Origin of the sequence: Dietzia papillomatosis NBRC 105045 (assembly GCF_001570845.1) — a bacterium.
GTDB classification, from domain to species: Bacteria; Actinomycetota; Actinomycetes; order Mycobacteriales; family Mycobacteriaceae; genus Dietzia; species Dietzia cinnamea.
This window is the reverse complement of sequence record NZ_BCSL01000007.1, coordinates 1-54,984: the sequence shown is the minus strand read 5'-3', so window position 1 is coordinate 54,984 and position 54,984 is coordinate 1. Positions and strand designations below refer to the sequence as shown.

General features: G+C 71.2%; 56 protein-coding genes, 1 tRNA gene and 1 pseudogene. 39 read left to right on the top strand and 19 right to left on the bottom strand.

Going from position 1 to position 54,984, the window contains the following annotated elements:
* Positions 1-42: 42 nt before the first annotated feature.
* Positions 43-1,098, top strand: a complete 1,056-nt coding sequence (gene bagA, locus DPA01S_RS03790; protein ID WP_106385558.1) for an ATPase BagA — start codon at positions 43-45, stop codon at positions 1,096-1,098.
* 1 nt (position 1,099) lies between these two features.
* Positions 1,100-2,209 (top strand): ArsA family ATPase, encoded by a 1,110-nt coding sequence (bagB, locus tag DPA01S_RS03785; protein WP_061914140.1) that lies wholly within the window; start codon positions 1,100-1,102, stop codon positions 2,207-2,209.
* A 102-nt stretch (positions 2,210-2,311) separates the two neighbouring features.
* Here the strand turns inward: bagB and DPA01S_RS03780 are convergent, their stop codons facing one another.
* Positions 2,312-2,689, bottom strand: coding sequence for a WhiB family transcriptional regulator (locus DPA01S_RS03780; protein WP_061914138.1), 378 nt, complete (start codon positions 2,687-2,689; stop codon positions 2,312-2,314).
* Between the two features lie 268 nt (positions 2,690-2,957).
* Here DPA01S_RS03780 and DPA01S_RS03775 point away from each other — a divergent pair, with 268 nt between their 5' ends.
* The 4 genes from DPA01S_RS03775 to DPA01S_RS03760 all read left to right on the top strand — a co-directional run bounded on the left by DPA01S_RS03775 (position 2,958) and on the right by DPA01S_RS03760 (position 8,709).
* A complete protein-coding gene (locus DPA01S_RS03775) occupies positions 2,958-5,336 on the top strand; it encodes a transglycosylase domain-containing protein (RefSeq protein WP_061914136.1) in 2,379 nt (792 codons plus the stop codon).
* Between the two features lie 62 nt (positions 5,337-5,398).
* The gene (locus DPA01S_RS03770) at positions 5,399-6,382 is read left to right on the top strand and encodes a metallophosphoesterase (protein ID WP_061227539.1); all 984 of its coding nucleotides are present in this window, start codon (positions 5,399-5,401) and stop codon (positions 6,380-6,382) included.
* A 52-nt stretch (positions 6,383-6,434) separates the two neighbouring features.
* A tRNA-Pro gene (locus tag DPA01S_RS03765) sits at positions 6,435-6,508 on the top strand.
* Positions 6,509-6,618: 110 nt separating this feature from the next.
* On the top strand, positions 6,619-8,709 hold the full coding sequence (locus tag DPA01S_RS03760) for an acyl-CoA dehydrogenase family protein (protein ID WP_061914134.1): 2,091 nt from the start codon (positions 6,619-6,621) through the stop codon (positions 8,707-8,709).
* A gap of 56 nt (positions 8,710-8,765) precedes the next feature.
* Here the strand turns inward: DPA01S_RS03760 and DPA01S_RS03755 are convergent, their stop codons facing one another.
* A complete protein-coding gene (locus DPA01S_RS03755; protein ID WP_061914132.1) occupies positions 8,766-10,238 on the bottom strand; it encodes a hypothetical protein in 1,473 nt (490 codons plus the stop codon).
* 181 nt (positions 10,239-10,419) lie between these two features.
* Between DPA01S_RS03755 and mbhE the strand changes: the two genes are divergently transcribed.
* The 15 genes from mbhE to DPA01S_RS03680 are packed head-to-tail and all read left to right on the top strand — an operon-like array spanning position 10,420 to position 24,928.
* Positions 10,420-13,491 carry a hydrogen gas-evolving membrane-bound hydrogenase subunit E gene (gene mbhE, locus DPA01S_RS03750; RefSeq protein WP_061914129.1) on the top strand — a complete coding sequence of 1,024 codons (3,072 nt, stop codon included), beginning with the start codon at positions 10,420-10,422 and terminating at the stop codon, positions 13,489-13,491.
* On the top strand, positions 13,488-13,820 hold the full coding sequence (locus DPA01S_RS03745; RefSeq protein ID WP_061227543.1) for a sodium:proton antiporter: 333 nt from the start codon (positions 13,488-13,490) through the stop codon (positions 13,818-13,820). The genes mbhE and DPA01S_RS03745 overlap by 4 nt, the downstream gene beginning before the upstream one ends.
* Entirely contained in the window at positions 13,817-15,385 is a 1,569-nt protein-coding gene (locus DPA01S_RS03740) for a proton-conducting transporter transmembrane domain-containing protein (RefSeq protein ID WP_061227544.1), read from the top strand. The genes DPA01S_RS03745 and DPA01S_RS03740 overlap by 4 nt, the downstream gene beginning before the upstream one ends.
* Positions 15,382-15,714: a Na+/H+ antiporter subunit E gene (locus DPA01S_RS03735; RefSeq protein WP_061227545.1), complete on the top strand. Its 333-nt coding sequence runs from the start codon at positions 15,382-15,384 to the stop codon at positions 15,712-15,714. The genes DPA01S_RS03740 and DPA01S_RS03735 overlap by 4 nt, the downstream gene beginning before the upstream one ends.
* Positions 15,711-15,983, top strand: coding sequence for a monovalent cation/H+ antiporter complex subunit F (locus tag DPA01S_RS03730; protein WP_061227546.1), 273 nt, complete (start codon positions 15,711-15,713; stop codon positions 15,981-15,983). The genes DPA01S_RS03735 and DPA01S_RS03730 overlap by 4 nt, the downstream gene beginning before the upstream one ends.
* A gap of 5 nt (positions 15,984-15,988) precedes the next feature.
* Positions 15,989-16,339, top strand: coding sequence for a cation:proton antiporter (locus DPA01S_RS03725; protein WP_063935410.1), 351 nt, complete (start codon positions 15,989-15,991; stop codon positions 16,337-16,339).
* Between the two features lies 1 nt (position 16,340).
* Complete coding sequence (mgtE, locus tag DPA01S_RS03720) at positions 16,341-17,726, top strand: magnesium transporter (RefSeq protein WP_061914127.1); 1,386 nt, start codon at positions 16,341-16,343, stop codon at positions 17,724-17,726.
* A 15-nt stretch (positions 17,727-17,741) separates the two neighbouring features.
* Positions 17,742-18,020: an MrpF/PhaF family protein gene (locus DPA01S_RS03715; RefSeq protein WP_232302992.1), complete on the top strand. Its 279-nt coding sequence runs from the start codon at positions 17,742-17,744 to the stop codon at positions 18,018-18,020.
* On the top strand, positions 18,017-18,313 hold the full coding sequence (locus DPA01S_RS03710; protein WP_061914123.1) for a cation:proton antiporter: 297 nt from the start codon (positions 18,017-18,019) through the stop codon (positions 18,311-18,313). The genes DPA01S_RS03715 and DPA01S_RS03710 overlap by 4 nt, the downstream gene beginning before the upstream one ends.
* Positions 18,310-19,287, top strand: a complete 978-nt coding sequence (locus DPA01S_RS03705) for a hydrogenase subunit MbhD domain-containing protein (protein WP_061914121.1) — start codon at positions 18,310-18,312, stop codon at positions 19,285-19,287. Before DPA01S_RS03710 ends, DPA01S_RS03705 begins: the two co-directional genes overlap by 4 nt.
* Complete coding sequence (locus DPA01S_RS03700; protein WP_061914119.1) at positions 19,284-19,607, top strand: NADH-quinone oxidoreductase subunit K; 324 nt, start codon at positions 19,284-19,286, stop codon at positions 19,605-19,607. Before DPA01S_RS03705 ends, DPA01S_RS03700 begins: the two co-directional genes overlap by 4 nt.
* Positions 19,604-21,112: a complex I subunit 5 family protein gene (locus tag DPA01S_RS03695; protein WP_061914117.1), complete on the top strand. Its 1,509-nt coding sequence runs from the start codon at positions 19,604-19,606 to the stop codon at positions 21,110-21,112. Before DPA01S_RS03700 ends, DPA01S_RS03695 begins: the two co-directional genes overlap by 4 nt.
* Positions 21,109-22,659 carry a complex I subunit 5 family protein gene (locus DPA01S_RS03690; protein WP_083961723.1) on the top strand — a complete coding sequence of 517 codons (1,551 nt, stop codon included), beginning with the start codon at positions 21,109-21,111 and terminating at the stop codon, positions 22,657-22,659. Before DPA01S_RS03695 ends, DPA01S_RS03690 begins: the two co-directional genes overlap by 4 nt.
* On the top strand, positions 22,656-24,449 hold the full coding sequence (locus tag DPA01S_RS03685) for a proton-conducting transporter transmembrane domain-containing protein (RefSeq protein WP_061914115.1): 1,794 nt from the start codon (positions 22,656-22,658) through the stop codon (positions 24,447-24,449). The genes DPA01S_RS03690 and DPA01S_RS03685 overlap by 4 nt, the downstream gene beginning before the upstream one ends.
* On the top strand, positions 24,446-24,928 hold the full coding sequence (locus DPA01S_RS03680) for a Na+/H+ antiporter subunit E (protein WP_061914113.1): 483 nt from the start codon (positions 24,446-24,448) through the stop codon (positions 24,926-24,928). Before DPA01S_RS03685 ends, DPA01S_RS03680 begins: the two co-directional genes overlap by 4 nt.
* A 349-nt stretch (positions 24,929-25,277) precedes the next feature.
* Here DPA01S_RS03680 and DPA01S_RS03675 read toward each other — a convergent pair whose 3' ends face one another.
* The 3 genes from DPA01S_RS03675 to DPA01S_RS03665 all read right to left on the bottom strand — a co-directional run bounded on the left by DPA01S_RS03675 (position 25,278) and on the right by DPA01S_RS03665 (position 27,871).
* A complete protein-coding gene (locus tag DPA01S_RS03675) occupies positions 25,278-25,760 on the bottom strand; it encodes a Dps family protein (protein WP_061914111.1) in 483 nt (160 codons plus the stop codon).
* 91 nt (positions 25,761-25,851) lie between these two features.
* Positions 25,852-27,378 (bottom strand): catalase, encoded by a 1,527-nt coding sequence (locus DPA01S_RS03670; RefSeq protein WP_061914109.1) that lies wholly within the window; start codon positions 27,376-27,378, stop codon positions 25,852-25,854.
* A 55-nt stretch (positions 27,379-27,433) separates the two neighbouring features.
* A complete protein-coding gene (locus DPA01S_RS03665; protein ID WP_061914107.1) occupies positions 27,434-27,871 on the bottom strand; it encodes a Fur family transcriptional regulator in 438 nt (145 codons plus the stop codon).
* Positions 27,872-28,004: 133 nt separating this feature from the next.
* On the opposite strand from DPA01S_RS03665, the gene DPA01S_RS03660 reads away from it, so the two are divergent.
* The gene (locus DPA01S_RS03660) at positions 28,005-28,859 is read left to right on the top strand and encodes a universal stress protein (protein ID WP_061227551.1); all 855 of its coding nucleotides are present in this window, start codon (positions 28,005-28,007) and stop codon (positions 28,857-28,859) included.
* A gap of 68 nt (positions 28,860-28,927) precedes the next feature.
* Here DPA01S_RS03660 and DPA01S_RS17215 read toward each other — a convergent pair whose 3' ends face one another.
* Together DPA01S_RS17215 and DPA01S_RS17210 are read right to left on the bottom strand one after the other, a co-directional pair.
* On the bottom strand, positions 28,928-29,272 hold the full coding sequence (locus DPA01S_RS17215) for a hypothetical protein (RefSeq protein WP_061914105.1): 345 nt from the start codon (positions 29,270-29,272) through the stop codon (positions 28,928-28,930).
* The gene (locus DPA01S_RS17210) at positions 29,205-29,936 is read right to left on the bottom strand and encodes a hypothetical protein (RefSeq protein WP_061914103.1); all 732 of its coding nucleotides are present in this window, start codon (positions 29,934-29,936) and stop codon (positions 29,205-29,207) included. The genes DPA01S_RS17215 and DPA01S_RS17210 overlap by 68 nt, the downstream gene beginning before the upstream one ends.
* 462 nt (positions 29,937-30,398) lie before the next feature.
* On the opposite strand from DPA01S_RS17210, the gene DPA01S_RS03645 reads away from it, so the two are divergent.
* Positions 30,399-31,292, top strand: coding sequence for a class E sortase (locus DPA01S_RS03645; RefSeq protein ID WP_061914102.1), 894 nt, complete (start codon positions 30,399-30,401; stop codon positions 31,290-31,292).
* 3 nt (positions 31,293-31,295) lie between these two features.
* On the top strand, positions 31,296-31,448 hold the full coding sequence (locus DPA01S_RS16950) for a hypothetical protein (RefSeq protein ID WP_165001088.1): 153 nt from the start codon (positions 31,296-31,298) through the stop codon (positions 31,446-31,448).
* Positions 31,449-31,484: 36 nt separating this feature from the next.
* On the opposite strand, the gene DPA01S_RS03640 is transcribed toward DPA01S_RS16950, so the two are convergent.
* Positions 31,485-32,279, bottom strand: coding sequence for a SurA N-terminal domain-containing protein (locus tag DPA01S_RS03640; protein WP_232302991.1), 795 nt, complete (start codon positions 32,277-32,279; stop codon positions 31,485-31,487).
* A gap of 157 nt (positions 32,280-32,436) precedes the next feature.
* Complete coding sequence (locus DPA01S_RS03635) at positions 32,437-33,576, bottom strand: baeRF3 domain-containing protein (RefSeq protein ID WP_061914100.1); 1,140 nt, start codon at positions 33,574-33,576, stop codon at positions 32,437-32,439.
* A gap of 138 nt (positions 33,577-33,714) precedes the next feature.
* Here DPA01S_RS03635 and DPA01S_RS03630 point away from each other — a divergent pair, with 138 nt between their 5' ends.
* The 4 genes from DPA01S_RS03630 (at position 33,715) to DPA01S_RS03615 (ending at position 37,802) form a co-directional block, all read left to right on the top strand.
* Positions 33,715-35,328, top strand: a complete 1,614-nt coding sequence (locus DPA01S_RS03630; RefSeq protein ID WP_061914185.1) for an MFS transporter — start codon at positions 33,715-33,717, stop codon at positions 35,326-35,328.
* A gap of 405 nt (positions 35,329-35,733) precedes the next feature.
* Complete coding sequence (locus tag DPA01S_RS03625; protein ID WP_061914098.1) at positions 35,734-36,267, top strand: CAP domain-containing protein; 534 nt, start codon at positions 35,734-35,736, stop codon at positions 36,265-36,267.
* Positions 36,268-36,450: 183 nt separating this feature from the next.
* Positions 36,451-37,074 (top strand): CAP domain-containing protein, encoded by a 624-nt coding sequence (locus DPA01S_RS03620; protein WP_061914096.1) that lies wholly within the window; start codon positions 36,451-36,453, stop codon positions 37,072-37,074.
* A 158-nt stretch (positions 37,075-37,232) separates the two neighbouring features.
* Positions 37,233-37,802 (top strand): CAP domain-containing protein, encoded by a 570-nt coding sequence (locus DPA01S_RS03615; RefSeq protein WP_061914094.1) that lies wholly within the window; start codon positions 37,233-37,235, stop codon positions 37,800-37,802.
* A 53-nt stretch (positions 37,803-37,855) separates the two neighbouring features.
* Here DPA01S_RS03615 and DPA01S_RS03610 read toward each other — a convergent pair whose 3' ends face one another.
* Positions 37,856-38,392, bottom strand: coding sequence for a TetR family transcriptional regulator (locus tag DPA01S_RS03610; RefSeq protein ID WP_061914092.1), 537 nt, complete (start codon positions 38,390-38,392; stop codon positions 37,856-37,858).
* Between the two features lie 106 nt (positions 38,393-38,498).
* Here DPA01S_RS03610 and bioB point away from each other — a divergent pair, with 106 nt between their 5' ends.
* From bioB to bioD, 4 genes are read left to right on the top strand one after another with little or no spacing between them, the layout of a single operon-like run.
* The gene (gene bioB, locus DPA01S_RS03605) at positions 38,499-39,575 is read left to right on the top strand and encodes a biotin synthase BioB (protein ID WP_061229772.1); all 1,077 of its coding nucleotides are present in this window, start codon (positions 38,499-38,501) and stop codon (positions 39,573-39,575) included.
* A gap of 1 nt (position 39,576) precedes the next feature.
* The gene (locus tag DPA01S_RS03600; protein ID WP_082767831.1) at positions 39,577-40,944 is read left to right on the top strand and encodes an adenosylmethionine--8-amino-7-oxononanoate transaminase; all 1,368 of its coding nucleotides are present in this window, start codon (positions 39,577-39,579) and stop codon (positions 40,942-40,944) included.
* Positions 40,941-42,152 (top strand): 8-amino-7-oxononanoate synthase, encoded by a 1,212-nt coding sequence (locus tag DPA01S_RS03595; RefSeq protein WP_061229773.1) that lies wholly within the window; start codon positions 40,941-40,943, stop codon positions 42,150-42,152. Before DPA01S_RS03600 ends, DPA01S_RS03595 begins: the two co-directional genes overlap by 4 nt.
* Positions 42,149-42,988 carry an ATP-dependent dethiobiotin synthetase BioD gene (gene bioD, locus DPA01S_RS03590; RefSeq protein WP_082767832.1) on the top strand — a complete coding sequence of 280 codons (840 nt, stop codon included), beginning with the start codon at positions 42,149-42,151 and terminating at the stop codon, positions 42,986-42,988. Before DPA01S_RS03595 ends, bioD begins: the two co-directional genes overlap by 4 nt.
* On the opposite strand, the gene DPA01S_RS03585 is transcribed toward bioD, so the two are convergent.
* Both DPA01S_RS03585 and DPA01S_RS03580 read right to left on the bottom strand, forming a co-directional pair.
* Positions 42,973-43,260, bottom strand: a complete 288-nt coding sequence (locus tag DPA01S_RS03585; protein WP_061229774.1) for a ribbon-helix-helix domain-containing protein — start codon at positions 43,258-43,260, stop codon at positions 42,973-42,975. The genes bioD and DPA01S_RS03585 overlap by 16 nt on opposite strands.
* The gene (locus DPA01S_RS03580; protein WP_131886374.1) at positions 43,257-43,580 is read right to left on the bottom strand and encodes a hypothetical protein; all 324 of its coding nucleotides are present in this window, start codon (positions 43,578-43,580) and stop codon (positions 43,257-43,259) included. Before DPA01S_RS03580 ends, DPA01S_RS03585 begins: the two co-directional genes overlap by 4 nt.
* Positions 43,581-43,709: 129 nt before the next feature.
* On the opposite strand from DPA01S_RS03580, the gene DPA01S_RS03575 reads away from it, so the two are divergent.
* Both DPA01S_RS03575 and DPA01S_RS03570 read left to right on the top strand, forming a co-directional pair.
* On the top strand, positions 43,710-43,898 hold the full coding sequence (locus DPA01S_RS03575; protein WP_061229775.1) for an antitoxin VbhA family protein: 189 nt from the start codon (positions 43,710-43,712) through the stop codon (positions 43,896-43,898).
* Between the two features lie 16 nt (positions 43,899-43,914).
* Positions 43,915-44,619: a Fic/DOC family protein gene (locus tag DPA01S_RS03570; RefSeq protein ID WP_061914089.1), complete on the top strand. Its 705-nt coding sequence runs from the start codon at positions 43,915-43,917 to the stop codon at positions 44,617-44,619.
* 49 nt (positions 44,620-44,668) lie between these two features.
* On the opposite strand, the gene DPA01S_RS03565 is transcribed toward DPA01S_RS03570, so the two are convergent.
* Positions 44,669-45,019 (bottom strand): ArsR/SmtB family transcription factor, encoded by a 351-nt coding sequence (locus tag DPA01S_RS03565; protein WP_061229777.1) that lies wholly within the window; start codon positions 45,017-45,019, stop codon positions 44,669-44,671.
* Positions 45,020-45,117: 98 nt separating this feature from the next.
* Here DPA01S_RS03565 and arsB point away from each other — a divergent pair, with 98 nt between their 5' ends.
* From arsB to DPA01S_RS03550, 4 genes and pseudogenes are all read left to right on the top strand, one after another.
* Positions 45,118-46,230 (top strand): ACR3 family arsenite efflux transporter, encoded by a 1,113-nt coding sequence (arsB, locus tag DPA01S_RS03560; protein ID WP_061914087.1) that lies wholly within the window; start codon positions 45,118-45,120, stop codon positions 46,228-46,230.
* Positions 46,227-46,646, top strand: a pseudogene (locus tag DPA01S_RS17205) (arsenate-mycothiol transferase ArsC); the annotation flags it as partial. The gene arsB and the pseudogene DPA01S_RS17205, both read left to right, overlap by 4 nt.
* A 24-nt stretch (positions 46,647-46,670) precedes the next feature.
* The gene (locus DPA01S_RS17200; RefSeq protein ID WP_425598918.1) at positions 46,671-47,063 is read left to right on the top strand and encodes an arsenate reductase ArsC; all 393 of its coding nucleotides are present in this window, start codon (positions 46,671-46,673) and stop codon (positions 47,061-47,063) included.
* Between the two features lie 66 nt (positions 47,064-47,129).
* Positions 47,130-47,759, top strand: coding sequence for an arsenate-mycothiol transferase ArsC (locus DPA01S_RS03550; RefSeq protein ID WP_061914085.1), 630 nt, complete (start codon positions 47,130-47,132; stop codon positions 47,757-47,759).
* A gap of 54 nt (positions 47,760-47,813) precedes the next feature.
* Here DPA01S_RS03550 and DPA01S_RS03545 read toward each other — a convergent pair whose 3' ends face one another.
* The 4 genes from DPA01S_RS03545 to DPA01S_RS03530 all read right to left on the bottom strand — a co-directional run bounded on the left by DPA01S_RS03545 (position 47,814) and on the right by DPA01S_RS03530 (position 52,474).
* The gene (locus DPA01S_RS03545) at positions 47,814-49,316 is read right to left on the bottom strand and encodes a glutamine synthetase beta-grasp domain-containing protein (RefSeq protein WP_061914083.1); all 1,503 of its coding nucleotides are present in this window, start codon (positions 49,314-49,316) and stop codon (positions 47,814-47,816) included.
* Between the two features lie 104 nt (positions 49,317-49,420).
* A complete protein-coding gene (locus DPA01S_RS03540; RefSeq protein ID WP_232302990.1) occupies positions 49,421-50,650 on the bottom strand; it encodes a Fic family protein in 1,230 nt (409 codons plus the stop codon).
* A gap of 138 nt (positions 50,651-50,788) precedes the next feature.
* Positions 50,789-51,481: a trimeric intracellular cation channel family protein gene (locus tag DPA01S_RS03535; RefSeq protein ID WP_063935396.1), complete on the bottom strand. Its 693-nt coding sequence runs from the start codon at positions 51,479-51,481 to the stop codon at positions 50,789-50,791.
* Positions 51,482-51,493: 12 nt separating this feature from the next.
* Positions 51,494-52,474, bottom strand: a complete 981-nt coding sequence (locus DPA01S_RS03530; RefSeq protein ID WP_061914081.1) for an LLM class flavin-dependent oxidoreductase — start codon at positions 52,472-52,474, stop codon at positions 51,494-51,496.
* A gap of 341 nt (positions 52,475-52,815) precedes the next feature.
* Here DPA01S_RS03530 and DPA01S_RS03525 point away from each other — a divergent pair, with 341 nt between their 5' ends.
* Positions 52,816-53,970 carry a phosphotransferase family protein gene (locus DPA01S_RS03525; RefSeq protein WP_083961731.1) on the top strand — a complete coding sequence of 385 codons (1,155 nt, stop codon included), beginning with the start codon at positions 52,816-52,818 and terminating at the stop codon, positions 53,968-53,970.
* A 317-nt stretch (positions 53,971-54,287) separates the two neighbouring features.
* On the opposite strand, the gene DPA01S_RS16700 is transcribed toward DPA01S_RS03525, so the two are convergent.
* Both DPA01S_RS16700 and DPA01S_RS03520 read right to left on the bottom strand, forming a co-directional pair.
* Positions 54,288-54,695: a hypothetical protein gene (locus DPA01S_RS16700; RefSeq protein WP_153038691.1), complete on the bottom strand. Its 408-nt coding sequence runs from the start codon at positions 54,693-54,695 to the stop codon at positions 54,288-54,290.
* Positions 54,688-54,873: a hypothetical protein gene (locus DPA01S_RS03520; RefSeq protein WP_061914077.1), complete on the bottom strand. Its 186-nt coding sequence runs from the start codon at positions 54,871-54,873 to the stop codon at positions 54,688-54,690. The genes DPA01S_RS16700 and DPA01S_RS03520 overlap by 8 nt, the downstream gene beginning before the upstream one ends.
* Positions 54,874-54,984: the final 111 nt, after the last annotated feature.

The following is a 54,984-nucleotide window of genomic DNA, read 5'->3' as shown; positions in this document are numbered from 1 at the left end:
GAGCGTCCCGCGCGCGGTGGTGTGAGCGCTTAGTGTGGGGCCATGCCGTCCACTGAGAACCCAGGTACGCGGTCGACACGGGCGACCATCGCCGATGCGCTGTCCACCGGATGGTCGGACAGCTCCGAGCGGGCCGAGTTGCACTACGTGTCCGGGAAGGGCGGGACGGGCAAGACGACGGTCGCCACCTCGCTCGCGCTGGCCCTCGCCTCGACCGGCAAGCGCGTACTGCTGGTGGAGGTCGAGGAGCGCCAGGGGATCGCCCGGACCTTCGACCGCGAACCGCTGCCGTACAGCGAGGAGCTCGTCGCGCGGGTCGACGGAGGCGGCAAAGTGTTCGCGCTGGCCATCGACATCGAGGCGGCGATGCTCGACTACCTCGACACCTTCTACCGCCTCGGCGTGGTGGGCAAGGTGATGAAGTCGGTGGGCGCCATCGAGTTCGCCACCACCATCGCGCCCGGACTCAAGGACGTGTTGCTCACCGGCAAGATCTACGAGGTCGTCACGCGCGAGCACGCCAAGCGCGAGGTCGTCTATGACGCGGTGGTCGTGGACGCACCGCCCACCGGCCGGATCGGCAAATTCCTCGACGTCACCACCGCGATGGCCGACCTCGCCGGCGGGGGCGGACCCATCCGGCGCCAGGCCGAGGCCGTGTCGGAACTGGTCCACTCGCCGAGGACGGTCGTGCACCTGGTGACGCTGCTGGAGTCCCTGCCCGTGCAGGAGACCCTCGAGGCGATCGACGAGCTCAAGAGCCACGGCCTGCGTGTCGGCCAGGTGATCATCAACCGCGCCGAGACGCGACACCTGGACGACGAGGCGCTCGAGAGGATCGCCGAGGAAGCCATCGACGCCGAGTCGGTGCGTGCCGGCCTGGAGGAGACCGGGGTGGAGGTCGACGACGAGGGCTTCGAGGGGCTGCTGGTCCAGGCCATCGAGCACGCCCGTGTCGCCCGCGGACAGCTCCGGGCCGGCGAGACGCTCACGTCAGCGGCCTGCCCCACCCTCGTCCTGCCGGCCCTGCCCCACGGGGTGGAGGTCGCCGACCTGTACGACCTCGCCTCCGCCCTCGTCGACCAGGGAGTGCACTGACATGACACGTCGTCTCGACATCACGGCCATGCTCACCGACCCCGCGACCCGCGTGGTGGTGTGCACCGGCGCCGGCGGCGTCGGCAAGACCACCACAGCCGCCGCGGTCGCGCTGCGGGCCGCCGAACTCGGCCGCGACACGGTCGTGCTGACGATCGACCCGGCCCGCCGCCTCGCGCAGGCCCTCGGGATCGACGAGCTCTCCAACGAGCCCGCGCCCGTCCGGCTGGGACCGGACACACCCGCCGACGCCGGGTCGCTGCACGCGATGATGCTCGACATGCGGCGCACGTTCGACGAGCTCGTCGTGGCCAACACCTCCGAAGAGAACGCGCGCGCCATCCTCGACAACCGCTTCTACAAGACCATGGTCACCTCGTTCGCGGGGACCCAGGAGTACATGGCCATGGAGAAGCTCGGGCAACTGCTCGACGACTCGGCGTGGGACCTCGTCGTCGTCGACACCCCTCCCTCGCGCAACGCCCTCGACTTCCTCGACGCCCCGCGCCGGCTCGGCGCGTTCCTCGACAGCCGACTCATGCGCCTGCTCTCGACTCCCGGGCGCGGGGTGGGGCGCCTCGTCTCCGGCGCGATGAGCACCGCCATGCGCGGGGTGTCGGCCGTGGTGGGCTCATCGATGCTCAAGGACGCCTCCGAGGTCGTGGTGGCACTGGACTCCACGTTCGGCGGCTTCACCACGCGCGCGGCCCGCACCCAGGCGATCCTGCGTCGCAAGGGCACCGAGTTCCTCGTGGTCTCCTCTGCTGAGCGCCCCGCGCTGCGCGAGGCCGCCTACTTCGCCGAGCGACTGGCAGAGGAACGCATGCCGCTCGCGGGAGTCGTGGTGAACCGGACCCACCCGCGGCTGACCGACCTGAGCGCCGAGCAGGCCTGCGCGGCCGCCGACCGGCTGAGCGGCCGGAACGCGGAGGCCGAGGCGGTCCTGCGCATCCACGCCGACCGGGCCGGCACCGCCAAGCAGGAGCTGCGGCTGCTCGAGTCGTTCACCGACACACATCCGGACGTGCGGATCGTCGGCGTGCCGTCGCTGCCGTTCGAGATCTCCAACCTCGAGGCGCTTCGCTCGGTGGGCGACCAGCTCTGCGGCTGAGGCGTCGCCGGGCGGACCGATCGGCTCCGGCCGCGTCGGGAAGCCGGTCGGGGTCTTACGGGCGACGACGCGAGGGGGCGTCGAAGCCCGGGCCGAGCTGACTCAGTAGGCGGCGGAGTGCCGCTCGAGCTGCTGGGCGAAGAAATCGGCCCAGGACCGCACCTCGGGATGCTGCTTGAGCAGGGCACGCCGCTGACGCTCGGTCATCCCGCCCCACACGCCGAACTCGACGCGGTTGTCCAGCGCGTCCGCCCGGCACTGCAGGAGTACGGGGCAGTGGCGGCAGATGGAGGCGGCCTTGCGCTGAGCGGCCCCGCGGACGAACAGCTCGTCGGGATCGATGTCCCTGCAGCGGGCCTGGGCGACCCATTCCTGGCGCCCTTCCCCGATGATGACCTCCTCGGAACCGAGGGGATTGCTTGAGCCGGGGCGGACCCCGTTACCGGAGGAGCGGGTGGTCCCGGGGAGGGTAGCCGTCATCGAAAAACCCCTAGTCTGTGTGAAGGCGTGGGCGGGTTCACCGCACACGCCTCCGGCCTTCTGAGCCCGCCCGGCGCGGCGGGCCCACTGTGTACGCGATGCGCCCGCACCGGGGTCGGAGGAGTGCGACCCCATCTCGGTCCGGAACGTCCCGCGTTCCCCCATATTGTTACCGCAGTCACACAACAGAAGTAAAGAGTTGACACCGGAACCCCGCTCACGGGGTGGTCCGGCGATGTCTGTCACGTACTCTGGGCGCGTGTCGGCTATGAGTTCGCTGGGAAAGCTGGTCGCGACCTGTGTGGCGGCCGGGGTGGTGGCGGCGGGCTCGCTGTTCCCCATCGCGGGCGCGGCCGGTCTCGCGTCCAACAAGATGGCCGACTCCCTGGCCGAGACGTCCGCCGATCTCATCAAGGGCGACCTGCCCTCGATCTCGACGGTCACGGACGCCGGCGGACAGCCCATCGCGTGGCTCTACGACCAGCAGCGTGTGCTGGTGCCCAGCGAGGAGATCTCGCCGCAGATGAAGCTCGCGATCATCGCCATCGAGGACCGACGATTCGCGGACCACAACGGCGTCGACTGGCGGGGCACCATCCGGGCGGCCCTGACCAACGCCACCTCCGGAGAGGTCGAGCAGGGCGCGTCGACCATCGACCAGCAGTTGGTCAAGAACTACCAGTTCCTCGTCTCCGCCGAGAACGACGCGGAACGTCGTGCCGCCGTGGAGACCACCCCCGCCCGCAAGATCAAAGAGATCCGGATGGCGCTGACCCTCGACGGGGAGCTGAGCAAGGACGAGATCCTCACCAAGTACCTCAATCTGGTCTCGTTCGGCAACGGCGCGTTCGGCGTCCAGACGGCCGCCCAGACGTACTTCGGGGTCGACGCCGCGGACCTGACGGTCCCGCAGGCGGCGATGCTCGCGGGCATGGTGCAGTCCACCAGCCGGTTCAACCCGTTCACCAATCCCGAGGACACCAAGCAGCGCCGCGACACGGTGATCGACACGATGGTCCAGACCGGTGCGATCACCCCCGCCGAGGGCGAGCAGTACATGGCCGAGCCCCTCGGGGTGCTCGAGCGGCCCAACTCCCTGCCGCGAGGGTGCATCACCGCAGGCGACAGCGGGTTCTTCTGCGACTACGTGCTGCAGTACCTCGACGAGAACGGGCTCAGCCGCGAGATGGTCGAGCAGGGCGGCTACACGATCCGCACCACCCTGGACACGACCGTGCAGGACAACGTCCAGCGCGCCGTCGACACCTACGGCAACCCCACCGCACAGGGTGTGGCCGAGGTGATGAGCGTCGTCCGCCCCGGCAAGGACTCCCACAAGGTCGTCGCGATGGCCTCCAGCCGCCAGTACGGCCTCGAACTGGGCGACAGCCAGACCGTCCAACCGCAGCCGTTCTCGCTGGTCGGCGACGGCGCGGGCTCGGTGTTCAAGGTCTTCACCGTGGCCGCCGCGATGGAGAAGGGCATGGGCACCAACACCTCCCTGCCGGTGCCGCGCCGCGTCCAGGTGGCGGGCCTGGGCTCCGGCGGCGCCGCGGGCTGCCCGGCCGGCCAGTACTGCGTGGAGAACGCCGGCTCGTATCCGGCGTCCCTGCGGGTGCCCGATGCCCTGGCCCAGTCCCCCAACACCACGTTCGTCAACCTCATCAAGGACGTCGGCGTGGCCCCGACCGTCGACATGGCCGTCCGGCTGGGCTTGCGCTCGTACGACCGCAAGGGCACCGCGGCCGGAGGCGACTCGATCAGCGGGTTCATCAAGAAGAACAACCTCGGGTCGTTCACCCTCGGGCCCACCGCCGTCAACGCGCTGGAACTGTCCAACGTCGGTGCCACCCTCGCGTCCGGCGGCGTGTGGTGCCCTCCCAGCCCCATCGAGTCGATCACCGACCGGACCGGAAAGCCCGTCGAGCTGAACGAACCGCAGTGTGAGCAGGTGGTCGAGGAGGGGCTCGCCAACACCCTCGCCGTCGCCATGTCCAAGGACTCCGTCGGCGCCGGCACCGCCGCGGGTGCCGCGGCGGGCGCGGGCTGGAACCGCCCCATGTCCGGCAAGACCGGTACCACCGAGGCCAACCGCTCCTCGGCGTTCCTCGGCTTCACCAACCACTACGCCGCGGCCGTCTACGCCTTCAACGACGGCACCACCACCACCGAGCTGTGCACCAGCCCGCTGCGCCAGTGCTCCTACGGCAACCTCTTCGGCGGCCTCGAGCCGGCGCAGACCTGGTTCTCGGCCTTCTCCCCCATCGCTGACGTCTACGGCCCGGTCCAGTTGCCCGCGCCCGACCCCGCCTACGAGGCCGGGACCAGTGGCGAGAGCACCCCGGACGTGGAGGGCATGAGCCAGTCCGCCGCCACCTCCCTGCTCACCAACGCGGGCTTCACCGTCAACACCCAGTTCGTCTCCGGCACCGGCCGCCCGTACGGCACGGTCATCGGCCTCGACGGCGGCACCGGCATCCCCGGCTCCCAGGTGACCCTGCGCGTGTCCGACGGATCGGGCGGGGGCGGCGGGACCTCCGGCGCCTCGGGACAGGGTGCCACCGGACCCGGCGCCGCGGTCGGCGACCAGCCCCTGGTCCTCAACGTGCCCGGCCTGGCACCCATCACCATCTCGCCGCCGCGGTAGCCGCGCCACACGCGGGGCTCGCGTCCGGCGGCGACGCCGCGCGGCGTCGGTAGTCTGGGAAGATGCGTCGTCCCCCACGGAAGAACCCGGCTTCGCCGACCTACCCCGCCCGTGCGGCCGCCGTCCTCGCCGGCGCCGCCGTGGCCGGGACCGTCTACGCCAGCGGCTGGGAGCGCAACGCCTTCACGCTGCGCCGCCACACCCTGCCCCTGCTCGCCCCGGGCTCCGAGCCACTGTCCATCCTCCACATCTCGGACCTGCACATGATGCCGGGCCAGAGGCGTAAGCAGCAGTTCGTCTCCTCGCTGGCCGAGCTGCGGCCGGACATGGTGGTCAACACCGGCGACAACCTCTCGAGTGACCGCGCCGTGCCCTCGGTGGTCCAGGCCCTCGGCCCGTTGCTCGACCGACCCGGCGCCTTCGTGTTCGGCTCCAACGACTACTTCGCGCCCGTGCCCAAGAACCCCCTGTCCTACATCGGACTCGGCGCCAAGAAGCACTCCGCCGTGCCCCTGCCGTGGCGTGACCTCAAGGCCGCCTTCACCGAGCGCGGCTGGGTCGACGCCACCCACCGCCGCGCCGAGATCGCGGTGGACGGGCGGCGCGTGCTGGTGGCCGGCGTCGACGACCCCCACATCGGCCGCGACCGCTACGACGAGGTCGCCGGACCCGCCGGGCCGGCGTTCGATCTGCGGCTCGGGCTGCTCCACTCGCCCGAGCCGCGCGTACTCGACCGGTTCGACGCCGACGGGTACGACCTGGCCCTGGCGGGGCACACCCACGGCGGTCAGATCCGGCTGCCCACCGGCGCGATCATCACCAACTGCGGCATCGACCGCTCGCGGGCCCAGGGCCTCTCCGCGTGGGGCCGGGACCTGGTCCTGCATGTGTCCGCCGGCCTCGGCACCTCGCCGTATGTGCCGATCCGGACGTTCTGCCGGCCGGAGGCCACGCTGCTCGAACTGGTCGCCGTCCCCGGTGGTGGGGACGGCGGATCCGAGGTTCCGGTGACCCCGCAGCGGGAGAAGGTGCCCCAGCCCGCCTGACCCGGTTTCGCGATTCCGGCCACGGGGCGCTACAGTGATCCTCGTTGTCGACCGGGGTGTGGCGCAGCTTGGTAGCGCGCTTCGTTCGGGACGAAGAGGCCGTGGGTTCAAATCCCGCCACCCCGACAATGGGAGGGCCCGGATCACGTCAGTGGTCCGGGCCCTCCGCTCATTTCCGGCCGCGCGGCGGCGGTCTACCGGTGCACAGAGCGGACGACCCTCCGTATTCTCGTGGCATGACCTCCGAGACCGACGTCCAGAGCCCCACCACTTCCGGGGATTCCGCGTCCGAGAACGGCGCGCCCGTGCACCCCAATTTCGGCCGCATCACCACCACCGGCGCGGGGGACGCGGTCCTCTCGGCAGCCCTGCAGAAGGTCCTCGACGGGACCTGGGCGGACGCGCGCGAGTTCACCCGCGGCTCCATGACCCCGGACATGCTCAACCCGATCGGGCTGACCATGGAGGAGCATCGCGACCACGTCCTCGCCCAGCTCCAGCGGCTGGCGGACTCGGGAATGCCCAAGCTCGGCTTCCGCGAGGAGGACGGTGGCACGGGTGACACCGGCGGCGCGCTGACGTCGTTCGAGATGCTCGGCCACCTCGACCTGTCGCTGATGGTCAAGGCCGGCGTCCAGTGGGGCCTGTTCGGCGGCGCGATCGCCAACCTGGGCAACGCCGAGACGCGTAAGAAGTACCTACCCGACGTCATGTCCCTGGACCTGCTGGGCTGCTTCGCCATGACCGAGATCGGCGGCGGTTCGGACGTGCAGAACCTGGAGACCACGGCCACGTACGACCGGGAGACCGGCGAGTTCGTCATCAACACGCCCACCCCCAGTGCCGAGAAGGCCTACATCGGCAACGCGGCCCGCGACGGCCGGATGGCCGCCGTGTTCGCCCAGCTCATCACCCACGAGGACGGCGAGGAGCTGCGTCACGGCGTGCACTGCCTGCTCGTGCCGATCCGGGACGAGCAGGGCAACGACCTGCCGGGCGTGAGAACTACCGACCACGGCCACAAGGGTGGCCTGCTGGGTGTGGACAACGGCCGCATCTGGTTCTCAGGCGTGCGGGTGCCGCGCGAGGCGCTGCTCGACCGCTTCGGCGCCGTCGACGAGAACGGCACGTACTCCTCCCCGATCGAGTCGGTGGGCGCCAGGTTCTTCACCATGCTCGGCACGCTCATCCGCGGCCGGGTGTCCGTGGGCGCGGCCTCCGGCGCGGCGGCCCGCACGGCGCTGGCGATGGCCGTGCGGTACTCGCTGGTCCGCCGCCAGTTCAACCACCCGGAGACCGGCAAGGGCATCCCGCTGCTCGAGTACCGCGAGCATCAGCGTCGGCTGATGCCGCGGGTGGCGCGGGCGTTCGCCTACGCGTGCGCACAGAACGCGATCATCGCTGAACTCGACCGGTTCGAGCGGGACCCGGAGTCGTTCGACGAGTCGCAGCGCCGCGAGATGGAGACCCACGCGGCCGGGATCAAGGCTACGGTCACGGCGTTCGCCAACGACACGATCACCGAGGCCCGCCTGGCCTGCGGCGGCGCCGGCTACATGGCCGAGAACCGCATCACCGAGCTGCGCAAGGACTGCGACGTCTTCTCCACTTTCGAGGGCGACAACGTGGTGCTCACGCAGCTCGTGGGCAAGGAGCTGTTGTCGGCGTACGCGTCCGACTTCGGGGACATGGACCAGCGGGAGACCGTGGCGTTCGCGCTGAACACCGCGTTCGACGTGGTGCAGGAGAAGGCCCGGGCGTCGACCCTGTGGCAGAAGATGGTGGACGCGGTGACCGACCGCGAGCACACCGACCTTCTCGACCGCGGCAACCAGCTCGAGCTGCTCGTCGACCGCGAGGAGCACCTGCTGGAGACGGTCGCCCGCCGCCTGCGAAAGGCGCAGGGCCAGGACGGGTCGGCGGCGTTCAAGGTGTTCAACTCGGCGCAGGATCACCTGCTGCAGGCTGGCCGTGCGCACATGGACAGCTGGGTGTTCGCCCGGTTCGCCGAGGCCGTGGACGCCTGCGAGGACCCGGAGGCCAAGGAGGTCCTGGGGATGCTGTGCGACCTGTATGTGCTGGACATCGTCGACGCCGACAAGGGCTGGTTCCTCGAGCACAACCGCCTGACCACGGAGCGCACCAAGGCGGCCACGGCAGCCCGTAACCGCCTGTGCACGAAGCTCGCCGGTCGCGCTCGGACGCTGGTGGACGCGTTCGCGATCCCCGAGTTCGTGTTCGACGTGCCCATGCTCACCGACGGCGGCGTGGACACGCTGACCGATGAGCCGGCGGACGAGCACGAGGTCGCTGGTCTGGCCGACTGACCTCGCGCGACCCCTCTTCTCGTTGCGGCGGGCCCGGGGCCGCCTCGGCGCGGGACCTACCGGCGGGCCCGGGGCCGTCCGGCGAGGCGTACCGCGAGCAGCGAGCACACCGCGACCGCCGCCAACACCGCCGCGCCGGTCCACGCCACCGGCGCGGGCCCGGCCAGCATCAGCGCGTCGAGTGCGGCGGTGGCCTGCCCGGTGGTGGTGGCGGAGGTCGCCGTGACGAGCGCGGACGGTGCGCCCCCGGCGACCCATACCCACCAAGCCGCGCCGGCCGACGCGGCGGCGAGGAGGGCCCCCACGATGCGCCCCGGCCACGCGCCGAGCACCGCGACCAGTGCGCTCCACAGGGCGGAGGAGGCGACGACGACGAGGGCGACCACCGCCACGACCGCGGCCACCCCGGCCGCGGAGAGGCCGTCCGCGGTGGCCACCGCCCACGCGGACAGGCCCGCGGTGAGCAGGGTCAGGGCCAGGACGGACTCGGCGCGCGACGAGCCGGGCCGGCGGACGAGTTGGACGAGCAGGGCGCCGAGCACGGCGGCGGCGGCCACGCCGAGGATCCCGGCGGAGGTTCGCCGCTGGGCGTCGTCGGCGGCTGCGGCGGCGGCCGGCGCGGCCTCGCCCTGTTCGGCGGCCAGCGCGCGCCCGGTCCTGCCGATGGCGTCCTGGGTGCGGCCGGCGGAGTCGGCGACGCTCGCCGCACCGTCGCGCAGGGCGTCGGCGCCGGTGGAGAGTTCCCCCGCCCCGGTGGCGAGTTCGCGGGCACCGCGGGTGGCCTCGTAGACGCCGTCGCGCAGGTCCGCCCCGGGTTGGGAGAGCTGGCGGGCCAGTTCGGCGGCGCCGGAGTCGAGCCGGTCGAGGTTGCTCAGGGTGTTCTGGTCGAGCCCCTGGGCGGAGAGCTGGTCTCGCAGGCCGATGAGGGCGTTGCGGGCCTGGACCACCTCGGGAGCGTCCCCCCGGAGACGGGACAGGGCGTCCTCGATCGCAGTGGAGACCTGCCCCTGGATGACGGCGACCCCGCGGACCGCGCCGACGACCTGCCGGACCCCGCCGGCCACCTCGTCGGCGCCCGTGCCGGCCTGGCCCATCCCGGCCTGCAGCTGCTCCATGCCGGCGGCGAGCTCGGCCGAACCGTCGCGGAGTTGCCCGGCCCCGTCGGCGAGCTCGGCTGAGCCGGAGCGGAGCTGCTCGGTGCCGGCGACGGTGAAGGAGGAGTTGGCCGACGCCTCGGACAGCGCGGAGCGCAGGGGCCCTCCGGCCCCGGGGGCGGCCTCCTCCTGCTGGGGCGTCGGGCCGACCACCGCCCACAGCGCGGCGAGCACCAGGGGTGCGATGACGAGCACCAGGCCCGCGAGCCGGCGGAGCGGACCCGGCCCGCCCGCGGGCGCGGGGGCGGGGGCGGGTGCGGCCTCGGGATCGGCCGCGCCGCTCGGCCCGGGCTCGTGGGCGGACGGGGGGTCGCCGACCGGGGTGAGTACGTCGGTGTCCACTGAGGGGCCGGAGGGGCAATCCGAGGTGGTCATGGCCGGATCGTAATCCGGTGGGGTGCGGGTTCCCGCAGGTCACTCGGCATGCCCCCGTATCGGTGTCCGAGGGGGGTGTTAGACTCTGGCCTGTCCCGCACCCCCGATCCGGGCACTCGTTCGCCCGCATCGCCGCACGCCACCGCACAGCGACCTCTGCCGCGCCGGGCAGGAAGGAGCCATGAGCCCCGTCCTCGCGATCGCCTCGGCCGGCCTGGCTACGCTTCTCGCGTGGCCGCTCACGAGGTGGCTCGGGCGCGGTGCGGGATGGCCGCTCGCAGCGCTCTACCTCCTGGGCGCGTTCGCCCTCCTGTCGCCGCTCTCGCTGGCCCTGTCGGGGATGCCCACCGAGGTGGTGCGGATCCCCTGGGTGCCGGCCCGCCACTGGACCCTGGACCTGTTCGCCGATCCCACCGGACTGCTCTTCGCGATGCTCGCGCTGGTGATCGGCGCTGTGGTGTTGATCTACTCGTCGTCGTACCTGTCCGGCGGTGAGGCGCACGGCGACGGCCGGGCCCGGACGCGCGGCCCACAGCACTACGGCTTCTTCCAGCTCATGACCCTGTTCACGGTCTCGATGCTGGGACTCGTGCTCACCGACTCCATGGTGCTGCTGTACGTGTGCTGGGAGCTCACGTCGCTCGCGTCGTTCGCGCTGATCGCCAACTCGGGCCGCCCCGCGTACGCCTCCGCCTTCCGCACGCTCACCGTGACGGTCGTCGGCGGGCTGGTGCTGCTGGGCGCGCTCGTGGCCATGTGGATCCGCACCGGCACCACCTCGATCTCCGAGGCCCTGTCCCACGACGTCTGGTACACCGATCCCGGGTTCACCGCGGCGGTCGCCGTGGCGCTCGCGGTGGCCGCGTTCACCAAGTCCGCGCAGTTCCCGTTCCACTTCTGGCTGCCCGACGCCATGGCCGCGGCGACCCCCGTGAGCGCGTATCTCCACGCCGCGGCGGTCGTGAAGGCCGGCATCTTCCTGTTCATGCGCTTCTCCCCCGCCTTCCACGACGTCCCCGTCTGGAACGCCCTGCTCGTGTCCGTGGGCATGGGCACGGCCGTGATGGCGGCCGTGTTCGCGCTGCAGAAGACCGACCTCAAGCAGCTCATGGCCTACTCGACCGTGAGCCAGCTGGGGTGGATCACCGCGGCGATCGGCGTGGGAACGCAGGAGGCGCTCGCCGCCGCCGCGCTGCACACCGTCGCCCACGCCCTGTTCAAGTCCGGCCTGTTCATGCTCGTCGGCGTGATCGACCACGAGGCGGGCGCGCGCGACATCCGCGACCTGGGCCCGCTGTGGCGGCGCATGCCGTGGGCGTTCGGCGCCACCGTGCTGGGCGCGGCCGCCATGGCCGCCGTCCCGCCGACCCTCGGCTTCGTGTCCAAGGAGTCCATGCTCATCGCGTTCGGCGACGTCGCCGGCGGGCAGCCGGTCGCGGTCACCGCGCTGCTGGCCGCCGCGGTGATCGGGGCGATCCTCACCTTCCTCTACTGCGCGCGGATCGTGCTGGGCGGGTTCCTCGGCGCCTACCGCGATCCCTCGCGTCCCGCGAAGGACGTGGGGGAGGTCCACGAGGCGCCGGTCAGCCTGTGGCTGCCCGCGGCCCTGCCCGCCGCGATCGGACTACCGCTCGCACTCGTGGTGGGGATCTTCGACGCGCCCATGACCGCCGTCGCCAAGGCGGCCGCGGGGCCGTTCGGATGGCAGCCGGTGGAGCGAGGATTCGCCGAGTACCGCGGCCTGCCCGCCGGCGCCGACGAGGCGGATCTGCTCTTCGAGGCCCACTTCGTCCTGTGGCACGGGCTCACCCTCGAGGTCGGGCTCACCGCTCTGATCCTCGTGGTCGGCGCTTTGCTGGTGTGGCGCCGCCGCGCGGTCGACCGCCTGCTGGACCGAGAGCTGCTGCCGTTCACCGGCGCCTCCGTGCTGGAGTCCCTGACCTCCGCCGTCACCCGCGCCGGGCGCGCCCTCGTCCGGCCCACCGCGTCGGATTCGCCCGCCCGTCACGCCGGCGCGCTGCTGGCCGTCCTCACCGTCTACGCGGTCGGGATCGGCGGATGGGCACTGGCCACCGGCACGACGATCCCCCCGCGCGTCGGGGGACTCGACAGGTCGATCGACGTCGTCCTGCTCATCGTCGTGATCGTCGGCGTCCTCGGACTGTGCGCCGCCCACTCCCGGCTCGCCGCGGCCGTGCTGCTGTCCGCGGTCGGCATCGCCGTGACCATCCAGATCTTCGGACTCGGGGCACCCGATGTCGGCATGACCCAACTCCTGGTCGAGGCCCTCACCGTCATCATGTTCGTGCTGGTCCTTCGGCGCCTGCCCCGCGATTTCATCGCCGCCTCCCGCCCCCGGAACACCGCTGCCATCATCCTGGCCGTGCTGTCGGGGATCACGGCCACCATCGGCGTCCTCGTCTTCACCGGACGCCGCGAGCGGTCCCCGGTCGGCATGTACCTGCTGGAGAACGGGCCGGAGATCACCGGCGGCAGCAACGTCGTCAACACCATCCTGGTGGAGTTCCGTGCGCTCGACACCTTCGGCGAGGTCGCCGTTCTGGGTGTCGCCGGCATCGCGATCCTCGGGGTCCTCGGCTCGGTGCGGGCCACCGCCCTGGCCATCGACCCGCCGCCCGCCGCCGACCCGCTGCCGGGCACCGTGCAGAGCACCGGGACCGCGGCGGAGGCGCTGGAGGACGCCACCCGCAACACCGTGCCGCTGAAGCTGCTCGCGCGCGCCGTGACGCCGATCCTCGGTGTGGTCTCCGTGATGCTGCTGTGGCGCGGCCACAACGAGCCCGGCGGCGGGTTCATCGCGGCCCTCGTCGCCGCCTGCGCGTTCGCGTTGATCTATCTCGCCCGTGAGTCGGACCGCCCGGTGAGCCGGCCGTCCACCCCGGTCGCGCTCATCGGCGGCGGACTCGTCGTGGCGGGTCTCACCGGCATCGGTGGTTACTTTCTCGGGCAGTTCCTCCAGCCCGCCCACTGGTACGTGGCGGGACAGCACCTGTCGAGCGCCCTCATCTTCGATCTCGGCGTCTTCGCCGGCGTGCTCGGCCTGGTCATGACCGCCTTCAACACGCTCGGCGCGGGACGCGCACCCATCGAGGTGGTCCCCGGCCCGGATGAGCCCGACACCGGTCGGCGTGTGAGCGCGCGCGGTCGCCGGGCCCGGCAGGACGCGAGCCCCGGCCGGGATCGTGACGGGGATCGCGGCGAGGGCCGCGGCGTCGAGGAGGTCGCCCCGTGACGATCGCGATCATGATCGGCGTCCTCACCGCGGGCGGCGTCTACCTGATGATGCAGCGCGGCATGGTCCGCGTGGTCTTCGGGCTGTCGCTCATCAGCCATGCCGTCAACCTCGCGCTCCTCAGCGCCGGGGTCGCCGCGTGGCGCGCCGAGCCGCTGGAGGGCGTCAACGGGCTCGACGTCTCCGCCGACCCGCTCCCCCAGGCCTTCGTCCTCACCGCGATCGTCATCACTCTCGCGGTGACCGTGTTCATGCTCTCCCTCGCCGTGGTGAGTCGCGACGACGACACCCACAACGTCCCGCCGACCGGTGAGGAGCCCGCGCCGTGACCGCCCTGTTGCTGCCGCTGCTGGCCGCCATCCCGGTGATGGCCGCCGCCGTGACCGCGATCCTGCCGTCGCGCACGGTCGGCCGACTCGTGACCCTGACCGTCCCGGCGGCCACCGCGGTGGCGGGTGTCGCGCTCCTCGTGCGACACCGATCCGAGCCCGTCATCGCCGGCTCGGTCGGCGGGTTCGTCCCCGGCGTCGCGATCCCGTTCGTCTCGGACACCTTCACCGCCCTGATGCTGGTCGCCACGGGCGTGGTCGCGCTAGCGTCGTTGATCTTCTGTGACCGCACCGGGGAGTTCGGCCGCAGCCGCTACTTCGCACCGCTCGCGCTGCTACTCCTCGCGGGGGCCAACGGCGCCCTGCTCACCGGCGACCTGTTCAACCTCTTCGTCTTCGTCGAGGTCATGCTGCTGCCCTCGTACGCCCTCATCGCCATGACGGGCACGTGGCGGCGCCTCGGCGTCGGCCGGTTGTTCGTCGTCATCAACCTCCTCACCTCGACACTGCTTCTCGCCGGCGTCGGCTTCGTCTACGCGTCCGCGGGCACCGTCAACCTCGCCGTACTCGCAGGTGCCGCGCAGGAGGACGGACGCGTCGCCGCCGCGGTGAGTGTCGTGCTGATCGCGCTCTGCATCAAGGCCGGTGCCGTGCCGGTCCACGGCTGGCTGCCGCGCGCCTACCCCGGGACCTCCTCCGGCGTCATGGCGCTGTTCTCGGCACTGCACACCAAGGTCGCCCTCTACGCGGTCATCCGCATCTGGGCGACCGTGTTCGACCTCGACCCCGCGTGGGGGCGGGTCCTGCTGGTGGTCGCGCTCGTGACCACCTTGTGGGGCGCCGTCGCCTCGGCCTCCCCGGTCGGGGTCCGCGAGATCCTCGCGTGGCAGATGGTCTCGGGCGTCGGCGTCATCCTCGCCGCCCTGGCCGTCGCGCAAGCCCCCGGCGGGGCGATCGTCTACATGATCCACCACATGGTGACCATCGGCGCGTTGGTGATGCTGTTCGGCGCCGCCGAGCACGTCTACCGCAGCGGGCAGCTCGGCGGGCTGTCCGGGCTGTGGTACCGCGATCGCCCGCTGGCCGTCCTCATCGTGATCGCGATCGCGGCCCTCGTCGGACTGCCCCCCACCTCGGGACTGATCGGCAAGCTCGAGGTCGTCGACGCCGCCCTCGGGGCGGGCGGCGCGTGGGGGGTCGTCACCGTCGTCGTCGTCCTCGTCGCCTCCCTCATCGGCCTCGTCGCCATGCTCCGGCTGTGGCGCGGCACCATGTGGGGCGGTCCGTCGCTCGGACACACGGGTGACGCCGATCCCTGCGACGAGGACGAGGAGGGCGACGAGGACGGCGATGAAGCCCGCCCGGCTCCCCGCGTGCCCGCGGGACTGCTCGTGCCCGGCGGTGCACTCGCCGCCGTGTCCGTGGTGTTCTTCCTCGGCTACGGAGCGGTCGCGCCCGAGGTGGACCGGGCGGTCACCGGCCTCGTCGACACCGACGCCTACGTCACGGCCGTCCTCGACGGACCGGAGGCCGTGACGGAGTCGACGATCGGGGGCGCCTCGTGATCCGCCGCGTGCTCCGCGCCCCGCTCGTCCTGGGCTGGCTGCTGTGGAACGTCGTCCTGTCGTCGTGGGCGCTGGCCAAGGAGGCCGTCACCCCAGGCCCCATCGGCACCCCGGTGCTGGTGCGGTACCCCATGCGCTGCCGCACCGACGTGGAGATCACCGCGCTGGCCTGGGCCATCACCGTCACGCCGGGAACTCTCGTGACGGTCATCGGCGACGACGAGATGTGGGTCCACGTGGTGCTGGGCGGTCCACGGGAGGAGATGATTGAATTGCTCGGTCAGACGGAGAACCGGGTGCTGTCCGTCCTGCGAGGTGATGACGCGTGAGTCCGCTCCTGACGGTTCTTCTGGGGGCGTCGACCGTGATCGTCGTCGCGAGCATGGTGGTCGCGGCCGTCCGGGCCGTGCGCGGGCCCGGAGACGCCAACCGCGCCGTCATGGCCGATCTGAGCTACTTCTGCGCGGTGGCGCTGTTCGTGCTGTTCGTCATCCGCCAGGGGTCCGCGGTGGCGCTGGACGTCGTCATGCTCGGCTCCCTCATCGGGATCCTCTCGACCGTCGCGCTCGCGCGGTTGCTCTCCCGGGGACAACGGTGATCGCGATGGACACCTCGATGATCACGGACCTGCTGATCGGCGTCCTGGCCCTGCTCGGGTCACTGTGTTTCCTGGTGGCCGCGGTGACCATGTCACGCGCCGGCGACGCGCTGACCCGCATCAACATCCTGTCCGTGGCGACCGGCCTGGGCATGATGCTGTTCATCCTGTCGGCGTACGTGCACGAGCTGACCACCGGGTTCACCTGGATGGCGACCCTCATGGCACTGGTGGCGCTCGGCGCGACGGTGGTCGTCACCACGGTCGCCTCCATCACCCTGGCCCGGGCCGCCTACCGCGCCGACGGCCGGCTCGACCCGCTGACCGCCTACGACGACATCGCCGACGAGGGGTGACATGACCGGGCCAGATGATGCGCGTTCGCCGGGAGCGGTGACCGTCCGCGACCCGGCCGAGGCCGCACGACGGCTCGACGCCCTCATCGGCGCAGGGGATCTGCACGCCGCGGCCGAGATGGTCGAGGCTCTGCCGCCCTCGCTGGTCGTGGATGTCCTCGAGCGCAGTGGCGCCAGGGACCGGGCCGTCGTCTTCCGGCTCCTGCCCAAGGGCACCGCCCTGGTGGTCTTCGAGGCGCTCGACCCGCCGCTGCAGTCCGAGCTGATCCGGGAACTGCACGCGGACCGTGTCAACCAGCTCTTCACCGATCTCGACCCCGACGACCGCGCCGGGCTCGTCGACGAGCTCCCCGCCCACGTGGCCACGCGGCTCCTGCGGGAGCTCGACCACGACGAGCAGGCGCTCACCGCGGCGGTGCTCGACTACCCCACCGGCTCGGTGGGCCGACGGATGAGCCCGGAGTTCGTCTCCACCCACCCCGACGTCACCGCCGGCGAGACCCTCGAGCGGGTCCGGCGACGGATCGACCAGGCGGAGACGATCTACGCGATCCCCGTCACCGACGACCAACGGCGCCTGGTGGGGATCGTGGGACTGCGCGCGATCATGCGTGCGGAGCCGGGCACGCCGGTGCGTGAACTCATGAACCCGGCGATCACCGCACGCGCCCGCGAATCCGCCGAGGCGGCCGCACGCCGTTCCGCGGACGAGCGCCTCATCGCCCTCCCGATCGTCGATGACGAGGACCGGCTGGTAGGCATCCTCACCTTCGACGACGCACTGCGGATCCTCGAGGACGCCGAGACCGAGGACACCGCACGTGCCGGTGGCTCCGAACCGCTCCGGCGCCCCTACCTCGCCACGCCCGTGCGGACGCTGGTGCGTTCCCGCGTCGTGTGGCTGCTCGTGCTGGCGTTCGGCGCCGCGCTGACGGTGCAGGTCCTCGAGGTGTTCGAGGCGACCATCGAGCAGGTGGTGGCGCTGTCGTTGTTCGTCCCGCTCATCATCGGCACCGGCGGCAACACCGGCAACCAGGCCGCCACCACCGTCACCCGTGCGCTCGCGCTCGGCGACGTGCGCCCACGCGACGCCCTGCGGGTGCTCGGCCAGGAGATCCGGGCCGGGTTCACCCTCGGACTCGTCCTGGGTGCGGTGGGCTTCGCGGTCACCGGGCTCGTCTACGACGCCGACCTCGGCCTCGTCATCGGGCTCACTCTGCTAGCGTTGTGCACGATCGCCGCGACGGTCGGCGGGCTCATGCCGCTGCTCGCCCAGGCCGTCCGCGCGGACCCGGCCGTGTTCTCCAACCCGTTCATCACCACATTCGTCGATGCCACGGGGCTGGTCGTGTACTTCCTCATAGCGCGGGCCGTCCTGGGCCTGTAAGCAGGAGAGAAGGAGGTGACGCGAGCAATGGACGGTGTGCAGGTGGCGCTGCAACTCCTCGTGGTCGCTCTCGTCATCAACATCCTGGCGTGCCTCGTGCGGGTCGTGCGTGGTCCCACATACCGCGACCGGGTGACGGGCGTGGTGCTGGCGGGCACCACCGGCGCGGCGCTGCTGTGCACCCTGTCCGTTCTGTCAGGCGCCCCGGCGGTGCGGTCGGCCGCCCTGGCCCTGGTGGCGCTCGCTCTGGTCGTCACGGTCACGATCGTCACCGCGGAACCGGGGGGCCGATGACCGACACGCTGCACGTGGCCCGCGACGTCGCGGTGATCCTGTCCGCCGCGGCGGGCCTACTGTTCTTCACCGCCGGGACCGTGGGGCTGCTCCGCTTCCCCGACCTGCGCAGCCGGCTGCACGCCGTCACCAAGGCCGACACGCTCGGACTCGGGTTCGTCATGCTCGCCTTGGCCCTGGCGTCCGACAGCCTCTGGGCCGCGGCGGCGTTTCTCCTGGTGTGGGTCCTCGGCATGGGTGCGGCCGCGGTCGGGGCGACCCTGCTCGGTTCCGACAGGGAGGCGTCGCCGTGACCGCCCCGGGAATCCTCGACCTCACCGTGGGCGGCGCGGTGATCACGGCCGCGGCGGTGGCGCTGCTCGTGCGCGACCGCCTCGCATCGGTGGTGACGTTCATCCTCCTCGGCGGGCTGCTGGCGGCCCTGTGGGCTTCGGTGCGTGCCCCGGACGTCGCCCTGGCCGAGGCGGCGATCGGGACGGGCGTCACCTCGGCCCTGCTCGTCGACGCCCTCGCCGATCGCCGGTCCTCCGAGGCGACTACGGGGCGGGGCCGGGGACGGATCATCGCGTGGGCCGCGGCCGCGTTCGGCGGGGCCGGCCTCGTCGTCGGCCTCGTCTCCGGAGTCCTCTCCGCCAACGACTCCGGCGACGCCGCCCCGCTCACCGGCGTGGTCGATGAGGCCATGCCCTCGGCGGCGGTGGGGCACGACATCACCGCCGTGCTCCTGGACTTCCGCGCCTACGACACGTTGCTGGAGGTGGCGGTGCTGCTCGTCGCGGTGGTGGGTGCCTACGCGCTCGCCTCGGCGGCCCCGCCCGGGTCCGCACCGGCGGCGCGCGACGCCGGGTCCACCACCCGCCCTCCCGGGACACTCGTGGACTTCCTCCGCGTGGCCTCGCCCGTCCTGCTTCTGCTGGCCGCCTGGTTGCTGTTCGCCGGCGCCTACCAACCCGGCGGCGCGTTCCAGGGCGGGGCGATGCTGGCCGGCACGGCGATCCTCGCCGCCGGGGCCGGAGCGGCCCCCGCCGTGCTCGAGGGTGCCCGGGGCCGGGTCGTGCTCTCGGTCGGTCCCTTGGCGTTCCTCGCCGCCGGCGGCGCAGGCGCCCTGACGGCGGGTCACTGGCTCCACATGCCGGCCGGGCTCGAGACCCCGGCGACGGTGGCGGTCGAGACCGCGTTGGCGGTGTCGATCGGTGCCGCGCTCGCGACCCTGTTCCTCACCGTGCGACGTCGACCGCATCAGGTCCTCGGCGGTGAGCGCCCGTGACCACGCTCGCCTGGTACACCGCGGTCGGTGCGGCCCTGCTCGCCCTGGGACTGGTGACGATGCTCGTGGCCGCGGACCGGTTCCGCCGTCTGGTGGCCCTCAACGTCGCGGCCGCCGGTTCACTGGTGATCCTGCTGGCCGTCGCGGGGCGGGATCCGGCCCCCGACCCGGTGCTCCACGCACTCGCACTGACGGGGATCGTCATCACCGTGGCGTTCACCGGTTTCGGGGTGGTGCTCGCCCGGCGGATCGACGAGGCCGAGTCCGCGGACGACGACCGCGCGGGCAGCGGGACCCGACTCGGCGGTGGGCCGTCATGACCCCCTCCCCCTCCTGGGCCGCCATGCTGCTGCCGACGGCGGTGTTACTCCCGCTGGCGTGGTCGGTCCTGTGCGTCCTCGTCCCCACCCGGGCGCGGGCGGCGTTCGGACTCGCCGGGGCGGTCGCCGCCGCGGCGGTGGGGGTCACGATCGCCGTCGCCGTCGCCTCCGGGGGACCGCTCGAGGCGGCCCTGGCCGGCCGGCTCCCGCCGCTGGGCATCTCGGTGCGTGCGGACGGGCCGGCCGCGCTGTTCCTGTTGCTGACCTCGGTGGTCGGGACACTGGTCTCGGTGTTCGCCGCGATCCACCCGCGGTCGACCGGCACGGAGGGTGCCCGCGACTGGTTCTGGCCCACCTGGCTGCTCCTCTGGTCGGGTCTGGCGGCGGTGTTCCTCTCCGGGGACCTGTTCAACCTGTACGTGGCCGTCGAGATCGTCGGACTCGCGGCGGTGGTGCTGGTGGCGCTCGGCGGACGCGACGCGTGGCGGGCGGCGTTCCGCTACCTCATCGTCACGGTGACCGGGTCGCTGCTGTTCCTGGTCGCGCTGACGCTGGTGTACGCCGCGGCCGGGACGTTGGACCTGCGTCTGGCGGGCGAGCGTCTGGCCGCCGGCGAGCCGGGACTACACGTGACGGTGATCCTCGCGCTCGCCGCGACCGGCATGGCCTTCAAGTCCGCGCTCTTCCCGTTGCACGGGTGGCTGCCCGATGCTCACGGCGGGGCACCGGGGGCGGTGAGCCCGCTGCTGTCCGCCCTCGTGGTGAAGTCGTCGTTCGTCGTGCTGTTCCGCGTGTGGACCGAGGTCACCGGCCCCGACCCCGTGGTGGGAACGATGCTCGGCGTCGCCGCGGCCGGCTCGGTCCTGTGGGCCGGCGTGGCCGCCGCGCGTACCCCGCGGTTCAAGCGCCTGGTCGGGTACTCGACCGTCTCGCAGATCGGCTACTTGTTCCTCTACTTCCCGCTGTCGGCCGCGGCAGACACGGCCGAGCAGCAGCGGGCAGCGTGGGTCGCCGTGGCGCTCCTGGCGTTCGCACACGGGTTGGCCAAGTCGTCGCTGTTCCTGTCCGCCGGCCTGGTGAAGGACCGCCTGGGTACCGACCGGATCGAGGCGATGACCGATCAGGGCGGCCGCATGCCGATCGTCACGATGGCCGTGGCGGTGGCCGGGGTGAGCCTGGCCGGGTTGCCGATCACCCTGGGCTTCGCCGGTAAATGGCAGCTCCTCCTCGCCGCCGTCGACACCGGGCGGTGGTGGGTGGCGGCGGTAGCGGTGGCGGGCACCCTCGTCGCGGCCACGTACCTGTTGCGGCCTGTCCAGACGTTACTGCCCGGGGAATCCAGCGAGGAGCGGCCGGGGCACACGGGTGGCGGCGTCCGATCCGCCCCTCGCGCCGCCACCCTCGTGCCCCTCACGGCGGCCCTGCTGGCCACCCTCGCGATCGTCGCCTCCGGACCATTGGCCGATCTGGCGGTCCTCGGCATGTGCCCGGGAGGAACGTCATGACCCCGCCGTCCTGGGTCGGCGAGTCCTCCCTGCTCGCCGTCGCACCGCTCGTGCTGTCGACCCTGGTGGCCGTCGTCGTCTTCCTCATCCCCGACCCCCGCACGCGGGCACGCACCACCGTCAACGTCACCGGCGCGGCGGTCAAACTCCTCATCGTCGTGACGCTCGTCCCGGCCGTCGTGGCGGGCGCCCGACCCGAATGGCGCAGTGCCCTGCTGCCCGGTATCGACCTGGTCCTGCGGGTCGAACCGCTGTCCCTGTTGTTCGCCGGGCTGAGCTCGCTGCTGTGGTTGCTCACCACGATCTACGCGATCGGGTACCTCGAGGGACGGCCGCACCGCGCCCGCTTCTTCGGGTTCTTCTCGCTGTGTGTCACCGCCACCGTCGGCATCTCGTTCTCCGGGAACCTCGTGACGTTCCTGCTGTTCTTCGAGCTGCTCACCCTGGTGACCTACCCGCTGATCGTGCACAACGGCACGGCCGCGGCCTTCGGCTCCGGTCGGCTCTACCTGCGCTACGCGCTGAGCGGGGGGCTCTCGGTCCTCGTGGGCGTGGCGTGGCTGTCCGCGCTGGTCGGTGACGTGGAGTTCACACCGGGCGGTGTGGCAGCGGTGGCCGAACTCGCCGCGACGGACCCCTCCACGGCGACCGCGATCTTCGTGCTCATCGCGGGCGGTCTAGGGGTCAAGGCCGCCCTGTTCCCCCTCCATGGCTGGCTGCCGCGCGCGATGGTCGCACCCGCCCCGGTCAGCGCCCTGTTGCACGCCGTCGCGGTGGTCAAGGCCGGCGTGTTCGGCCTGGTCCGCCTGGTGGACGACGTCTACGGCGTCGGGGTCGCCGACGAACTCGGGGTGCTGCTGCCGCTACTGGCCCTGGCGTCGTTCACCGTGATCTACGGGTCGGTGCGCGCGCTGATGCAGGAAGACCTCAAGAAGCGCCTCGCATACTCCACGGTCAGTCAGGTCTCCTACGTAACGATCGGGATCGCGCTGGTCTCCGAGGTCGGCACCGCCGGCGGCCTCACGCACCTCGTGCACCAGGGGCTGATGAAGATCACCCTGTTCTTCTGCGCCGGCCTGTTCGCCGAGACCCTGGGCGTCAAGACCGTCTCGGGACTCGCGGGTCTGGGACGACGGATGCCGTGGACATGCGCGGCGTTCACCGTGGGCGCGTTCGGCATGATCGGCCTACCTCCGACCGCCGGGTTCGTCTCCAAGTGGCAGCTCGGACTGGGCGCCCTCGACTCCGACCACTCCTGGGTGCTGGGGATCTTCGTCGTCAGCGCCCTGCTCAACAGCGCCTACTTCCTGCCGCTGGTGTACTCGATGTGGTTCGTCGAGCGGCCCGACGGTGACGAACCGGACTCCGACCAGCCGGACGAGGCCATCCGGGACCGCGCTCGCCGGCGGGCCGAGGCCCTACCGGCCCTTCTCGTCCCGGCGGTGCTCACCGCGGCGGCCTCGCTGCTCGTAGGGATCATCGCCGCAGCCCCGTACTCGCCGATGGCGCTGGCCACCTTCATCGCCCGGGGGGTGTTCCCCTCGTGACCACCGCCCTGTGGATCCTCGCCCTCATCCTGCCGCTGACGATCGCCACCCTCATCGGCGTGACCGCCGCTCCCCCACGCCCGGCGGCCGACGCCTCGGTCCCCGCGCCAGAGTCCCCGGTGCAGCGACTATGGCTCGCGATCGCGCCGCTCACCGCGCTGCCGGCCATGGCCCTCACCGCGATCCCCGGCGCGTCGCTGACGGTGCCGTGGTTGCTCGTGGGTACCCACCTGCACGTGGACGGCCTGGCCCGCCCCCTCGTCCTGGTCTCGGCGCTGCTCTACGCCGCCGCACTCGCCGCGGTCGCCTGGGCGGGTTACCGGGGCGGGCGCGGCCTCGTCGCGTTCCTACTGGTCTGTCATGTGGGCACCACGGTGGTGTTCACCGCCGGGGACACCGCGACGTTCTACCTCGGCTACGGGCTCATGAGTTTCGCCGCGTACGGCCTGGTGGTGAACTCGCGGACCACGGAGGCGCTGCGGGCCGGGCGCGTGTACATCGTGCTGGCGGTGCTCAGCGAAGGCGCCGTCCTGGCCGCGCTCCTGCTCATCACCGCCATCGGCGGGCCGCTCGTCGAGGACGCGCCGCGGGCCGTCGCCGAGTCGGATCACACCGCGCTCATCGTGGCGTTGCTGCTCGTCGGGTTCGGGGTCAAGGCGGGCACGCTGCCGCTCCACGTATGGCTACCCCTCGCCCACCCGGCCGCTCCACCCGCTGCCAGCGCCGTCCTGTCCGGCGCCATGGTCAAGGCCGGGCTCATGGGATGGCTGCGCTTCCTGCCACTCGGCGAGGCGGACCTGCCCGGGTGGGGCCTGGCCCTGGTCGTGGTGGCGCTGGCCGGAGCGTTCCTCGCGGTGCCCGCGGGCGAACTGCAGAACGAACCCAAGGTGGTCCTGGCCTATTCGACGATCAGCCAGATGGGGTTCCTCGCCGCACTCGTGGGCGTGGCCCTGTCCTCCCCCGAACTCGCCGCCGCGGTGGCGCCGGCCGCGGTCGCCTATGCCGTCCACCACGCGTTGGCCAAGGGGGCGTTGTTCCTCGGGGTGCCCGTGTGGTCGCATCATGCCCACGGGGCCCGCCGGTGGGTGGTGGCCGTCGGCCTCGGCGGGGCGGCTCTTGCGGTCGCAGGGGCGCCGTTCAGCTCCGGTTCGGTGGGGAAGTACGCGGCCAAGAATGCCGTGGAGGGAGTCGAGCTGGGCGGCGTCGACCTGGTGGATCTGCTGCCGCTGGTCGCGACCGGCTCCACGCTGCTGCTGCTCCGCGCCGGTTGGCTCCTCGTCCGGCGCGAGCCGGACGTCCGGCCGCGGCCCGACGCCGAGCTCGGCGCGTGGCTCGTGCTGGTCGCCGCCGGGATCGTGGTGCCGTGGGTCGTCACCGAGAGGTGGCTCCCGCTGACGGCGGTGCCCAGCCTCGATCCCGTGACGCTGTGGGACGCCACCTGGCCCGTACTCCTCGGCCTGGCGATCGCCGCGCTGGCGGTGCTGCTCGCCCACCGTGCTCTCCTGCCCGGGTGGGCGCGCCGCGCGGACGGCCGGGCCGTCCCTCCCGGCGACATCGTCGTGCCGGAGGAACGCCTCGCCCGCGCTGTCGGCTCCGTGTCCCGCTCGGCGGTCGCCTCCGTTCGCGACCTGCGGGCCCGGGCGGACAGAGACCTCGCGCGTGTCATCCCGTCGGCCGCGGCGAGCCGCGCCTTCGACACCCTCGAGTCCGGCCTGACGTCCCGGGCGGGCAGCGGTGCCGTGGTGGTGCTGTTCGGTCTCGTGTTGGCCCTGGCCGGGGTGGTGTCATGACCCGTCTCGCGTCCACGATCGGCCGTTTCCTCGGGCTCCTCCTGCTGTGGTGGATCCTAGCCGGCGGGGATCCCGCTTACTGGTACTACGGCCTGGCCGCGGCTGCCGTGGCCACCGCCCTGAGCCTGCGTGTCCTGCCCCCGGGCCGGCGCGACAGTGCGCAGCGGGGGCGGCCGTGGGAGATCCCGGGGCTGATCGTGTGGTTCGTCTGGTCGGCGATCCGCGGTGGTATCGACGTCGCGCACCGCGCGTTCTCGCCCACGCTGCCCATCGCACCGCATGTCATCCGCGTCCCGATCGGGGTTCGTCACCCGGGGGGCCGGCGTCTGGCCCGGTGGATGGTCAACCTCATGCCGGGTTCGCTGGTCGTGGACGAGAAAGACGAGTGGGCGGACCTGCACGTCCTGTCCGCCGACCTCGACACCGAGGGGTCGTGGCGGGAGCTCACCAGGCGGATCTCCCGGATCGTCGGCGGCTGACCCGCACTCCGTCCGCTCGCGCCGCACACCCGGTAGAGCGACGGGCTGCCACCGACGCTCTACATCACGCCGCCGAATCCCGACGAGGGCATGCGCCCGCCGCTGCACGGTGGGCACCGGAGCGAGGTGCTGTTCTACCGCGACCTCGCGGGTCTGCACGGGACGCGCTGGCGGTGGTCCGGTCCCGCTGAGCCCGGGCGCCGCCGGGGTACGGGTCCACCTTGTCGTCGTCCCCGGCCGAAATGACGAAATCCGCTACCCCGCCGCGGGATCCGCTACCCCTGTAAGGGGCGCGGATCCGTAGGCGGAGTAGCGGACTTCGCGGCTGGGAGCCGCCAGGACGTCCGGATCAGACCGACTGGGCCTGCCACATCCAGTGCAGCTGCTCGAGCCGGGCGCTGATGCCGATGAGCAGGTCCTCGGTCACCGGGTCGTCGCCGACCTTGCCGATGTTGGCCCGCAGGCGCTTGATGGCCGCCTCGAGGGCCTCGGTCATGACCAGCACGACCTTGTCGTCCGAGGTGAACTCCGCCGAGACCTCGTCGAGCGCGCTGTTCGCGGCGACCGTCGCGGAGCGGCCGTCCGGGCTGACGCCGACGGCGGTGGCCCGCTCGGCGACCTCGTCGACGAAGGTGCGGGCGTCCGCCACGACCTCGTCGAGCGCGAGATGGATGCTCCGGAAACGCGGACCGACGACCGACCAGTGCGCCTGCTTGGCGACGAGCGACAGGTCGATGAGGTCGACCAGCGACTCCTGCAGCGCGTTTGTCACCGCCTCCTGAGCCTCGGCGGGGACGAACGAGGTGAACAGACCATTCGAATCAGCAGCCATCGTGGCTCCCTTCTGACCCGGTTTCCGGGTCGTGGAGGTGAATCGGATCGTGCACTGGACGTTCCCAGTATGCCCGTTCTGTTGACTGCCGTCAGTCCTGCAGCCGGTGGTTTCCGCGCGGGCCGGCCTCGACGCCGGCCTTCACGGCCTGGCACAGGCCCTCGTCGACGGCGGCCCAGTAGGCGTAGACGCGATCGAGCAGCTCGGTCTCGTCCGGGTGGATCGCGGACACGTGGCCGGCGATGTTGGCCGCCAGGCGCTCGCGCTCCTCGTCGTTCATCACCTCGCGGTACAGGATCGTCGCCTGGACCTGGTCCGTGTCATCGGCGTGGGGGGTGAGGTCACCGCGGTAGATCTCGGTTCCCTCGGCGTCCCAGGCTCCGAAGTCGTACGCCTTGGCGGGGTCGGCCGACGGCCCACCGAGCGAGTTGGGGTGGTACTCGGCCTGCGCGGGGTGCGGGAACTCGAACTGCATGGCGCCCTCCTTGGAGTAGGAGTTCACCTCCGAGAGCGGCCGGTTGACCGGAACCTGCTGGTAGTTGGCACCGATGCGGTAACGCTGGATGTCCGGGTAGGCGAAGACGCGGCCGAGCAGCATCTTGTCGGGCGAGAAGCCGATTCCCTTGACGATGTTGGTCGGCGCGAACGCGGCCTGCTCGATCTGCGCGTGGTGGTTCTGCGGGTTGCGGTTCAGCGTCATGGTGCCGACCTTGCGCAGCGGGTAGTCGCGCTGCGACCACGTCTTGGTCAGGTCGAACGGGTTGTACCGGTAGGTGGCCGCCTCGGCGACCGGCATGACCTGGACGTGCAGGTCCCAGGACGGGTGGTCACCGTTCTTGATGGCCTCGTACAGGTCCTCACGGTGATAGTCGGCGTTCTCGCCGGCCAGCTTGTCGGCCTCGGCCTGGGTGAGGTTCTTGATGCCCTGGTTGGTCTTGAAGTGGAACTTGACCCAGTGGCGCACGCCCTCGGCGTTGATGAACTGGTAGGTGTGCGAGCCGAAGCCGTCCATGTGACGCCAGGTGGCGGGGATGCCGCGGTCGCCCATGAGCCAGGTGACCTGGTGGGTCGACTCGGGGCTCAGGGTCCAGAAGTCCCACTGCATGGCGTGGTTGCGCAGGCCGGAGGCGTTCTTGCGGCGCTGCGAGTGGATGAAGTCCGGGAACTTGATCGCGTCGCGGATGAAGAAGATCGGGGTGTTGTTGCCGACGAGGTCGTAGTTGCCCTCCTCGGTGTAGAACTTCAACGCGAAGCCACGCGGGTCGCGCCAGGTGTCCGGGCTGCCCTTCTCGCCGGCGACGGTGGAGAAGCGGGCGAGCATCGGGGTCTTGACGCCCTTCTGGAACAGGCCGGCGGAGGTGATGTCGGAGATGTCCTCGGTGGTCTCGAAGACGCCGAACGCGCCCGAGCCCTTGGCGTGGGGCAGACGCTCCGGGATGTTCTCGCGGTTGAAGTGGGCGAGCTTCTCAATCAGGTAGAAGTCGTGCAGCGGCTGCGGGCCGCTCCTGCCGACCTGGGCGCTGAACTCGTCGCTGGGGACGGGCTGGCCGCTGTCGGTGGTGGTGTGCGAACCGGGCTGGAAGTCGCGAACGCCGCGGTCGGCGGGGTGAACGGTCACGTCGTGATGCTCCTCGTGTGAGTGGTGTGGAGGGGGTCTGATCTTGGTCTCAGTCTTAGACGAGCGCGGACTGCTTTGTCCGGCATTCGGGACATGCGCCCCAGTAGTTGACCTCGGCTTCGTCGATACGGAAGCCGTGGTCCCTGTCTGCGGAGAGGCAGGGTGCGTGCCCGACCGCGCATTCGACGTCCTCGATGCGCCCGCAGTGCCGGCACACGAGGTGGTGGTGGTTATCCCCCGTGCGTCGTTCGTACCGCGCCGGCGAGCCGGCGGGTTCGATACGGCGCATGAGACCGACCTCGGTGCACACCCGCAGCGCGTCGTAGACGGTCTGTGTGGACACCGCGCCCAGTCGTTCCCGGACGAGGGAGGCGACGTCCTCCGCCGCGATATGGGGACGACCGGCGACGACGTCGAGGACCGCAAGACGCGGCGAGGTGACCCTCAACCCGGCTTGCCGGAGCAGTGCTCCCTGTTCCTCTGCTGTCGTCATGGCATCCACCATAGCCTACTTTTTGGAACTGGTCCAGAAAGAGAACGACTCCGTTATAGGAAATACTAGGGGTCGCGCGGCGGCCGCGGCCGACTAGGCTGGCCCGCGACCCGAGAACGCGCAGGAGGAAGCCATGACGGATACCGCCACCGGACCTATCGTGTGCGGCTATGACGGCTCGCAGGACTCCCGTCGAGCCGTGGCCTGGGCCGCCTCGCGGGCCCGCGGGCTGGGCGCCTCTCTCGAGGTGATCTCGGCCGACCGCGCCGTCGGTCGCGTGGTCGCCTTCGACGACACCGCCCGCGCCAACGTCGAGGGCGCCATGCGTGACCAGCTCGCCGATCTCGTCGGCGACGTCCCCACCACGTATCGGGTGATCGCCGACAACCCCGTCGGGGCACTGGTCGAGGCGGGCCGCGACGCGTCGGCGATCGTCGTGGGCAGCCGCGGACTCACCGCGCGCGAGGACTTCGCGATGGGGTCCACCTCGGCCGGGGTCGTCGAGCACGCTCCCTGCCCGGTCATCGTCATCACGCCGCACACGCCCGCGGAGCCCACCGGGGGCCCGGTCGTGTTGGCCGCCGACGGGTCGGAGGCCAGCAGCGCGGCCGTCGCGTACGCGTTCGCCGAGGCCGAGCGCCGCGGGAGCGGATTGCGGGCGATCCACTCGGTCGAGGTGCCCCGACTCCCGGGGGCCTCACTGTTCGACCTCGATCAACTCGCGGAGAGCGTTCTCGCCGAGGACGAGAAGGAGGTCCTCGACTCGCTCGCCCCGCACGAGGCCCGCCACCCCGGTGTGAAGGTCGAGCTCATCCTCGTCGTCGGCGAGCCCGCCGTCACGATCGCTGACGAAGCTGCGGGCGCGCCGTTGCTGGTCACCGGTTCGCGGGGCCACGGCGGCTTCGCCGGCCTGCTGCTGGGATCGGTCAGTCGGCGCCTGCTGCAGACGGCGCCGTGCCCGGTCGCGGTCGTCCGCCCCACCGCCTGACCCTGCGCGCATCCGACCCCACATCCTCCGCGACGTCGGGTCCGGCTGGTCCTGCACGGGATCGCAGCTCAGGCCGGGCCGATGCGCAGCATCCGGGTGAGGGTCGGCTGCCACATGATGCCCGGGGCGTCGCCGCGGGAGGCGATCGTGCCGGTCAGCTCCCTCGGCTCGTCGTAGGGGGCGTGGCCGACGAAGGTCCGGGCGACCTCGCGGCCCGTCTCCACGTCCGTCGAGATGACATCGACCGGGCCGACCTTCTGGGCCAGCCCCTGATCGAGCGGCAGCGCCGCCGAGCCGAGCGTGTGGGTTCGCCGCGGACCGTACGCCAGCGCGTGGATGAGCCCGTCACCCGTCGTCAGCTTGGGCAGGGACGCCGTCCGGGCGGTCGAGGAGCCGTACGTGTTGACCAGCACCAGGGCGCCGCCGAACGCGATGATCGAGTTCTCCGAGGTCCGGGTGCTCGGCGTCATCGGTGATCGCCACCAGCGAGTCGCCGGGGCCGAAGTAGGTGGGAGTCGTCCCCGACCCGTGCGCCAACAGGCCCGGTTTCCGCGCCGGGCCCACCTCGTATCCGCCCCGCCAGCGCACGGTCGGCGACCCGTCGGCCGAGGTGTCGATCTCATAGAGCGCGCGGGTGGTGATCACCGACGCGCCTCCCCGCCGGACGGTCAGCCCGTTCGAGATCTTCTCCCCTGCGGGCAGGGCGAGGAAGCGGAGCTCGTCGTCGTCGACACCGGCACCGTGGTCCGCGCCGACCGTTGCGTGACCGCCTCCGTCACCGCCACTCCTCGCACCGCCGGGCCGCACGGTGCCCACCACCCCGCCGGACGTCGCGAACCACACGCGCCCGTCGAAGGCGGGCATGAGCCCGGTGATCGCGTCCCCGTCGGGGACGGCCGGCGCGAGGTCGGCCAGAACGTCGACCGTCATGCGCCAGGAGCCGTCGGGAGCACGATGATGCCCGACGGCGAGGAGCCTGCGGTCCCCGTCCGCGACCACCACCCGGTCCTGCGCGTCGAGGTACCCGTAGACCCCGCCGAGCAGCGCGCCCTTGGTCAGCTGCACCTCCGCCAGCACCGCCGCGGTGTCCGGATGGAAGAGCTTGACCGTTGGCGCGAGCGGGGTGGGCGGGGCCGAGGCCGGGCGGGGAGGCCGGCTGAGCGACGGCAGCAGGGGGCATCGCCGCGCTGACGCCTGCGGCGACCACCGCAGAGGAGAGGAGTGCTGCGAGAGTCCGGGTCGACGCGTCCATGCCGTGATTCCGCGACACCCCGCCCGGTGGGCGCGGCCCGGTACGCGCGGTCCCGGCCCGATTTGGACGCAACCTTGGCGGCGAATCGGGCAGTACACCGCCATGGCTACGTCCATTTCCGCCATGAGTACGTCCATCCGAGTGAGAGGGCCTGTGGAGTGGCCGTGAGACGATCTCTCCAGCGCTGGACGATGCAAGCGCGGGCGGTGGGTGGGCGCGAGCCCGGGCAAACTCGGCCACCAGGGCGACACAGGCCACACGGGACACACGGACGACAGGGGGGGTCGATGAGGACACGAACCAGCCGACTCGGCGCCGCCCGGATAGTCGGCGAGCTGCTGCTCACGGTGGGCGCGGTGCTGCTGCTCTACCTGTTCTACGAGGCGTTCTGGAGCAATCTCGACTCGCGGCGCCTGCAGAACGAGGCGGCCGCCGGGCTCGAGCAGCGATGGTCGAGCGGCCCGGTCTCAGAAGCCGCCGCTGACGCCGCGGGGACCGCCGCCGGGTCCGCGGACCCGGCCACCCGCGCGTCCGATGGCGAACCGGTGCCGCCCGCCGTTCCGGCCCTGGGCGAGGCGTTCGCCCGCCTCCACCTGCCGACGCTCGGTGACGACGCGGCCTACGCGGTGGTCGAGGGGACGCGCGCGGACGACCTGCGCACGGGGCCGGGACATTATCCCGGGACCCAGATGCCGGGTGAGGTGGGCAACTCCGCGCTGGCCGGTCACCGCAACGGGTCCGGCGCCGTGTTCGAGCATCTCGACCGGCTGGGGTCGTGCGACGCCGTCGTCATCGAGACCGCCACGCAGTGGCTGACCTACCGCGTACTTCCGGTGGAGGCCGGCAGCGCCGAACGATTGGCTGCTGCGCAGAACTGCCTCGCGCCGGAGCAGTCGGATCGGATCGCGACCGGCGACTACGCCCACGTCCGGGGCGTGCACGTCACCTCACCGGACGCGGTGGAGGTCATCGCGCCGGTGCCGGGGGCAGCAGGCGGGTCCAGCGCGGCGGGTACGGCGGAGGAGGTCGGCGCGGCGGAGATCGCCGGAGCCCCCGAACGCCTGCTCACCCTGACCACCTGCCACCCGATGTACTCGAATGCCGAGAGGCTGATCGTGCACGCCGTGCTCACCGAGACCACGGCCAAGACCGACGGCCGCCCGGCCGCGTTGGAGGACTGACCGATGTACGCCTACCTGTGGCGATCGCTACCCGGCCCGCGGCCGGTGAAGGCATTGATCGCGCTGGCCCTGCTGGCGACGGTGATCCTGCTCCTCATGGAGGTCGTGTTCCCGTGGGTCTCGGCGCAGATGCCCTATACGGACGTCACCGTGTAAGTGCCGCGCGGAGGCCCGGCGCGCGGCATCCAGGGGTCAGAGGTGGACGGTGACGTCCGCGTCCGCGCGGAGCTTCTGCGACAACTCCTCCATCGCCCCGGCCTCCTTCTGGACCCGCACCTGCTCGGAGACCTCGCCGCGGACCTGCTCCAGCGGCGGCAGCCCACCACCACCGGACTCACCGGCACCGCCGCCGGCCATCGCCTGCTGCTGGCCGATCCGCTCGTAGGCGGCCTCGATCTCGGCGTCGGTCACCTCGAACTCCCCGAACTCGGCGGTGATGAGCTTCTCGACGCGCAGCTGCTTGTCGATCTGCTCCATCACCGCGTCGCGGTCGAGACCCTGCTCCCCCATCGCCGCGATGAACTCGTCGGTGCTGACCTGGTTGGTCTCGGCGAACTCCTCGAGCTCCGCCTTGATGTCCTCGTCGGAGACCTCGATGCCCCGCTTCTCCGCCTCCTGCGTGAGCAGCTCGGTGCCGACCAGACCGTCGGTGGTGAGCTTCTTGAGCTGCGCCTCGTCGACGGGCTGGCCCGTCATCTGCGCCTGCATGCTCATCTGTTTGTACTGGTTCTCGAATACCGACAGGAACTCGGCGCGCGAGATTTCGGTGCCGTTCACCTCGGCCACCGGGTCCGGGATGTCCGACGTGTCGGGCCCGGAGGGCGACTGCTCGCCGCCCTGCTCCGGCCCGGCCGCCTGTCCGGACTGCTCGGCCGCTGCGGGCGCGGCCGTGGCGCCGCCCTCGTCGTCGCCCCCGGCGCCGCACCCCGCGACCACCAGTGCGAGTCCCGCGGCGGCGACGGCCGCCCGCCATGTCCTCGAGCGCACTCGATCTCCTCACGTTGTTCGTGTGCGTGAAGACGCCGACGGTACACATCCGAGTTGAGCGGGAGCTGTGCGCGCGGCGGGCGGCGCGGCGCACCCGGGCGCGAACAGCACGGCGGGCGGCGCGGGGCCTCACCCGCGCCGCCCGCCACCTGGTGCGTCAGAACCGTAGGATCGCGCCCTCCGACACGTCCTGCGGCAGCGAGTCCACCACCATCACCGACCCCGACGTGGCCAGGACCTGGCCGATCGCCGAGTCCAGGTCGTCGGGGCCGTGGTCGGCGGCGCAGCGGCGGCGGGTGAGGATGAGCCGCTCGACCCGGGCCTCCTGCGCGGCGCGGAGGATATCCGAGCCGCCGCCGGCGATCGCCCGGCCGGCGCCGATCGCGTCCCCGAAGCGCTCGGCGTCGCGCTCGGCGAGACGGCCGAACGCGGGCTGCACGACCTTCCAGGCCCGCTCGTGCAGGTCCCCGGGCGACAGCGCATCGGGGTTGCCGGCCGCGACCTCGTCCACCAGGTTCTCGTAGTTCAGGAACTCGCGGAACCGCGGCATGTACTCGGCGACGGACGCCAACACGACGAGGCGGCGATCGTTGGGCTCGAGCACTTCCTCGACCCCGTGGGCGACCTGGCGCAGGAACTTCTCCAGTTGCACGTCGCCGACCTCGGCGCCGGTGCCGTGACTGTGCACGACGCCCCCACCCGCGGTGCTGCCCGCGTGTCCGGCGCCGGCCCCGGCGCTGAAGCGCTGCTGCTGGTGCGGCGGCGGCTGCGTGTCACCCGCCATGTCGTCCACCGACGAGGGGATCGAACCCAGGTCGAGCTCGCGGATCGTCGACGCGGTCCCCTCGAGGAGCCGGACCTTGTTCTGGCTCACCGCGACCACCAGGAACGTGCGGTCTCCGACCGCCGCCGGCACGATCGGCCGGAGCGCGAACCGGTCGCTCACGTGGACCGCCTCCGGCAGGTCGGTGGTCAGGCGGTACGCGCGCCAGATGCCCTTGGCGGCGAACATCGCGAGGCCGTCGGCCATGTAGTTCCAGTAGGGGTCGTCCTCGAGGAGCGTGACCAGCGGCCCGAGGATCTCGGCGGTCTCCTCCTCTGTGGCGCCGTGGGCGCGGAGCTGGGCCTCGGCCTCCTTGATGAGCGACTTGGCGCGGATGGGGTTCTCGCGGACCTCCGCGCCCCCGCGGGCCGTGGGCAGGAAGATGGACACGGCCCGGCCGGTGGTGCCGCCCAGCTCGGTGAGGTCGGCGTACGGGATGGGATCTGCTTCTGCGGTGCGGATTGGATCAGCCATGACCTGACGTTACCGACGACACAGGTGTGGGAGAAGGTTGTGACCGGGTTGTTGTGGGGCTGTGACATCCGGTGCGCGCCAGTGGGTGCCGGGGCCGGCCCCGTGGCGGACGTCCGCGCCGCGGTTACCATCGCGGGAGTGACCGATCAACGTGTGGAGACCGCGACCCCCCGGCCGGTGAGCACGGCGAGAATCCTCACGCCGCTGATGGTGCCGCTGTTCATGGCGCTGCTGGCGCTGTCGGTGATCAACGTGGCCCTGCCGGTGATCGGCACGACGTTCGACGCCGACTCCAGCAGCCTGCAGTGGGTCATCTCGGGCTACGCGCTTGCGTTCGGCCTGCTCCTGGTGCCGTCGGGACGCCTCGGTGACGCGACCGGCCGCAAGCGGATCTTCCTGGCCGGCGTCACGGTGTTCATCGTCGGGGCGCTGATCGCGGGTTTCGCGCAGTCGATCGAGATGCTCAACGTCGCGCGCCTCGTGCAGGGCGTCGGTTCGGGGATGCTCAACCCTCAGACGTTCGGGCTCATCCAGAAGTACTTCCGCAAGGAGGCGCGCGCCCGCGCCTTCGCGACCATGGCCACCACCGTCTCGATCGCCACCGCGTCGGGGCCGCTGGTGGGCGGGTTGCTCATCGAGGCGCTCGGTGAGGACCTGGGTTGGCGGGCGATGTTCCTGGTCAACGTGCCGTTGGGGGTGCTGGCGTTGGTGCTGGGGCAGCGCTGGCTCGCCGACGACCGCACCCTCCCCCGTGCCGCCGACGAGGGTCCGGACGTGGGCGGGTCGAGGGCCCGTGCGGCGGAGATGGCGCGCCTGGAGCGGGCCACCGCCCGACTAGGTGACGACGACAACGACGACGACAACGCCGCCGGCTCCGCCACTGGAGCGGACGCCCCGGGCACGCGAGGGCCGTCTGCGACCGGGCCGGCCCCGGGGCGTCGGCGGCTCGATCTGGACCCCATCGGCATCGCGCTGCTCGGTGTGGCCGTGCTGGCGGTGATGCTGCCGTTCCTCGGCCGCGACCTCCATCCGGCGTACTGGGCGCTGGTGCCCGCCGGGCTGGCCCTGCTCGGGGTGTTCGCGTGGTGGGAGCGGCGTTACGAGCGGCTCGGGCGGCCGCCGCTGGTCAACCCGGACATCTTCCGCGACGCGGGCTTCCGCAACGGCATGATCATCGTGTCCATCTACTTCGTGGGCGGCACCAGCCTGTGGGTCATCATGCCGCTGTACCTGCAGTTCCACCTGGGCTACGCACCCATCGACTCGGCGTTCATCAGCCTCCCGGCGTCGGTCTGCGCGGCGATCTCCGCGCAGGTCGCAGGACGTTTCGTGCTGCGCCTCGGGCGACGGATGGTCATCACCGGTTTCTCCATCACGATCACCGCACTGGTGACGTTCATGGTCCTGGCCGGCTTCGTCGAATCCGGCACGCTGCACTACCTGGTGTTCATGGTCCCGGCGGCGTTCATCGGCATCGCCCAGGGCATGACCATCTCGCCCAACCAGACCCTCACCCTTCGGGCCGTGGACCCGGCCTACGGCGGCGTCGCGGGCAGCATCATCTCGCTGGGCCAGCGCATGGGCACGGCGGTCGGCACGGCGATCGTGCCCGGGGTGCTCTTCGGCATCGTCGAGTCCCGCGGCGACTGGCTGCTGGCGTTCCGCGCGGCGCTGGGCATCATCGCGGTGCTGGCGGCGGGCGCGTTGGCGTTCAGCGTGGTGGATCGCCGCCGCGAGAAGCGCTGCGCCTGACGCCCTGCCTCCGCGACACCCGGCCTCCGCGCGGATGGGCGGTTCAGGCGGAGGGAATCGACCCACCCCCTCCGGCCGGGTGGTCGCGGGGCTGATCCGACCACGTGTGGTGATCATCTCAACGTGTGAACGGCGAGAAAACGCTCATCCGTATCCCGCCGGCCCGGGCACCGCGCGCCGGGTCAGGGCCGCAATCCGTGGACCCGGCGGGCCGCGTTCGGCGCTCTTGGACGATCGTTTAGATGACGGAGCGACACTCGTCGTGCCGACCTGGCCTTTTCGCGATCCGGCCCCCGGACCGGCGGGGGTGGATTCTCGCGTGGCCGCCGGGACGTGACCTTATTCTCAGGTCGTGGCAACCCCTCCGCCACCCTCACATCCCCCATATCCCCTCAGGATCCCCTCATGAGAACTATCGCCCGGCTCCGCATACGCGCTGTCGTCATCGCCGCCGCCACATTCACCGTCCTGACCGCCCCGGTCACCGCCGCCCAGTCTCTCGAATTCACCATGGCCACGCCGGCGCCCTGCGAGTCCGCGACCCCCGCGGAGCTCGAGCAGGTGATCGAGGACGTCCACGAACACACCAACCGCGAGCGCGCGGCCGCGAAGGTGGCCCCCGTCAAGCGGCTCGAGAGCCTGGACGGGATCGCCCAGACCTGGAGCGAACAGATGGCCACCGAGGACCGGATGTACCACAACCCCGGAATCCGCGCCCAGGTCACCGCGGCCTACCCCGGACAGTGGCGCAGCTATGGCGAGAACGTGCTGCAGAACTGGTGCGGCGCCAGTGGCGAGACCCTGGTGCGTCAGTGGATGAACTCGACCCCGCACCGCGTCAACCTTCTCAATCCCGCCCACACGCACCTCGGCGTGGGCGCGGACGTGGCCGACAGCCGGAAGCTGTACTCCACGCAGAACTTCGTCAGTCTGCGCTGACCCACCGGCCCGTGCGGCCGCACTCTCGGCGCGGCGAGGCCCCGTTCACGAATCGCATACCGGTAACGCGTGTGACTAGAGTGGCGATAGTTGCAGGAGTGACTGAGCGGCACCCTTGCCGCCCAGTCCACTTCGCCCCACGCAATCCCGGCGCGAGCCGGGGACCGAGGAAAGGACCATCGCGTGCGTCACCACTTCCGCTCCGCTGTCACCACGGGCGCCGCAGCCCTCCTGCTCGTCTCCGGCGCGGGCACCGCGGCCGCCCAGGGATCACTGGAATTCGCCCTGCCGTTCGGCCTGGCGATCCCCGGCCTGTCGTCGCTCGCCCCGGCCGACGCCCAGCCCGGCGGCGCCGCCGCAGCCGATCCCGCCACCGCCGATCTCCTACCGGAGGAGGTACGGCTGATGGCGTTCGAGGGCAGCGTGGTCGCAGCGGTCAACGACGCCCGTCTCGTGGTGGGCGCGGACCGACTGGTCACCGACCCGGTACTGGAGGCATCGGCCCGTGAGCGCGCAGCCGAACTCGCCGCGGGCGATCCGGCCACGGGCGACGCCCCCGTCCCCGCCGACGCCCGGGCGGGTGAGGACGACGACTCGGAGGCGGCCCCCGCGGGCGAGAGGTCCGGCGACCGCACCGTGCTGACCCTGCCCGCCGGCGCGACGCCGCAGAAGACGCTGTCCGCACTGCTCACCGACACCGGGATGCGGGAGCGCATGCTCGACGGCGAGTTCACGCGGGTCGGCGTGGGAGTGGTCACCGCGGAGGACGGAACCGTGCACGTGGTCCAGGACTTCGCCCGCGACTGACACGAACACCCGTCCAGCGGGGGTGCGCTCGCCCCCGGCGGAGTGCAGGTCAGGCCGGTCACGGGGTGATGACGGCTGGCTTAGGGCACCGGTCGGCCCTACCGTCTCGGCTGCCGATCCGACCGTCGGGTCGCAGCACACGAAAGGTACCCACCCTCGTGACCCGAGCCCTCCACCATCTGCGCCGCGGCCTGATCCTGGTCGCCGCGGCGTCCGCCACCGTCGCCCTCGGCGCCGGACCCCAGGCGTCGGCTCAGGCGCCCCAGATCCAGTTGCCGCAGATCCACCTGCCCGGCCTGACGATCGGATTCGCCGCTCCTGCGCCCGCCGGGGGTGCGCCCACCCTGGATCCCGCCTCCGCCGAGTACCGCGCCCAGCTCGAGAACGCCACCAATGCCGCTCGCAGCGCGCACGGTCTCGCCCCGCTCCAGAGCCACGGCGGGTTGACGGACGTGGCGGTCCGCTGGAGCGGCACGCAGGCCGCTCAGAACCGCATGTTCCACAACCCGCACGTGCGCGACGAGATCCCCGGCGGCTGGCGCCACTTCGGCGAGAACGTCCTGCAGAACTATGCGCACGCCACGCCGCAGCAGCTGGTGGACCAATGGATGAACTCCCCCAGCCACCGCGCGAACCTCCTCAACCCGGGCCACACCTCGATGGGCATGGGCGCCGCCGTGGCCGCGGACGGCAAGCTCTACGCCACCCAGGTGTTCGCCCGCTACTGATCCGGCCGGCGGCGCGACGGCGCCGGCCCACCCGTGGCGCGCTGCGGCGAGCGTCAGGCGGGCACGCCCGCGAGCAGCGCGTCAAGGCCCAGCTCGAACCGCGCCTCGAATTCGACCGGAGGCGTCGCGGGATCGGCGACGGTGAGATTGTAGTGCGTCTGCTCCTCGAGGCTCAGGCCCAGCACGTAGGAGGTCAGAGCCGTCGTCAGGCCAGCGGCCCGATCCTCCAGGCCGTGGCGGACGCAGGTGGCCTCGACCGCCCCGGCGACCGGGTTCACCGCACCCGCCGCGAGGCCGAGTGCGACGATCTCCGCGCCGTCCGGCACGCCCGTGACCGCCGCGCGCAGCACCGCACCCACCTCCCGCAGCTCGGCGGCCGCAGACGCACCCGAGCCAACCGAGCCCATGGCCGCGAGGACCCGCTCGGCGACCGCGGTGAGCAGCGCCTGCTTGGACGGCACGTGCCAGTACAGCGCGCTCGGCTGGACGCCCAACCGCGTCGCCAACGTGCGCATCGACATCCCGGGCAGCCCGGACTCGCGGAGCAGGTCGAGCGCGGTGTCGACGACCGTTGTCGTTGTCAGGGCCACGATCGATGATCCTACCGCGCCACCCCGATCCTCCTGAACGCTGTACAAGACGGGGGCGCTCGGCTAGCTTGAACACCGTTCGATGAACGGCGTTCAGGAGGAAGCCATGCCCGTCACCACCCCCCGCTGGCACGAGCTCGCGGACCACGTCCTCGCCGGCGGAGCCGTCACCGCGGCGGACGCCCTGGCAGTCCTCGACTCGCCGGACTCCGAGCTCATGGAGGTCGTGGCCGCGGCGTCCCGGCTGCGGTTCGAGCACTTCGGCAACAAGGTCAAGGTCAACTACCTGGTCAACCTCAAGTCCGGCCTGTGCCCGGAGGACTGCTTCTACTGCTCGCAGCGCCTCAACTCCACGGCCGGCATCCTGCGCTACACGTGGCTGAACACCGACGAGGCCGTCACCGCCGCCAAGGCGGGCATCGCGGCCGGCGCCTCGCGCGTGTGCCTGGTCGCCAGCGGCACCGGCCCCAGCAACCGCGAGGTCGGCAAGGTCACCGACATCATCGAGGCCATCAAGTCCGACACCCCGGGCGTCGAGGTGTGCGCCTGCCTGGGCGCACTGAAGGACGGCCAGGCCGAGAAGCTGTGCGCGAGCGGCGCCGACGCCTACAACCACAACCTCAACACGGCCGAGAGTCACTACGAGGACATCTGCACCACCCACTCCTACGCCGACCGCGAACACACCGTCGCCCAGGCGCACGGCGCGGGCCTGTCGGCGTGCTCGGGCTTCATCGCCGGTATGGGTGAGACCCGCGAGCAGCTCGTGGAGCTGGCCTTCGATCTGCGCGCCAAGGAGGTCGACTCGATCCCGGTGAACTTCCTCCTGCCCTTCGACGGCACCCCGCTCGAGGGCGTCGACACGCTCAACCCACGCGACTGCCTGCGCATCCTCGCCATGGTCCGCTTCGTCGCCCCCGACACCGAGATCCGCGTGGCCGCCGGACGCGAGCGACACCTGGGCAACCTGCAGGGCATCGCCCTGTACGTGGCGAACTCGCTGTTCCTGGGCGATTACCTCACCAGCGAGGGCCAGCCCGGCGCCCAGGACCTGCAGATGATCGCCGACGCCGGTCTCGAGGTCCTGCGGATGGACCAGCCCGTCGAGGCCCCCGGGAGGCGGGAGGAGAAGGTGGCCATCCGCACGCGCGGAGCCGGCACGAGCGAGCCCGCGAACGCCTGACATGTCGGCCTCCGTCCACCTCCCCCGCACGGACGACCTCGTCGTCGTCGACACTCCCTCCGCCCTCCTCGCCGCCGACGCCGCGCAGGCGCGCACCGCCGCCCTTCTCGCCGCCGACGCCGAGCACGTGTGGCACCCCTACGGCGGGTTCCCCGCGAGCACCCAGCCACTGCCGGTGGTCTCGGCGGAGGGTGTGCGGCTGCGGCTGGCCGACGGGCGCGAGCTCATCGACGGCATGAGCTCGTGGTGGGCGGCGATCCACGGTTACCGGCACCCACACCTCGACGCGGCCGCGCACCGGCAGATCGACACGATGAGCCACGTGATGTTCGGCGGGCTCACGCACGAACCGGCAGTCGAGCTGGCCACGCGGCTCGCCCGCCTCGCCCCCGGCGCGCTGAACAAGGTCTTCCTCGCCGACTCGGGCTCTGTGTCCGTAGAGGTCGCGGCGAAGATGGCGATCCAGTACCAGCGCTCGATCGGCCACCCCGGGCGGACCCGTCTGGCGACGTGGCGCGGCGGCTACCACGGCGACACCCTGACGCCCATGAGCGTGTGCGACCCCGACGGCGGAATGCACTCGATGTGGCGCGGGGTGGTGGCCGAGCAGGTCTTCGCGCCCGCTCCGCCCGCCGACTACGACCCCGCTTACGTCGCCGAGCTCGAGCGGGTGATCCGGAGGAGCGCCGACGAGCTGGCGGGGATCATCGTCGAGCCGGTGGTCCAGGGCGCGGGCGGGATGCGCTTCCACCACCCCGGGTACCTGCGTGACCTGCGCCGGTTGGCCGACGAGACGGGCACGCTGCTCATCTTCGACGAGATCGCCACCGGCTTCGGCCGCACCGGCGAGCTGTGGGCCGCAGACCACGCGGGCGTCGCACCGGACGTGATGTGCGTGGGCAAGGCCCTGACCGGCGGGTATCTCACCCTCGCCGCGACGCTCACCACCGACCGGGTGGCCGAGGTCATCAGCGCCAGCGAGGCGGGGGGCCTGGCGCACGGGCCGACGTTCATGGGCAATCCGCTGGCGTGCGCGGTGGCGTGCGCGTCGCTGGATCTGGTGGCCGGCGGCGGGTGGCGGCGCGACGTGCCACGCATCGAGGCACGCCTGCGCCACGGGCTGGCGCCCGCGCTCGACGTGCCCGGTGTGGTGGACGTGCGGGTGCTCGGGGCGATCGGGGTGATCCAGCTGGCCGAGCCGGTGGAGATGACGACGACGACAACAGCGATCACCTCGCACGGCGTGTGGCTGCGCCCCTTCCGGGATCTCATCTACACGATGCCGCCGTACACCTCTACGGATGACGAGATCGATCGGATCTGTGCGGCGGCGGTGGCCGGGGCTGCAGCGGCGGGAGCGGGCCGATGATCGGGCCGAGCTCACCGGTCGGGCCCGCGCCCGACCGCTCCCCCGCCCTGGACTGGCTCGACGACGCCGCCGCCGACCGGGCCGCCCGGCATGTGCGGCGGGTGCTGGCCCCACGCGCGGCCGATGACGGCGTGATCGACCTCGCCTCCAACGACTACCTCGGGCTGGGTCGGCACCCCGAGGTCGTGGACGCCGCCGTGGCAGCGACGCGCCGTTGGGGTGCGGGCGCGACGGGATCACGCCTGGTCACGGGCACGACGGAGGAGCATCTGGCGCTCGAGGACGAGCTCGCCGAGTTCACTGGCAAGCCCGCCGCGCTGGTCTTCTCCTCCGGCTACACCGCCAACCTCGGAGCCGTGGTGGCGCTGTCCGGGCGGGGATCGCTCATCGTCTCCGACGGCGGCTCGCACGCGTCGTTGGTGGACGCGTGCCGGCTCGCGAGGGCGCGTGTCGTCGTCGTCGACCGGGGTGACGTCGCGGCGGCGGCACGCGCCCTGGCCGAGCGCACCGAGGAGCGCGCGCTGGTCGTTACCGACTCGGTGTACAGCGCCGACGGTGAGCTGGCTCCCCTGCTCGCGCTGCACGGGGCGAGCCGCGCGCACGGCGCGGTCCTGCTGGTCGACGAGGCCCACGGCCTCGGCGTGCGCGGCGACCGCGGGCGGGGGCTCGTGGACGAACTGGGGTTGAGCAGGCACGAGGACGTGGTGGTCACGGCGACGCTGTCCAAGGCGCTCGGGTCGCAGGGCGGGGTGGTCCTGGCGTCCGAGCGGGTGCGCGAGCACCTCATCAGCAGCGCGCGCACCTTCATCTTCGACACCGGCCTCGCCCCCGCCGCGGTCGGCGCGGCCCGCGCCGCCCTCGGCGTCCTGCGCCGCGACCCCTCGCTCGCCTCGCGCGTGGTGGAGGTCGCCGAGCACCTGGCCGCGGTCACCGGCGCCGAGCAGCCACGCTCGGCGGTGGTGTCGGTGATCCTCGGCGACCCCGCCCGCGCGGTCTCCGCCGCCGGCAGGTGCCTCGAGCTGGGCGTCCGGGTGGGGTGCTTCCGCCCGCCGTCGGTTCCCGAGGGCACCGCGCGGCTGCGCCTCACCGCCCGGGCGGACCTCTCCGACGCCGACCTCGCGCGGGCGAGCGACGTGCTGGCCCAGGTGTTGGCCGAGCACGGGCACCCGGTTGGGGCGGCAGCGCGGCTCGAGGGGGCCCGCGCATGACCGCGTCTTCCGGCTCCGCATCCCCGCCCGCCCCGGCGCCGATCGTCATCACCGGCACCGGCACGGACGTGGGCAAGACCATCGCCACCGCAGCGCTGGCCGCCCACGGCCTGTCGGCGGGCCTGGACGTGGGGATCTGCAAACCGATCCAGACGGGCCTCGCGCCCGGCGAGCCCGGCGACGCCCACGAGGCCGCGCGCCTGTCCAGGGTGCGGCGGATGCTGGAGATCCGTCGGCTGCCCGATCCGCTGGCGCCTGAGACCGCCGCCCGCGTCGCCGGCCTGCCGCAGTCCACGCTGCCCGAGTTGATCGATCCGATCCGCGCGTGGCTCCGCACGTCCGGCGGGTCGGCGCCCGACACCGCGGCGGCCTCCGGACCTGCACGCGGGCGCCTGGATCTGGTCGAGGGCGCCGGCGGCGTGCTCGTCCGGCTCGGTACCGGCCTCACCGTCCTCGACCTCGCCCGGTCGCTCGACGCCCCGGTCATCGTGGTCGCGAGGGCCGGACTGGGCACGCTGTCGGACACCGAGCTCACCGTCCGCGCGATCGAGGCGGCGGGTCTGCGGTGCGCGGGGATCGTCATCGGGTCCTGGCCGGCCGATCCGGACCTCGCCGAGCGCTGCAACCTCGAGGATCTGCCCCGCCTGACCGGGGTTCCGGTGCTCGGCCGGGTGCCCGCGGGTGCCGGGGCGGTGGAGCGGGACGAGTTCGGGCGGCGCGCACCGGGGTGGTTCGTCCCCGACCTGCTCGACGTCCTTCGAAGCGGAGATCGGCGGGCGCACTACGGTGAGAAGTCGACGGTTATCGGATCTCCGGCCTGTCAGGCTGCGGGATGACGTCCGAGGTACTCGTCGATCGCTGACCGGATAACCGCACTCATCGGCTGCCCGGTCCGCTCGGCATAGTCCGCAAGCCTTCGGCGGTCCGACTCGGTCAAACGGACAGCCAACGGCCGGGTCTCTTCTGCGACATCACCGGTCCGCGGCCGGCCGGGCCGGTAGTCCGGACGTATTTCGACAGCCCCGGCGTCGATCTCGTACTCGCCGGCCTCCACCGCGTCGGCAAGACGCTCGTAGCGGGCTTCACGTTCACTGGCAGCACTCATCATTCCTCCAATCGCGCTCTCTGCCGGGCACTGACCTCATCGGTCAGATCAACCGCCCCTCCGGTTGCCACGAGGACCTCGCGAGCCACAGCCGCCGTCAGCAGCATGGCGTGGAACACATGCAGCTCATCTTGCTCGATCTGGTCGGCGACCACTTCGATCAAGGCCCCACCGTTCATGTCGCCGACCATCCTGACCAGCTTCGCCTCGGGATCCGCCCGAGGCACCAGGCCATAGCGAACTATCGGATGCGCCAGCACCGCTCTGATCTCCGCATCCGCAACTCCATGTCGGCGTGCGGACGCGTAGATCACCGCTTTCACATTCAAAACTGTATCACGGTTTGAGGCGACGAGAACGACCGAGGCGGGGCGGGGCGGTCCACTTGCCGGTCGCGGTCCCCGCCCTGCTGAGCAGGTAGAATCGGCTGCACGTCGACGCAAGGAGACTGTGTGGCCACCCGCATCCGCCCGACCACCGACCAGGCACTCGCAGGAGCCGCCGCCGGCCACCGCATGGCCGGCATGGAGCCCTCACCCGAGGCCCTCGAGATCACCCGCCGGTTCGCCGACGGGCTCCTCAGCCGCGACCGGGCTCTCGCCGAGATCCGCGCCGCGGTGCGTGAGCGCACCGCTCCCTGACGCTGCCCTCACGCCCATGAACCCCCGAGATCCGTACAAGGAACCCTCGGGGGTTCTGCGTAACCGACTGGGCATCTCCGACCCCGCCGAGCTGGCGGAATACGAGCGCGACCTGGCCTTCTTCCGGGTCGTGGAACTGGAACTCAGCCCGCTGGAGGGTCGATTCGATTTCAAGCACCTCCGCGCGATCCACCGCTACATCCTCCAGGACGTCTTCGACTGGGCCGGCGAGCTCCGCACCGTCGACACCCGCGCCCTCGGCATCCCTCATGCCCGCCCGCAGTTCCTGCCCGACGAGCTCGACCGGGTCTTCCGGCAGATCGCCATCCGACCGCCCAGCACCACCGACCCCGACGCGGCCACCGACACCATCGCCGAGCACTGGTCCGAGCTCACCCTCGTGCACCCGTTCCGCGATGGGAACAGCCGCACGCAGCGAGTCTTCTTCGACCAGATGTTCCGCCACGCCGGGTGGGCCGTCAACTGGGCCGGCATCGACGCCTCAGCGGCGCACGCCGCCCGCCACATGTCGGTGTACGGGCGGCCGGACTACCTCGCCGACCAGCTCAGACGCGCCGTCCACCCGGCCTCCGAGCTCGCCGAGGGCCGCCTGGCCACCACCCTGGGCAACCGCTCGCTGCTCGACTCCTCCGCGCACTTCCGCGCCATGCGCGAGCACCACAGGGCCGCGGTCATCACGCCCTACGGTCGCACCGGGTAGCCGACGACCGGGCTCCCCACCGGGCTCCCCACCGCGTCGTCGCGCCCGGTCAGGACAGGTCGAGGAAGCTACGCAGGTCGTTGAACGACTCGCGCACCACCGAGTAGTGCGCCCACTTGCCGCGCTGCTCGCGGACCAGCAACCCGGCCTCGACGAGCTTCTTGAGATGGTGGCTGATCGTGGGCTGGCTGATGTCGACGACCTCGAGCAGGTCGCACGCGCACACGGAGTCGCACCCCTGTGCCGCGATGTGCGACAACAGGCGCAACCGCATCGGGTCCGCGAGCGCCTTGAGTCGCGCCGACATCCGCTCGGCGGTGGAAGCGTCCACCGGCCCCGCCGACATCGAACAACACGCGTCCTGCTCCGGCGCCGACAGGCCGGGTTCCACTGTTGTCATCGTCCACCTCACCTGCCCCCGAAGATACATTGACACTTACCGATGTGTCAGCCTAGCCTCCCCCATAGACAATCATCGATCTAAGGACGTTCCCCCGGATGAGCACCATGATGACCGGGCCCGGCGTGGCACCGGTCGCCAAGAAGATGTCGTTCCTCGACCGCTGGCTGGCCCTCTGGATTCTCATGGCGATGGCCGTCGGGCTGCTGCTCGGACGGTTCATCCCCGGCCTAGACCGGGCGCTGGACTCGGTGAAGATCGGCGGGATCTCCGTCCCGATCGCCATCGGCCTGTTGGTGATGATGTACCCGGTCCTCGCGAAGGTCCGCTACGACGAGACCCACCGGGTCACCGGTGACCGGAAACTGCTCACGCTGTCGCTGTTCCTCAACTGGATCGCCGGTCCGGCGTTCATGTTCACCCTCGCGTGGGTCTTCCTACCCGACCTGCCGGAGTTCCGTACCGGGCTGATCATCGTGGGCCTGGCCCGCTGCATCGCCATGGTGTTCATCTGGAACGACCTGGCCTGCGGGGACCGGGAGGCCGCCGCGGTGCTGGTCGCGATCAACTCGGTGTTCCAGGTCGTGGCGTTCGGCGCCCTGGGCTGGTTCTACCTGCAGCTTCTGCCCTCCTGGCTGGGGCTGGAGACCACGACGGCCGAGTTCTCGGTGTGGGCGATCGTGCTCTCGGTGCTGGTGTTCCTCGGTATCCCGCTGCTGGCCGGCTTCCTCACCCGAGTGTTCGGCGAGCGGGCCAAGGGCCGGGAGTGGTACGAGGAGACGTTCCTCCCCCGGATCGGCCCGTGGGCCCTCTACGGGCTGCTGTTCACGATCGTGTTGCTGTTCGCCATGCAGGGCGATGCCATCACGTCCCAGCCGCTCGACGTGGCGCGGATGGCCGTGCCCCTCCTGCTGTACTTCGTCCTCATGTTCCTCATCAGCCTGTTCGCCTCGCGGGCGGTCGGGCTGAACTACGCGAAGTCGACCAGCGTGGCCTTCACCGCGTCGGGCAACAACTTCGAGCTGGCGATCGCGGTGTCGATCGGCACCTTCGGCATCGCCTCCGGCCAGGCCCTCGCAGGCGTGGTCGGGCCGCTCATCGAGGTCCCGGTCCTCATCGGGCTCGTCTACGTCGCCCTGTGGGCGGGACCGAAACTCTTCCCGGGCGACCCGACCCTGCCCGATCGTTCGGTGACCGGGACCCGCTCATGACCGGGGAGCAGCAGGCGCACCACGTCCCCAGCGTTCTGTTCGTGTGCGTGAAGAACGGCGGCAAGTCCCAGATGGCGGCGGCGCTCATGCGCCTGCACGCCGGTGACGCGATCGAGGTGCACTCGGCGGGGACCCGGCCCGGCTCGGCCGTCAACGCGCTGTCCGCGGAGGTGGTCGCCGAGGTCGGCGCCGACATGTCCGGCGAGACCCCCACGGCCGTCGACCCCGACCTGCTGCGACAGGTGGACCGGGTGATCGTCCTGGGCGACGAGGCCGCCGGGGAGATCGACGACGACGAGGTCAGCGCGCTCGAAATCTGGCGCACCGACGAGCCGTCGCACCGGGGCATCGAGGGCATGGAGCGGATGCGTCTGGTCCGCGACGACATCGATCGCCGCGTCCGCACCCTGCTCGCAGAGCTGACCGATTCCAGGCCCCGGGTGCTGTTCGTCTGCGTCCACAACGCCGGGCGCTCCCAGATGGCCGCCGGCTACCTGTCCCACCTGGCCGGAGGACGAATCGACGTCCTGTCTGCCGGGTCGGCACCCAAGGATCAGATCAACCCGGTCGCCGTCGAGGCGATGGCCGAGGACGGCGTCGACATCACCTCGGCGACCCCGAAGATCCTCACCACCGACACCGTCCGCGCCTCCGACGTGGTCATCACCATGGGCTGCGGCGACGCGTGCCCGATCTTCCCCGGCAAGCGGTACGAGGACTGGGACTTGGCGGACCCGGCAGGCCAGGGAATCGAGGCCGTCCGCCCCATCCGCGACGAGATCAAGCGGCGGGTCACCGCGCTGATCTCCGAACTGCTCGAGACCGGGTCGTAGTGGCTCCCCTGACCTGATCTCCATCGGCGTGACCTCCGGCTCCACCTCAAGCTGAAAGGGCCCATCATGATCACCGACACCCCCGAGCTGGACGTCCACGTCCTGCACCGCGCCGCCGAGAGACTCGCCACGACATACGAGGGGATCTTCTCGCCGGAGACCGTCGAGCGGTACGTGTTCGAGTCCTACGCGACGCTGGGCCGCACGGCGAAGGTCAGGACGCATCTTGCGGCACTGGCCCAGCACTTCGCGGCCGATCGGCTCCGGGCTCTGGCACTCGCCCAGGGCAAGCTCGAGTCCGCGGTCCCCCAGGTGCTGTTCGTCTGCGTCCAGAACGCCGGCCGTTCCCAGATCGCCGCGGCCCTGTTGCGACATCATGTCGGCGCCGACGTGGAGGTCCGGTCTGCCGGCTCACTCCCCGGCTCGGAGGTGGATCCGCGGGTCCTCGCCGAGCTGGAATCCCGGGGAATCGACATGGCCGGGGCGTTCCCCAAGCCACTGACCGATGACGTGGTCCGCGCGGCCGACTATGTGATCACCATGGGCTGTGGCGACGCGTGCCCCGTCTACCCGGGCAAGAACTACCTGGACTGGGACCTGGTCGACCCCCGGGGCGAGTCCGAGGACACCGTCCGCCGGATCGTCGAGGAGATCGACGGCCGGGTCCGGGCACTGTGGGCGGAGATCAGCCGCTGAGCTGAGCCCCGGGAGCTGCACGGCCGGTAGTGCCACCTCGCCGGCCGGGCGGGTTCAGCCGACGTGCCAGTGACGGCGGATGAGCTCCTCCCGGTCGACCTCTCCGCTTCCGGAGTTGCCCACCTCGTCGTCGTCGTCGTTGTCGTCGTCATCGTCGTCGCCATCACCGCGTAGCCCCGCGAGCACCGAGTCGATGAGCGCGGCGGGGAACACACCGTCGGTCTCGAACATCTCTCGCTCGGCCTCCAGCACGTCGGCCGACTCCGCGCACGAGGTGGGCAGGGTCTCGAAGTCCTCACCGCCGGCGGCGTTGAGTCGCTCGGCCTGCTCCAGGCTGCCCGGGTCGTCGAGCCCGCGCCTGGCCGCCACGGCCATGCCGGCCAACAGCAGGTGCACGTCGGCCGACCCGTCGCCGAGCCGGAGCTCGACGGTCTGGGGATGGACGGTGGGGTCGGGGATCGGCTCGCTGGTGCCGGGGTTGGCGTGGGCGACCATACCGGCGAGCACGTCGCCGCCCCAGGCCAGCGGGACTCGGACGAGGCCGGTGCGGTCCTGCTCACCCCAGCAGATGTCCTCGGGAGACTCGTCGCCCTCGGCGAACCGCAGGTAGGACGTCGGCACCGTGTTGCCGACCGCGGACAGGGCCCTGGCCGCCGAGAGGTAACCGGCGATCAGGCGTCGCCCGGTGTCGTTGATGCCCGCCTCACCCACGATGGCGTTGGCGCCGTCGCGTACCAGGCGACTGTGGACGTGCAGGCCGTTGCCGGCGCCCTCGCCGCTCACCAGCGGGGCGAAGGTCGCCTCGAGGCCGTGGGAGTAGGCGACCTCGCGCACCACCCACTTGGTCAGGACGAGGGCGTCGGCCGCCTGCTCGAGGGGCAGGGGCTGGAGCTCAATCTCGTGCTGGACCATCTGCCGGTCGCCGGTGAGGATGTTGCCGACCTCGCCGTGCGCGTACTTCAGCGGTATCCCCATGGCGGCGAGGCGGCCCAGCACCTGCTCGCGGACCCGCTCGTGCTTGGAGAACGGAGCCGACTCCTGGTAGCCGCGCTCCTCCTCGACCGGGTAGATCGCTTCGGGCGCGTCGACGAGGTAGTACTCGAGCTCGCCGAAGGCCTCGAGCGTCATGCCGGTCTGCCGCGTCAGCGTCTCGGCGGCGCGGCGCACCACCTGCTCGCGCGCGTAGGGCAGCGGCGTCCCGTCGGGCGCGTAGAACGAGCAGAGCACGTCGAGCGAGCAGCGTTCACCGAAGGGGTTGAGGAACGCGGTGCGGTGCCGGGGCACGATGTAGACGTCGCTGGCGTCGGTGTCTGTGCCGGGGAAGACGCTCGAGCCGTCCACGCGCTCGCCGCGGGTGAGCACCTCGCCGAGGTGCTCGCGGGAGTTGATGGGGAAGGCGACGGTCTTGAGGCGCCCGTCGCCGCCCACGTAGCGCAGGTTGACCTGGCTCAGGCCCAGCTCCTCGACCGCCCGGACGAGGTCGCCCGCGGTGAAGTCGTCCGTGGGCTTACCGAGCAGCCGGACGAGGGGGTGTGGTTCGAATGCATCGATGGCCATACCCCGTTGTATCAGCGCTACCGGGTGTCAGCTTCCGGTGCGCGCGACGGAACCGCGTGGCGGGCCGAACGTCAGAACCAGTGGGCGGCGAGCAGTTCGACCGCCTATCCCCTCCCGAGAATCACGTCGTGTACGCGAGGGGCGTACACCCGACGCTTGTAGGCCTCAGGATCGATAAAGGCCAGAACACCGAGTTCCACCAGCTGTCCGACAACCTTGTTGGCTCGCCCGTAGGAGACGCCCAGCGCCTGTTCGACGTGGCGGACCGTGAAAGTCGGATGGGCAACGGCGAGGTCGACTACCGAGATCGGCGTTGCAGACCGCAAGTGGGACCCGCGGACGATTTCCTTGAGTTCGGCTTGCACGCCGACGAGTTCGATCATCTGCGTGTGCGTGGTGCGCGCGGCAGCTTCGAGTCCCCGTGCGAAAAACGCCACGTAGGTGTCCCAGTCTCCCCGCGTACTCACGCCGAGAAGTGCGTCGTAGTACTCGGCACGTCGAGCCTCGAACCACGGAGACACGGTGAGGGTCGGCTCCCCTAGGACGTCCATCGAGAGGAGGTGTAGGACGATAAGAAACCTCCCGAGGCGGCCGTTCCCGTCGCGGAACGGGTGCAATGTCTCGAACTGGTAATGCGACATAGCCGCAGCGACGACGGGGTCGAGCGTCGAACTGTGGTCAGTTCGCATCCAGTCGACGAGGTCGGACAATCCCGCCTCGAGGAGCGGGCCAGGGGGCGCCGGGACGAAGCGGGCTCGCATGATCGCCGGACCGCCCGGGTCCACATCCGACCTCAGGCCGACGACAACCTGGGTATCGCGTAGCCGACCTGAGACCTCCTCAAGGGGCCCACCCCTCATGAGCACGCCTTGAAGGTCGTACAACATCGTCGTCGACAGCGGGCGTCCGTCCGCGGCCCAGGCAAACCCGAGGCGCGCCATCACCTCGAAGTTAAGGATCTCACGGAGGTCCGGCGACCCAGGTTCCTCCACGTCCGCCCCCAGCACTTCGGACAGGGGTGCGTATGTGCCCTCCAGAGCGGAGGTCGAGTGCGCCTCACGGCGGAGAGTAGGGACGCGGAGGAGGGTTGGATCCGGTAAGCGTCGCGCGGTGCTGTCCAAGGAGGCCAACGCCGCCCGGGCGTTCCCCACTGCCAGAACGGTAGGCATCGTCAGTTCTGGCATCCCCTCGGGAAGCCGCGCGGGGACGAACGCTTTATGGCGCCAGTCGCCGACGCGCGGGTCGGTGCCGACGATATCTACGAGCGCGCCCGTCGCGTCGTTGACGAACATTTCCAGGTTCACAATGTCACTGTAGGCGCCCTTGAATGACATTGTCGGCGCCACCATCGCACTCAACCGGCGTCAGACGAACGTGAGCCGCCAGGGCCGGCTCGCCTCCGGCCGACTCCAAGGAGGATGTACACACGGAATCGGTGAGCCCGTCCGCGGCACGACCGCCCGCCCGATCTGTCAGTCCACGTCCTTTGACCAGCCCCGGGCACTCAAGCGGTGCCGACGACGTCCACGTAACGGGCGCTCGGGCTGCTCGCGCTCCTGGTAGTAGTCGAACACCGGTAGACCGAGCTTGAAGCGGATCGCGGCCACGCGAAGGCTGAACCCCACGACCAGGGTGATAACTGCGCCCCAGTTCTCCGGGACGCCGACGGCCGTGAGGCCCACAAAGACGAGCGCGGCCAGGATGGCGATGCTGGCGTACAGCTCCTGCCGGAACACCAGTGGCACCCGGTCGCACAGCAGGTCACGCATGACTCCGCCGAACACGCCGGTGATGACCGCGGCGGCGACGGCGATGAGGACGCCGTGCCCCATCTCGAGAGCGATCCGCGCGCCGATGATCGCGAAGACCGCCAACCCGAGGGCGTCGAGCCCCAGGAAGAGCACCCTGAAGTGCCGCATGATCGGGGCGACGACCACGGTGACGACCGCGGCCAGCGAGACCAGCGCGAGGTAGGACGGGTGCGCCACCCAGATGAGCGGATAGTGGCCCAGCAGGACGTCCCGGATCGAGCCGCCGCCGATGGCGGTGACGCACGCGACGATCACCACCCCGAACAGGTCCATGCGCTCGCGACCGGCGGCGAGCGCGCCGGTCATCGCCTCCGCGGTGATACCGATGAGGAAGAGGACGGTGAGGAACTCCACGGGTCCGGCGCGCTAGAACCAGAGGTCGGCGAGCAACTCGATCGACCGGTTCCGCACAGCCGGGTCGTAGGCGTACGTCACGGTGATGAGCTCGTCGGCGCCGGTGCGCTCGATGAACTCCTCCAGCTGCGCCTTGACCGTGTCGGGCGAGCCGACGGCGCTGATGTCGAGCATCGGGTTGATGGCGCCGGCGAACTGGGCGGGGTCGACGGGCGGCTGGATCTTGCGGCTGCGCCCGGCGCGGAGGTCGAGGAACATCTGCTGCAGCGTGGTGAACTCCCGCTGGGCTTCCGCGTCGGTGTCGGCGACGACCACGTTGATGCCGGCCATCACCTGCGGCTTCTCGATGCGGGCGGTGGGCGCCTCGGTGCTGAAGGTCTCGCGGTACACGCGGATGGCGTCGTCGATCTGGTCGGGCGCGAAGTGCGAGGCCAGCGAGAACGGCAGGCCCAGCTGACCGGCGATCGAGGCGCCGTTGACGGTGGAGCCCAGCACCCAGATCGGCACCTCCATACCCTGCGAGACCGCGGAGAAGATCGGCACGCTGTGGGCGGTGCCGGACTCGCCGAACCAGCCCTGCAGGTCATAGATGTGGCGGGCGAACGCCTGCGGTTCGGCCGACGAGCGGCTCAGGGCCTGCGCGGTCATGCCGTCGGTGCCGGGCGCGCGGCCCAGGCCGAGGTCGATCCGATCGCCGTGGATGTTGGCGAGGGTGCCGTACTGCTCGGCCACCATGAGCGGCGCGTGGTTGGGGAGCATGACGCCGCCGGAGCCCACGCGGATCCGCTCGGTCACCGACGCCGCCTGGGAAATGAGCAGCGAGGTGGCGCTCGAGGCGAGGTTGGGGGTGTTGTGGTGTTCGGCGAACCACAGCCGCGAGTAGCCCAGCCGGTCGGCGAGGCGGGCCGACTCCATCGACGCGGTGATGCCGTCACGCGCGGTGGCCCCCTCGGAGATGGAGACCAGGTCGAGAATGCTCAAGGGGACCGACACAACACACCTTTTCGTAGCTCACCGTGACCACCGCGAACATCCGCGGCTCGTGTGTCGAGGCTACCGATGCGACGAGGTCGGTGATGGGTCACGGATCGGCGCCACCCGCGCCCGCCCCCGTGACGGGCGTGGGTCACACCGGTACCGCGTTGGCGACGTGCAGGACCGGACCGGAACGACGACGACGACGACGAGGTTCCCGCCCCACACCCCGTGGCCGCCTGCGGGCGTCGGCGTATCGAACCTCCGCCCCTGTGTCGTGGGTCACACTGGGCTCGTCGCGGAGTCCCGCCCGCGCATCAGATCCGCACGAAGGGTCCGATCACATGACGTCCGATCACATGACACAGACACGCTCCGACGAGCCGCTCCACCAGCGGGTCACCTCGGGAGAGGCCGATCTCGACGAGTTCCGCGATCGTCTCACCGCATGGTTGGCCGAGCGCGACGAGGTCGACGCTGCAGCCGGGGTCGAGGTCTCGGCGGTGAGCCGGCCGGAGAGTTCGGGGATGTCCAACATCTCGGTGCTCTTCGACGCCACGTGGGCCCCGGCCGAGGCCAGCGCACCGGCGGGCCCGTCCGAACCGCGGCCTGCCCGCCTGGTCGCGCGGATGTGCCCGCTGGACGACGCGTTCGCGGTGTTCCCCGTCTACGACCTACAGAAGCAGTTCAACGTGATGCGGGCGGTCGGCGAGGCCACCGATCTGCCGGTGCCGCGAGTGCGCTGGCTCGAGCAGGACCCGGCCGTGCTCGGAGCGCCGTTCCTGGTGATGGACCGCGCCAGCGGCCGGGCGCCGGTCGACAATCCCCCGTACGTCTTCGACGGCTGGTTGCTCGAGATGGCCCCCGAGCAGCGGGCCGAGCTCCAGCGCGAGTCCGTGGCGGTGCTCGCGGAGATCCATCGCATCCCCGCGCCGGCGGAGCTCCTGCCGATGCTGGCCCCGGCGCCCGGCGTGAGCGCCCTGCGAGCGCACGTCGACGAGCAGCGCGCCTACTACGAGTGGACGACCCGCGAGGACGGACTGAGGATCCCGATCATCGAGCGGGCCTTCGACTGGATCGAGGAGCACTGGCCCGCCGAGACCGGTCCCGACGTGCTGAGCTGGGGCGACGCCCGCATCGGCAACATCCTCTACGAGGGCACCACCCCGACCGCCGTCCTGGACTGGGAGATGACGGCCATCGCGCCGGCCGAGGTGGACCTGGGCTGGTTCCTGTACTTCCACGACCTGTTCCAGGACCTCGCGGAGACCTTCGGCTTCCCCGGGATCCCGGACGTGTTCGACCACTCCGAGGTCGTCGAGCAGTACGAGCAGCTGACCGGCTCCACCGTCCGGGATCTTCCGTTCTACTACGTCTACGCCGGGCTGCAGCAGGCCATCATCCTGTCGCGGATCACTCGTCGTCGTATCCACTTCGGTGAGCAGGAGGCGCCCTCCCACCCGGACGAGTACGTCCTCCACCACCCGATGCTCGCCCGCCTGATCGCCGGCTGACCGCACTCAGAAGGCGTTTCGCGGTGACTGCTGAAATCCGGTTTCCGGAAGCTCAACTTTCGCTCCCAGCTCTCGAAGGACTTCTGCTGCCACCTCTGGCCGCTCGCGTATGACCGAGCGGGCTTGATAGTCCCTCCATTCAGCTCGCCCTTGGTCAATCTGTTCTCTCCAGTCACCACTTCCTTCAACGCCGCATTCGGCGATCAGGAACTCCAAGAAGTCCTCGACGCAAGGCCGGAAGCGCTCTCCGCCGGTCGGGATGTGGAGAGACTCGACAGCAGCCGGAGTCTTGTGACCCGTCTTGGCAAGGAACAGCGTTATGGCCCACTCTGCGCGTGTATGTGAATGTGAGAAGACGGTACGTGCACCGGCTCGCGCAGATACTCCATCCGCAAGATCGGTCGCTTGCGCATATCAAGGAGTTTGAACGCGGACTCGTACACGGCCATGTAGCGCCCCGCCCGGTCGCGCCCCACCGTGAAGTGGACCTCGACAAATCCGATCGAGGCAGGATTTCGTTCTGCTTTCAGTGGTCGCCGAAACTCAAACGAGAACCTCGGCCCCTTGGGAGATCTGACGACACTCAACGGCTCTTCAGATCGGGCGCCGGCCAGCGTCGATTCGATGCGGCTACTGCACTTCACCGCGAGGTCGCTTACATCGCGTTGAAGGTCTGCGTCGCGCTTTTCGTCTTCACCGAAATCGCTTCCGAAGTCGTCAGTCATCCCATAAGAGGAAGCGAATCGTCTTGACTTCGTCCCAGACTTCCCGCTCTTCGTCGGTCAAGAGGTACTGTTCGGCGAGCTTGGCCAGCTCCTCGTAGCTGTGGCCGACCCGTGCGAGCGCGAGCCGCTCCTTCTCGCGAAGCTCCGGCTCAGTTGGGTTTTCGAACACAATGGTCATGGCTTACCTCCCCCTCCTCTCCTACGTGCCCTCAGTATGCATCGCCGGTACGACAGGAGTCGGGTTGTGGCCGTACTGCTCCCAGATGGCTGCCGGGATGTCGCCCCTGTT

Bases quoted from the DNA above. Each gene is read 5' to 3' on its own strand.
- bagA (WP_106385558.1), top strand. From the start codon at position 43: ATGCCGTCCACTGAGAACCCAGGTACGCGGTCGACACGGGCGACCATC.
- bagB (WP_061914140.1), top strand. From the start codon at position 1,100: ATGACACGTCGTCTCGACATCACGGCCATGCTCACCGACCCCGCGACC.
- DPA01S_RS03780 (WP_061914138.1), bottom strand. From the start codon at position 2,689: ATGACGGCTACCCTCCCCGGGACCACCCGCTCCTCCGGTAACGGGGTC.
- DPA01S_RS03775 (WP_061914136.1), top strand. From the start codon at position 2,958: ATGAGTTCGCTGGGAAAGCTGGTCGCGACCTGTGTGGCGGCCGGGGTG.
- DPA01S_RS03770 (WP_061227539.1), top strand. From the start codon at position 5,399: ATGCGTCGTCCCCCACGGAAGAACCCGGCTTCGCCGACCTACCCCGCC.
- DPA01S_RS03760 (WP_061914134.1), top strand. From the start codon at position 6,619: ATGACCTCCGAGACCGACGTCCAGAGCCCCACCACTTCCGGGGATTCC.
- DPA01S_RS03755 (WP_061914132.1), bottom strand. From the start codon at position 10,238: ATGACCACCTCGGATTGCCCCTCCGGCCCCTCAGTGGACACCGACGTA.
- mbhE (WP_061914129.1), top strand. From the start codon at position 10,420: ATGAGCCCCGTCCTCGCGATCGCCTCGGCCGGCCTGGCTACGCTTCTC.
- DPA01S_RS03725 (WP_063935410.1), top strand. From the start codon at position 15,989: ATGGACACCTCGATGATCACGGACCTGCTGATCGGCGTCCTGGCCCTG.
- mgtE (WP_061914127.1), top strand. From the start codon at position 16,341: ATGACCGGGCCAGATGATGCGCGTTCGCCGGGAGCGGTGACCGTCCGC.
- DPA01S_RS03710 (WP_061914123.1), top strand. From the start codon at position 18,017: ATGACCGACACGCTGCACGTGGCCCGCGACGTCGCGGTGATCCTGTCC.
- DPA01S_RS03695 (WP_061914117.1), top strand. From the start codon at position 19,604: ATGACCCCCTCCCCCTCCTGGGCCGCCATGCTGCTGCCGACGGCGGTG.
- DPA01S_RS03690 (WP_083961723.1), top strand. From the start codon at position 21,109: ATGACCCCGCCGTCCTGGGTCGGCGAGTCCTCCCTGCTCGCCGTCGCA.
- DPA01S_RS03680 (WP_061914113.1), top strand. From the start codon at position 24,446: ATGACCCGTCTCGCGTCCACGATCGGCCGTTTCCTCGGGCTCCTCCTG.
- DPA01S_RS03675 (WP_061914111.1), bottom strand. From the start codon at position 25,760: ATGGCTGCTGATTCGAATGGTCTGTTCACCTCGTTCGTCCCCGCCGAG.
- DPA01S_RS03665 (WP_061914107.1), bottom strand. From the start codon at position 27,871: ATGACGACAGCAGAGGAACAGGGAGCACTGCTCCGGCAAGCCGGGTTG.
- DPA01S_RS03660 (WP_061227551.1), top strand. From the start codon at position 28,005: ATGACGGATACCGCCACCGGACCTATCGTGTGCGGCTATGACGGCTCG.
- DPA01S_RS03645 (WP_061914102.1), top strand. From the start codon at position 30,399: ATGAGGACACGAACCAGCCGACTCGGCGCCGCCCGGATAGTCGGCGAG.
- DPA01S_RS16950 (WP_165001088.1), top strand. From the start codon at position 31,296: ATGTACGCCTACCTGTGGCGATCGCTACCCGGCCCGCGGCCGGTGAAG.
- DPA01S_RS03635 (WP_061914100.1), bottom strand. From the start codon at position 33,576: ATGGCTGATCCAATCCGCACCGCAGAAGCAGATCCCATCCCGTACGCC.
- DPA01S_RS03625 (WP_061914098.1), top strand. From the start codon at position 35,734: ATGAGAACTATCGCCCGGCTCCGCATACGCGCTGTCGTCATCGCCGCC.
- bioB (WP_061229772.1), top strand. From the start codon at position 38,499: ATGCCCGTCACCACCCCCCGCTGGCACGAGCTCGCGGACCACGTCCTC.
- DPA01S_RS03600 (WP_082767831.1), top strand. From the start codon at position 39,577: ATGTCGGCCTCCGTCCACCTCCCCCGCACGGACGACCTCGTCGTCGTC.
- DPA01S_RS03595 (WP_061229773.1), top strand. From the start codon at position 40,941: ATGATCGGGCCGAGCTCACCGGTCGGGCCCGCGCCCGACCGCTCCCCC.
- bioD (WP_082767832.1), top strand. From the start codon at position 42,149: ATGACCGCGTCTTCCGGCTCCGCATCCCCGCCCGCCCCGGCGCCGATC.
- DPA01S_RS03585 (WP_061229774.1), bottom strand. From the start codon at position 43,260: ATGATGAGTGCTGCCAGTGAACGTGAAGCCCGCTACGAGCGTCTTGCC.
- DPA01S_RS03570 (WP_061914089.1), top strand. From the start codon at position 43,915: ATGAACCCCCGAGATCCGTACAAGGAACCCTCGGGGGTTCTGCGTAAC.
- DPA01S_RS03565 (WP_061229777.1), bottom strand. From the start codon at position 45,019: ATGACAACAGTGGAACCCGGCCTGTCGGCGCCGGAGCAGGACGCGTGT.
- arsB (WP_061914087.1), top strand. From the start codon at position 45,118: ATGAGCACCATGATGACCGGGCCCGGCGTGGCACCGGTCGCCAAGAAG.
- DPA01S_RS03550 (WP_061914085.1), top strand. From the start codon at position 47,130: ATGATCACCGACACCCCCGAGCTGGACGTCCACGTCCTGCACCGCGCC.
- DPA01S_RS03545 (WP_061914083.1), bottom strand. From the start codon at position 49,316: ATGGCCATCGATGCATTCGAACCACACCCCCTCGTCCGGCTGCTCGGT.
- DPA01S_RS03540 (WP_232302990.1), bottom strand. From the start codon at position 50,650: ATGTCATTCAAGGGCGCCTACAGTGACATTGTGAACCTGGAAATGTTC.
- DPA01S_RS03525 (WP_083961731.1), top strand. From the start codon at position 52,816: ATGACACAGACACGCTCCGACGAGCCGCTCCACCAGCGGGTCACCTCG.
- DPA01S_RS16700 (WP_153038691.1), bottom strand. From the start codon at position 54,695: ATGACTGACGACTTCGGAAGCGATTTCGGTGAAGACGAAAAGCGCGAC.
- DPA01S_RS03520 (WP_061914077.1), bottom strand. From the start codon at position 54,873: ATGACCATTGTGTTCGAAAACCCAACTGAGCCGGAGCTTCGCGAGAAG.